General features: G+C 70.7%; 44 protein-coding genes and 1 pseudogene. 28 read left to right on the forward strand and 17 right to left on the reverse strand.

Translation table 11 applies throughout. The features are described from left to right. Positions 1-40 precede the first annotated feature (40 nt). Entirely contained in the window at positions 41-3,895 is a 3,855-nt protein-coding gene (locus ABD747_RS10620; protein ID WP_344804209.1) for a DNA-directed RNA polymerase subunit beta', read from the forward strand. Positions 3,896-4,128: 233 nt separating this feature from the next. Here the strand turns inward: ABD747_RS10620 and ABD747_RS10625 are convergent, their stop codons facing one another. Then, positions 4,129-5,253: a serine hydrolase domain-containing protein gene (locus ABD747_RS10625; protein ID WP_344804211.1), complete on the reverse strand. Its 1,125-nt coding sequence runs from the start codon at positions 5,251-5,253 to the stop codon at positions 4,129-4,131. A 343-nt stretch (positions 5,254-5,596) separates the two neighbouring features. On the opposite strand from ABD747_RS10625, the gene ABD747_RS10630 reads away from it, so the two are divergent. Further along, entirely contained in the window at positions 5,597-6,040 is a 444-nt protein-coding gene (locus ABD747_RS10630; RefSeq protein WP_344804213.1) for a DUF1579 domain-containing protein, read from the forward strand. 358 nt (positions 6,041-6,398) lie between these two features. Here the strand turns inward: ABD747_RS10630 and ABD747_RS10635 are convergent, their stop codons facing one another. Beyond that, positions 6,399-6,683 carry a GlsB/YeaQ/YmgE family stress response membrane protein gene (locus tag ABD747_RS10635; protein ID WP_344804214.1) on the reverse strand — a complete coding sequence of 95 codons (285 nt, stop codon included), beginning with the start codon at positions 6,681-6,683 and terminating at the stop codon, positions 6,399-6,401. A gap of 248 nt (positions 6,684-6,931) precedes the next feature. On the opposite strand from ABD747_RS10635, the gene ABD747_RS10640 reads away from it, so the two are divergent. From ABD747_RS10640 to ABD747_RS10665, 6 genes are all read left to right on the forward strand, one after another. Then, entirely contained in the window at positions 6,932-7,327 is a 396-nt protein-coding gene (locus ABD747_RS10640; protein WP_344804216.1) for a TOBE domain-containing protein, read from the forward strand. Beyond that, on the forward strand, positions 7,324-8,148 hold the full coding sequence (gene modA, locus ABD747_RS10645; RefSeq protein ID WP_344804217.1) for a molybdate ABC transporter substrate-binding protein: 825 nt from the start codon (positions 7,324-7,326) through the stop codon (positions 8,146-8,148). Before ABD747_RS10640 ends, modA begins: the two co-directional genes overlap by 4 nt. A 61-nt stretch (positions 8,149-8,209) precedes the next feature. Beyond that, positions 8,210-8,935, forward strand: a complete 726-nt coding sequence (locus ABD747_RS10650) for an ABC transporter permease (RefSeq protein WP_344804219.1) — start codon at positions 8,210-8,212, stop codon at positions 8,933-8,935. Next, positions 8,932-10,011: a sulfate/molybdate ABC transporter ATP-binding protein gene (locus ABD747_RS10655; RefSeq protein WP_344804221.1), complete on the forward strand. Its 1,080-nt coding sequence runs from the start codon at positions 8,932-8,934 to the stop codon at positions 10,009-10,011. Before ABD747_RS10650 ends, ABD747_RS10655 begins: the two co-directional genes overlap by 4 nt. Positions 10,012-10,060: 49 nt before the next feature. Then, positions 10,061-12,001 carry a DUF5107 domain-containing protein gene (locus ABD747_RS10660; RefSeq protein WP_344804223.1) on the forward strand — a complete coding sequence of 647 codons (1,941 nt, stop codon included), beginning with the start codon at positions 10,061-10,063 and terminating at the stop codon, positions 11,999-12,001. A gap of 9 nt (positions 12,002-12,010) precedes the next feature. Continuing rightward, a complete protein-coding gene (locus tag ABD747_RS10665) occupies positions 12,011-12,679 on the forward strand; it encodes an MOSC domain-containing protein (RefSeq protein ID WP_344804225.1) in 669 nt (222 codons plus the stop codon). A 68-nt stretch (positions 12,680-12,747) separates the two neighbouring features. On the opposite strand, the gene ABD747_RS10670 is transcribed toward ABD747_RS10665, so the two are convergent. Then, complete coding sequence (locus ABD747_RS10670) at positions 12,748-13,464, reverse strand: hypothetical protein (protein WP_344804227.1); 717 nt, start codon at positions 13,462-13,464, stop codon at positions 12,748-12,750. 149 nt (positions 13,465-13,613) lie between these two features. On the opposite strand from ABD747_RS10670, the gene ABD747_RS10675 reads away from it, so the two are divergent. From ABD747_RS10675 to ABD747_RS26700, 6 genes and pseudogenes are all read left to right on the forward strand, one after another. Continuing rightward, on the forward strand, positions 13,614-14,474 hold the full coding sequence (locus ABD747_RS10675) for an aldo/keto reductase (RefSeq protein WP_344804229.1): 861 nt from the start codon (positions 13,614-13,616) through the stop codon (positions 14,472-14,474). Between the two features lie 583 nt (positions 14,475-15,057). Further along, positions 15,058-15,429 carry a 30S ribosomal protein S12 gene (gene rpsL / locus ABD747_RS10680; protein WP_344804231.1) on the forward strand — a complete coding sequence of 124 codons (372 nt, stop codon included), beginning with the start codon at positions 15,058-15,060 and terminating at the stop codon, positions 15,427-15,429. Next, positions 15,429-15,899: a 30S ribosomal protein S7 gene (rpsG, locus tag ABD747_RS10685; RefSeq protein ID WP_344804233.1), complete on the forward strand. Its 471-nt coding sequence runs from the start codon at positions 15,429-15,431 to the stop codon at positions 15,897-15,899. The genes rpsL and rpsG overlap by 1 nt, the downstream gene beginning before the upstream one ends. 38 nt (positions 15,900-15,937) lie before the next feature. Next, entirely contained in the window at positions 15,938-18,037 is a 2,100-nt protein-coding gene (gene fusA / locus ABD747_RS10690; protein WP_344804235.1) for an elongation factor G, read from the forward strand. A gap of 147 nt (positions 18,038-18,184) precedes the next feature. Continuing rightward, complete coding sequence (tuf, locus tag ABD747_RS10695; protein WP_344804237.1) at positions 18,185-19,378, forward strand: elongation factor Tu; 1,194 nt, start codon at positions 18,185-18,187, stop codon at positions 19,376-19,378. Positions 19,379-20,329: 951 nt separating this feature from the next. After that, a pseudogene (locus ABD747_RS26700) lies at positions 20,330-20,437 on the forward strand (type IV toxin-antitoxin system AbiEi family antitoxin domain-containing protein); the annotation flags it as partial. Between the two features lie 957 nt (positions 20,438-21,394). On the opposite strand, the gene treY reads toward ABD747_RS26700, so the two are convergent. The 4 genes from treY to ABD747_RS10715 are packed head-to-tail and all read right to left on the reverse strand — an operon-like array spanning position 21,395 to position 27,052. After that, the gene (gene treY, locus ABD747_RS10700) at positions 21,395-23,671 is read right to left on the reverse strand and encodes a malto-oligosyltrehalose synthase (RefSeq protein WP_344804239.1); all 2,277 of its coding nucleotides are present in this window, start codon (positions 23,669-23,671) and stop codon (positions 21,395-21,397) included. Positions 23,672-23,725: 54 nt separating this feature from the next. Next, positions 23,726-25,108, reverse strand: a complete 1,383-nt coding sequence (locus tag ABD747_RS10705; RefSeq protein WP_344804241.1) for a gamma-glutamyltransferase — start codon at positions 25,106-25,108, stop codon at positions 23,726-23,728. Positions 25,109-25,161: 53 nt separating this feature from the next. Further along, positions 25,162-25,836 carry a response regulator transcription factor gene (locus ABD747_RS10710; protein WP_344804243.1) on the reverse strand — a complete coding sequence of 225 codons (675 nt, stop codon included), beginning with the start codon at positions 25,834-25,836 and terminating at the stop codon, positions 25,162-25,164. Continuing rightward, positions 25,826-27,052 carry a sensor histidine kinase gene (locus ABD747_RS10715; RefSeq protein ID WP_344804245.1) on the reverse strand — a complete coding sequence of 409 codons (1,227 nt, stop codon included), beginning with the start codon at positions 27,050-27,052 and terminating at the stop codon, positions 25,826-25,828. The genes ABD747_RS10710 and ABD747_RS10715 overlap by 11 nt, the downstream gene beginning before the upstream one ends. Positions 27,053-27,247: 195 nt before the next feature. On the opposite strand from ABD747_RS10715, the gene ABD747_RS10720 reads away from it, so the two are divergent. The 9 genes from ABD747_RS10720 to ABD747_RS10760 all read left to right on the forward strand — a co-directional run bounded on the left by ABD747_RS10720 (position 27,248) and on the right by ABD747_RS10760 (position 35,063). Further along, positions 27,248-27,898 (forward strand): TMEM175 family protein, encoded by a 651-nt coding sequence (locus tag ABD747_RS10720; protein ID WP_344804247.1) that lies wholly within the window; start codon positions 27,248-27,250, stop codon positions 27,896-27,898. Further along, positions 27,895-28,746: a CPBP family intramembrane glutamic endopeptidase gene (locus ABD747_RS10725; RefSeq protein WP_344804249.1), complete on the forward strand. Its 852-nt coding sequence runs from the start codon at positions 27,895-27,897 to the stop codon at positions 28,744-28,746. The genes ABD747_RS10720 and ABD747_RS10725 overlap by 4 nt, the downstream gene beginning before the upstream one ends. Before the next feature lie 45 nt (positions 28,747-28,791). Continuing rightward, positions 28,792-29,925, forward strand: coding sequence for an ABC transporter ATP-binding protein (locus ABD747_RS10730; RefSeq protein ID WP_344804250.1), 1,134 nt, complete (start codon positions 28,792-28,794; stop codon positions 29,923-29,925). Further along, positions 29,922-30,737 carry an ABC transporter permease gene (locus tag ABD747_RS10735; RefSeq protein ID WP_344804251.1) on the forward strand — a complete coding sequence of 272 codons (816 nt, stop codon included), beginning with the start codon at positions 29,922-29,924 and terminating at the stop codon, positions 30,735-30,737. Before ABD747_RS10730 ends, ABD747_RS10735 begins: the two co-directional genes overlap by 4 nt. Positions 30,738-30,758: 21 nt before the next feature. Next, complete coding sequence (locus ABD747_RS10740) at positions 30,759-31,967, forward strand: sensor histidine kinase (RefSeq protein WP_344804254.1); 1,209 nt, start codon at positions 30,759-30,761, stop codon at positions 31,965-31,967. Continuing rightward, a complete protein-coding gene (locus ABD747_RS10745; protein ID WP_344804256.1) occupies positions 31,964-32,605 on the forward strand; it encodes a response regulator transcription factor in 642 nt (213 codons plus the stop codon). The genes ABD747_RS10740 and ABD747_RS10745 overlap by 4 nt, the downstream gene beginning before the upstream one ends. A gap of 35 nt (positions 32,606-32,640) precedes the next feature. Further along, on the forward strand, positions 32,641-33,399 hold the full coding sequence (locus ABD747_RS10750; protein ID WP_344804258.1) for a CDP-alcohol phosphatidyltransferase family protein: 759 nt from the start codon (positions 32,641-32,643) through the stop codon (positions 33,397-33,399). A 36-nt stretch (positions 33,400-33,435) separates the two neighbouring features. Beyond that, on the forward strand, positions 33,436-34,590 hold the full coding sequence (locus tag ABD747_RS10755) for a GTP-binding protein (protein ID WP_344804260.1): 1,155 nt from the start codon (positions 33,436-33,438) through the stop codon (positions 34,588-34,590). A 299-nt stretch (positions 34,591-34,889) separates the two neighbouring features. Next, entirely contained in the window at positions 34,890-35,063 is a 174-nt protein-coding gene (locus ABD747_RS10760; protein WP_344804262.1) for a hypothetical protein, read from the forward strand. A gap of 116 nt (positions 35,064-35,179) precedes the next feature. Here the strand turns inward: ABD747_RS10760 and ABD747_RS10765 are convergent, their stop codons facing one another. Further along, positions 35,180-37,648 carry a GH32 C-terminal domain-containing protein gene (locus ABD747_RS10765; protein WP_344804264.1) on the reverse strand — a complete coding sequence of 823 codons (2,469 nt, stop codon included), beginning with the start codon at positions 37,646-37,648 and terminating at the stop codon, positions 35,180-35,182. Positions 37,649-37,834: 186 nt separating this feature from the next. Here ABD747_RS10765 and ABD747_RS10770 point away from each other — a divergent pair, with 186 nt between their 5' ends. Then, a complete protein-coding gene (locus ABD747_RS10770; protein WP_344804266.1) occupies positions 37,835-38,818 on the forward strand; it encodes a LacI family DNA-binding transcriptional regulator in 984 nt (327 codons plus the stop codon). A gap of 19 nt (positions 38,819-38,837) precedes the next feature. Here the strand turns inward: ABD747_RS10770 and ABD747_RS10775 are convergent, their stop codons facing one another. Genes ABD747_RS10775 through ABD747_RS10785 form a run of 3 tightly spaced genes read right to left on the reverse strand, consistent with a single transcriptional unit; the run spans position 38,838 to position 40,547 of the window. Beyond that, entirely contained in the window at positions 38,838-39,275 is a 438-nt protein-coding gene (locus tag ABD747_RS10775) for a TIGR03668 family PPOX class F420-dependent oxidoreductase (RefSeq protein ID WP_344804268.1), read from the reverse strand. Between the two features lie 41 nt (positions 39,276-39,316). Next, positions 39,317-39,658: a hypothetical protein gene (locus tag ABD747_RS10780; RefSeq protein ID WP_344804270.1), complete on the reverse strand. Its 342-nt coding sequence runs from the start codon at positions 39,656-39,658 to the stop codon at positions 39,317-39,319. 52 nt (positions 39,659-39,710) lie between these two features. Further along, complete coding sequence (locus ABD747_RS10785; RefSeq protein ID WP_344804272.1) at positions 39,711-40,547, reverse strand: serine/threonine protein kinase; 837 nt, start codon at positions 40,545-40,547, stop codon at positions 39,711-39,713. Positions 40,548-40,702: 155 nt separating this feature from the next. Here ABD747_RS10785 and ABD747_RS10790 point away from each other — a divergent pair, with 155 nt between their 5' ends. Beyond that, the gene (locus ABD747_RS10790) at positions 40,703-41,632 is read left to right on the forward strand and encodes a S1C family serine protease (RefSeq protein WP_344804274.1); all 930 of its coding nucleotides are present in this window, start codon (positions 40,703-40,705) and stop codon (positions 41,630-41,632) included. 15 nt (positions 41,633-41,647) lie between these two features. Here ABD747_RS10790 and ABD747_RS10795 read toward each other — a convergent pair whose 3' ends face one another. Both ABD747_RS10795 and ABD747_RS10800 read right to left on the reverse strand, forming a co-directional pair. Beyond that, on the reverse strand, positions 41,648-42,781 hold the full coding sequence (locus tag ABD747_RS10795) for a serine hydrolase domain-containing protein (protein WP_344804276.1): 1,134 nt from the start codon (positions 42,779-42,781) through the stop codon (positions 41,648-41,650). 81 nt (positions 42,782-42,862) lie between these two features. After that, entirely contained in the window at positions 42,863-43,360 is a 498-nt protein-coding gene (locus tag ABD747_RS10800) for a metallophosphoesterase family protein (protein WP_344804278.1), read from the reverse strand. Between the two features lie 122 nt (positions 43,361-43,482). On the opposite strand from ABD747_RS10800, the gene ABD747_RS10805 reads away from it, so the two are divergent. From ABD747_RS10805 to ABD747_RS10815, 3 genes are all read left to right on the forward strand, one after another. After that, positions 43,483-44,085, forward strand: coding sequence for a GNAT family N-acetyltransferase (locus tag ABD747_RS10805; protein ID WP_344804280.1), 603 nt, complete (start codon positions 43,483-43,485; stop codon positions 44,083-44,085). A gap of 4 nt (positions 44,086-44,089) precedes the next feature. Beyond that, positions 44,090-44,914 (forward strand): LLM class flavin-dependent oxidoreductase, encoded by an 825-nt coding sequence (locus ABD747_RS10810; protein WP_344804282.1) that lies wholly within the window; start codon positions 44,090-44,092, stop codon positions 44,912-44,914. 153 nt (positions 44,915-45,067) lie between these two features. Next, positions 45,068-47,683, forward strand: a complete 2,616-nt coding sequence (locus ABD747_RS10815; protein WP_344804284.1) for a glucosidase family protein — start codon at positions 45,068-45,070, stop codon at positions 47,681-47,683. 249 nt (positions 47,684-47,932) lie between these two features. On the opposite strand, the gene ABD747_RS10820 is transcribed toward ABD747_RS10815, so the two are convergent. The 4 genes from ABD747_RS10820 to ABD747_RS10835 all read right to left on the reverse strand — a co-directional run. After that, positions 47,933-48,283 (reverse strand): YciI family protein, encoded by a 351-nt coding sequence (locus ABD747_RS10820; RefSeq protein WP_344804286.1) that lies wholly within the window; start codon positions 48,281-48,283, stop codon positions 47,933-47,935. After that, positions 48,283-48,720 carry an SRPBCC family protein gene (locus tag ABD747_RS10825; RefSeq protein ID WP_344804288.1) on the reverse strand — a complete coding sequence of 146 codons (438 nt, stop codon included), beginning with the start codon at positions 48,718-48,720 and terminating at the stop codon, positions 48,283-48,285. The genes ABD747_RS10820 and ABD747_RS10825 overlap by 1 nt, the downstream gene beginning before the upstream one ends. A 67-nt stretch (positions 48,721-48,787) precedes the next feature. Next, positions 48,788-49,114, reverse strand: coding sequence for an ArsR/SmtB family transcription factor (locus tag ABD747_RS10830; protein WP_344804290.1), 327 nt, complete (start codon positions 49,112-49,114; stop codon positions 48,788-48,790). A 53-nt stretch (positions 49,115-49,167) separates the two neighbouring features. Then, the coding region (locus tag ABD747_RS10835) for a peptide MFS transporter (protein ID WP_344804292.1) at positions 49,168-50,426 on the reverse strand (1,259 nt) is incomplete at its 5' end.

Here is a 50,426-nt window from a genome sequence, read left to right on the forward strand (position 1 = left end):
AAGCAGAGTTAACGAGCCACTAAAGAGAAGAGACAAACAAGTGCTCGACGTGAACTTCTTCGACCAGATCCGGATCGGCCTGGCCACCGCGGACGAGATCCGGCAGTGGTCGCACGGAGAGGTGAAGAAGCCCGAGACGATCAACTACCGCACGCTCAAGCCGGAGCGCGACGGTCTGTTCTGCGAGAAGATCTTCGGTCCCACCCGGGACTGGGAGTGCTACTGCGGCAAGTACAAGCGCGTCCGATTCAAGGGCATCATCTGCGAGCGGTGTGGCGTCGAGGTCACCCGCTCCAAGGTGCGGCGGGAGCGGATGGGCCACATCGAGCTGGCCTCCCCGGTCACCCACATCTGGTACTTCAAGGGTGTTCCGAGCCGGCTGGGCTACCTGCTGGACATCGCGCCGAAGGACCTGGAGAAGGTCATCTACTTCGCCGCGTACATGATCACCTCGGTCGACGACGAGGCGCGGCACCGCGACCTGTCCTCGCTGGAGGGCAAGATCGACGTCGAGCGCAAGCAGCTCGAGGGCCGCCGGGACTCCGACATCGAGACCCGGATGAAGAAGCTCGAGGACGACCTCGCCCAGCTCGAGGAGGAGGGCGCCAAGGCGGACGTCAAGCGCAAGGTGCGGGAGAGCGCCGAGCGCGAGGTCAAGCAGCTCCGCGACCGGGCGCAGCGCGACCTGGACCGGCTCGACGCCGTCTGGAACCGCTTCAAGTCCCTCAAGGTGCAAGACCTCGAGGGCGACGAGGTGCTCTACCGGGAGATGAAGAACCGGTTCGGCAAGTACTTCGCCGGCTCGATGGGCGCGGACGCGATCCAGAAGCGGCTGGAGACCTTCGACCTGGAGGCCGAGGCCACCTCGCTGAAGGAGACCATCCAGACCGGCAAGGGCCAGCGCAAGACCCGCGCCCTGAAGCGGCTCAAGGTCGTCTCGGCATTCCTGTCCACCAAGAACAGCCCGACCGGCATGGTGCTGGACTGCGTCCCGGTGATACCGCCGGACCTGCGCCCGATGGTGCAGCTGGACGGTGGCCGGTTCGCGACCAGCGACCTGAACGACCTCTACCGCCGGGTGATCAATCGGAACAACCGCCTGAAGCGGCTGCTCGACCTCGGTGCGCCGGAGATCATCGTCAACAACGAGAAGCGGATGCTGCAGGAGGCCGTCGACTCGCTGTTCGACAACGGCCGCCGCGGCCGTCCGGTCACCGGTCCGGGCAACCGGCCGCTGAAGTCGATCTCGGACATGCTGAAGGGCAAGCAGGGCCGGTTCCGCCAGAACCTGCTGGGCAAGCGTGTCGACTACTCCGGCCGTTCGGTCATCGTGGTCGGCCCGCAGCTGAAGCTGCACCAGTGCGGCCTGCCCAAGGCGATGGCGCTGGAGCTGTTCAAGCCGTTCGTGATGAAGCGGCTGGACGACCTCAACCACGCGCAGAACATCAAGTCCGCCAAGCGGATGGTCGAGCGCCAGCGCCCGGTCGTCTGGGACGTGCTGGAAGAGGTCATCGCCGAGCACCCGGTGCTGTTGAACCGGGCGCCGACGCTGCACCGGCTGGGCATCCAGGCGTTCGAGCCGCAGCTGATCGAGGGCAAGGCCATCCAGATCCACCCGCTGGTCTGTACGGCCTTCAACGCCGACTTCGACGGCGACCAGATGGCGGTGCACCTGCCGCTGTCCGCCGAGGCACAGGCCGAGGCCCGGATCCTGATGCTGTCGACGAACAACATCCTCAAGCCGGCCGACGGCCGGCCGGTGACCATGCCCACCCAGGACATGATCATCGGGATGTACTACCTGACCATGCAGCGCGACGGCGCGGCCGGTGAGGGACGTGCGTTCGGGTCGGTGGCGGAGGCCCTGATGGCCTTCGACCGCGGCGAGCTGAGCCCGCAGGCCAAGATCCGGCTGCGGCTGCGCGACATCGTGCCGCCGGCCGGCTTCGAGCTGGGCGCCAACGGCAGCATCCTGCTGGAGACGACGCTGGGTCGCGCCCTGTTCAACGAGGCGCTGCCGGCCGACTACGCGTACGCCGACTACGAGGTGGGCAAGAAGCAGCTGGGTCAGATCGTCAACGACCTGGCCGAGCGCTACCCCAAGGTCGACGTCGCGCACTGCCTCGACCAGCTGAAGGATCTCGGTTTCCACTGGGCCACCCGGTCCGGCGTCACCGTGTCCATCGGCGACGTCGAGACCCCGGCCGACAAGCCGCAGATCCTCGCCAGCTACGAGGAGCGGGCCAGCAAGATCGACAAGCAGTACGACCGCGGCCTGATCACCGAGGACGAGCGGCGGCAGGAACTGATCGAGATCTGGACCGACGCGACGTCGCGGCTCGGGACGGCGATGGAGCAGAACTTCTCCAAGACCAACCCGATCTACATGATGGTCCACTCCGGTGCCCGCGGGAACATGGTGCAGATGCGCCAGATCGCCGCCATGCGTGGCCTGGTGGTGAACCCGAAGGGCGAGATCATCGCGCGGCCGATCAAGTCGAACTTCCGCGAGGGTCTGTCGGTGCTGGAGTACTTCATCTCCACCCACGGTGGGCGGAAGGGCCAGGCCGACACGGCGCTGCGGACGGCGGACTCGGGCTACCTGACCCGGCGTCTGGTCGACGTCAGCCAGGACGTGATCATCCGCGAGGAGGACTGTGGCACCGAGCGCGGTCTGAACAAGGTGATCGCGTCCGACGTGAACGGCACCCTGGTCATCGACGAGCACGTGGAGACCGCGGTCTACGCCCGGACGCTGGCGACCGACGTGGTCGGCGCGGACGGCGAGGTGCTGCTGCCGGCCGGGGTCGATCTCGGCGACGTCAACATCCGGCTGCTGATCAACAACGGGATCACCGGCGTCAAGGTGCGCAGCGTGCTCACCTGTGAGGCGACCTCGGGCACCTGCGCGATGTGCTACGGCCGGTCGCTGGCGACCGGCAAGCTCGTCGACGTCGGTGAGGCCGTCGGTATCGTCGCGGCGCAGTCGATCGGCGAGCCCGGCACCCAGCTGACGATGCGGACCTTCCACACCGGTGGTGTGGCCGGTGACGACATCACCCAGGGTCTGCCGCGTGTGGTCGAGCTGTTCGAGGCGCGCCAGCCCAAGGGCAAGGCGCCGATCGTGGAGGCCACCGGCCGGGTCGAGATCGAGGACTCCGACCGGAGCAAGAAGGTCACGGTCATCCCCGACGACGGCTCCGAGCCGATCGAGCTCACCGTCAGCCGCCGCGCGCGGCTGCTGGTGGAGGACGGCGACCGGGTCGACGTCGGCCAGCAGATCACGGCGGGCACGCCGGATCCGCAGGACGTGCTCCGGGTGCTCGGCGTGCGCAAGGTGCAGGAGCACCTGGTGGACGAGGTGCAGTCGGTGTACCGGACACAGGGCGCCCCGATCCACGACAAGCACATCGAGATCATCATCCGGCAGATGCTGCGCCGGGTGACGGTGATCGAGTCGGGCGACTCCGACCTGCTCGCCGGCGATCTGGTGGACCGGCTCTCCTACGAGGCGGCGAACCGCAGGGTCGTCTCCGAGGGCGGCACCCCCGCCTCGGGTCGTCCGGTGCTGATGGGGATCACCAAGGCGTCGCTGGCCACCGAGTCGTGGCTGTCCGCGGCGTCGTTCCAGGAAACCACCAAGGTGCTCACCGACGCGGCCATCCACGGCAAGTCCGACAGCCTCGTCGGGCTGAAGGAGAACGTGATCCTCGGCAAGCTGATCCCGGCCGGCACCGGCCTGGAGCGGTACCGCAACGTGCGGGTCGAGCCGACCGCGGAGGCGAAGGCGCAGGCGTACACGATGGTCGGCTACGACCCGTTCGACTACGACTTCGGGTCGGGGTCGGGCGCGGCCGTGCCGCTGGAGGAGTTCGACCTGGGCGACTACCGCTGATCGCGGCCGCTCGCTGAGCTCAACCGGACGGGCCTCCCACTCGCGAGAGTGGGGGGCCCGTTCGCTTTGCCCCGTTCCATGCCGTCCTACGTGCTCGAACACGTGGCCCGGTCCGACCGAGACGTCGGGACCCCCTGGTTTCATCCCTCCAGTGCTGCGACGAGGGGCGAATGCGGGCCCCAACCAGGCACTGGAGGGACAAAATCAGGGACTCCGCCCGTCCCCGCGTCCGCTCAGCGCAGGGCGAAGAGGATCTTGTCGTTGATGATCGGTTCGATGGCCCCGTCGCTCATCGGGGTGTCGGTGGCGGTGAGGCAGAGCGTGACGATCACGGCCCGGCGGTCCGGGACGACGACGATGCGCTGACCTCGGGCCCCGCGCGCGGCGAACAGCGGCAGGCCCCACTGCGTGTCCCGCCACCAGAACATCCCGTAGTACGAGGCGACTGGGCTCGGAGCCGTCGCCTGTTGCACCCACCCCTCGGGCAGTACGCGCTTGCCGTGCCACATCCCGTCGTCGAGGTAGAGCCGGCCCAGCTTGACCATGTCCTCCGCGGTGAGCCGGATCCCGAAGCCGCCCAGATGAAGGTCGCGGAGACGCATCCAGGCGAAGCCCGCCCGGTCGAACTCGGAGTTCTTGGTCATCGGGAGGTCCTCGTAGGCCGGCCGAGTCGAGATCCCCAGCGGGTCGAACAGCCTTTCCCGGGCATAGTCCAGGACGGTCTGATTCCTTGTGGCGGGATGGTGCCGCAGCGAGCTGAGCAACACCGCGGCTGCCAGATGGGCACTGACGTCGGAGTAACGGAACTCGGTGCCCGCGGTGGTGTCCTGGCCCATCGAGACGGCCCAGCCGACGAGATCGAGCTTGCCGGCAAGGATGCTCTGCTCGTCGTCATCGGAGGGATAGGGCGCGAAGCCGGCGCTCATCGTCAGCAGTTGGCGCAGGGTGACCTTCGCGACCTCGGGCTCCATCTGGTCGCGGTGCTCCGGCAGCAGGTCGGCCAGCGGAGCGTCCAGGCTCGGGATCAGGCCGTCGGCCACCGCGATCCCGATCAGGGTGGACACGACGCTCTTGGTCGCCGAGAAGATGTGTTCGTGATCGGTCGCGGTGAAGCCGTGGCGGTAGTGCGCGATCTTGGTCTGGCCGTCGACCACGACCAGCACTGCGCGTACGTTGTCCAGCTCGGCCGAGCCGGACCTGATCGCCGACTCGATGGACTCCTCCACGTGGGCGTAGTCGACGTCGGGCGCCGCCGGCGCGGGCGATGTACTCGGGAGCGGTGCCGGCGGGGCGCAGCCGGCGATGCCCGCGAGGGTGCAGATCAGGGCCGCGACAACGAGTCGGATCTGCGCGCGCATGGCGAACCTTCGAAGCCCAGGCGATCCGGAGCCGGCGTGCAGGCGAGGGTGGGAGACACAGCGTGCGGCCGGCCCTGGGGAAGACGGCGTGCTCAGCGAAGACATGGACCCGAGCTCCGATGGCGCCATCGCACCCGTCCTGACGGTCGTTCCCTGGCTCCCCGGGGATCTGTCTGCACCCGGGCTCAGACATCCCCTGGTTCTTCCGTAGTCCGAACGATCACCGCTGTCAAGGATGCGAAGCCGGGCTATCGTCTCGGCACTGATTGACGAATGAATCAGTTCGCCCGGCAATGCTGTGCAAGACCTCCCGCCGACGGCGGCCTCACCTTAGGCTGAGCGCGTGCTGATCACGGAGCTGATGGCCCCGTTGCTCGGGGACTGGCAAGGCACCGAGCAGCAGGCGGCGTCGCCGTGGGCGCTCGCGTCCGGGGCCCGCGCCGCGCTCCGGTTCAAGCACGAGGCGGGCGGCTCGGTGGTCGTCCAGGACTACCGGCAGGTCCGCGACGACGCCATGGAGTTCTACGGGCACGGCGTCTTCCTCGCCCAGGGCGAGGAGGTCTGGTGGTGGTTCTTCGACTCCTACGGCGAACCGCCGGTGCCGGCGGTGGGCGGGTGGGTCGACGGCGAACTGGCGCTGGTGAAGACCACGGTCCGCGGCACGGCGGTGCACCGATTTCGGCCGACCTGGGACCGGCTGGACTACCGGATCACGCTCGGTGCCCCCGATCAGGGTGAGGTGGCGCCGTTCCTCGCGGGGACGTACAGCCGGGTCAGTGGTCACTGATCCCGTTGACAGATGACGCGATCGGCTGACCGGCGCCGGCCCGGCGTTGCCGCCCGCCCGGCGCGACGCCGGTCCTCCAGATCCGTGACGGCGGCGGCGTCGCCGCGGTAGCCGCCGTGCGCCCGGTGCCTCGACGACATTGCTCCGACCTCGCAGCGATCCAGTCGTCCCGATCCAGTCGTCCCTATCGATCGTGCCAATCCGATCGTGCTGATCGATAGCTGCTGGGCATGGCCGCGACCGCCGTCGGAGCAGACGAAGCGATCGTCGTCGGGCGCCGCGGACACGAGCCGGCTAGCGGCGCGTGGCCGAGGCGCCGGCGCCGGCGCCGGCGCCGGCGCCCGACGGTGTCACCCGATCAGACGGCGGCGGTGCCGCCCCGCCGCCGCTGGACCGCGATCCAGATCAGCAGCACGATGATCGCGCCGATGATGGATCCGATGATGCCGGCCGGCTGCAGGAAGCCGCCGCTGCGATCCGCACCGAACAACAGGTAGCCGAGGAAACCCCCGACGAACGAGCCGATGATGCCGAGGACGATCGTCATCACGATCGACATGTCCTGTTTGCCGGGGACGACCAGGCGCGCGACGGCACCGGCGATGAGTCCGATCACGATGATGCTGATGATGAGTCCGAGCATTTTCACTGCCTTTCTCGTGGGTGCGGCGGCTGCCGCTGTGCACGTGCTTCCACAGAACCAGCCCATGGGGGTGATGTGGTACACCCCCAAGGGTGATTCGGTGGTCCTCGTATCCCTGTCGGGGCGCACGCAGTCGCGACGACGGCATCGTCGTCGACCGGCTCATGCCCAATCGATGCTCGGCCAAACGTCAGCGCCGAATCCCCAGTAGGGCTTTCCGCACGCGCGGAACGCACTAGGCTCACCTCATGCCGCAGTATCGGATTTCTCAGGCGGCCGCGCTGCTCGGCGTCTCGGACGACACGGTCCGCCGCTGGATCGACTCCGGCCGGCTCGTAGCCCAGGCCGACGCCGGCCCGGCCACCGTGGACGGGGCCGAGCTGGCCGCTCTGGCCCAGCAGATCGCGATCGCTCCCGAGCTGGGCCGGCCGGTCGCCGAGAGCGCGCGCAACCGTTTCACCGGGTTGGTGACCGGCGTCAAGAAGGACACCGTGATGGCCCAGGTAGACCTGCAGTGCGGCCCGTTCCGGGTCGTGTCCTTGATGTCGTCCGAGGCGGCCGACGAGCTCGGACTGGAGCCGGGCGTGCTCGCGGTCGCCTCGGTCAAGTCCACCCACGTGGTGGTGGAGGTGCCCACCACATGACCGGCTTCTTCCGTCCGTCGTCCCGTCCCGCGCGTGCCCTCGCGGCGGCGGCCTGCCTGCTCGGCCTCGCGGGCCTGGCCGGTTGCGGCGGCAGTCAGCCGTCCGGCTCGAGCTCGCCGACGGCGGCGACGTCGAGTGCCGGGCTGTCCGGCGACGCGACCGTGTTCGCCGCCGCGTCGCTGACCGGGACGTTCACCGAGCTGGGCAAGGAGTTCGAGGCGGCCTACCCGGGCACGAAGGTGACGTTCAACTTCGGTTCCAGTGCGACGCTGGCCACCCAGATCAACCAGGGCGCGCCGGCCGGGGTGTTCGCCGCAGCCAGCGACGCCACTATGAAGACCGTGACCGACGCCGGCAACAACGCGGGTGAGCCGGTCAGTTTCGCGACGAACACGCTCGAGATCGCTGTGCCGAAAGGAAACCCCGGCCACATCACCGGGCTGAAGGACTTCGCCGACGAGAGCAAGACGATCGCGCTCTGTGCCCAGCAGGTGCCATGCGGGGCCGCTGCCACCAAGGTGTTTGCGCTGGCCGGCATCACGCCCAAGCCGGATACCCTCGAGTCCGACGTCAAGGCGACCCTGCAGAAGGTCCAGCTCGGCGAGGTGGACGCCGCCCTGGTCTACAAGACCGACGTGATCGCCGCCGGTGACCAGGTCGAGGGGATCGAGTTCCCGGAAGCGGCGAAGGTGGTCAACAACTATCCGATCACGACCCTGAAGGCCGCGACATCGCCCGAGGTCGCGCAGGCGTTCGTGGACTACGTCGTCTCGCCGCAGGGCGAGCAGGTGCTCGGCAAGGCGGGATTTGGCCAGCCGTAGTCCGGCGGACGCCCGCGTCCCGTGGCTGCTGGCGGTTCCGGCGGCCCTTGCACTCGGATTCTTGGTCCTTCCCCTGCTCGGGTTGCTGATCCGCGCACCGTGGGCCGACGCCTGGCAGGTGATCACCAGCGAGGGAGCGCTGCAGGCACTCCGGCTCTCGCTGATCACAGCAACCGCGGCGACCGGCCTCGCCATCGTCCTCGGCGTGCCGCTGGCCTGGCTGATTGCGCGACCTGGGCTGCGCGCGGCCGGCGTGCTGCGGGCCCTGGTCACCGTCCCACTCGTGCTGCCGCCGGTGGTCGGTGGGGTCGCGCTGCTGATGATGTTCGGCCGGACCGGGATCCTCGGCCGGCCGCTGTACGAGCTGACCGGCTTCTCCTTGCCGTTCACCCCGTACGCCGTCGTGCTGGCCCAGACGTTCGTCGCGCTGCCGTTCCTGGTGCTCTCCGTCGAGGGCGCGCTGCGGGCCGCGGACCGCCGCTTCGAGGAGGCCGCGGCGACCCTCGGCGCCCGGCCGATGACCGTGTTCCGGCGGGTCACCCTGCCGCTGGTCTGGCCGGGGCTGGCCGCCGGTGCCGTGCTCGCCTGGGCCCGCGCGCTGGGCGAGTTCGGCGCGACCATCACCTTCGCCGGCAGCTTTCCCGGGACCACCCGGACGATGCCGCTGGAGGTCTACCTCGCCCTGGAAAACGACCTCGGCGCGGCGCTGCTGCTGTCGGTGCTGCTGCTGGTGGTCTCGATCGCGGTGCTCGCCGCGCTGCGCGAGCGCTGGGTGAACCGGTGGTGACGGGGACGCCGGCCGCCGGCCTGGAGTCCCGGCTCGGGGTGGCCCGCGGCGCGTTCCGGCTCGAGCTCGCGCTGGATGTGGCGCCGGGGGAGGTCGTCGCCCTCCTCGGCCCCAACGGCTCCGGCAAGACCACCGCGCTGCGCACCCTGGCCGGCCTGATCGCGCTGGACAGCGGCCGGATCGAGCTGGCCGGTCGTGTGCTGGCCGATGCCGACAGCGCCACCCACCGGCCGCCGTACGAACGCCGGATCGGGGTGGTCTTCCAGGACTATCTGCTCTTCCCCCATCTGACCGTGCTCGACAATGTCGCGTTCGGGCCGCGCAGCCAACAGGTTCCGCGGGCGGCCGCACGGAAGCTCGCCCACGCCCAGCTCTCCCATCTCGGCATCCCGGAGCTGGCCGGCGCCCGCCCGGTCAGCCTGTCCGGCGGGCAGGCCCAGCGGGTCGCGCTGGCCCGCGCACTCGCGGTCCAGCCCGACCTGCTGGTGCTCGACGAACCGCTGGCGGCCTTGGACGCGCGGACCCGGCTGCACGTGCGCGGCGAGCTGCGCCGGCAGCTGGCCGAGTTCGCCGGGGCGACCGTGGTGGTGACCCACGACCCGGTGGACGCGATCGTGCTGGCCGACCGGCTGGTCGTGATCGAGGACGGCCGGCTGGTGCAAACCGGCGAGCCGGCCGAGGTCACCCGCCGGCCGCGAACCGACTACGTGGCCCGGCTGGTCGGCCTCAACCTGGCCGGCGGACGTGCGCGGGGGCACGAGGTCCGGCTCGACGGCGGTGGCGTGATCATGGCCCGAGACGCGCTGGACGGCGGCTGTCTGGTGGCCTTCCGGCCGGCGGCGGTGTCGCTGTTCCTGGCCCGGCCGACCGGCAGCCCACGGAACATATGGATGGGCACGGTCGGTGGGCTGGAGCCGCACGGCGACGGTGTCCGGGTCGAGGTCACCGGCGTATGGGGCGACGGATCGCTCGTCGCCGAGATCACCCAGGCCGCGCTGGCGGAGCTCGGGCTTCGGGTCGGCGGCGAAGTGTGGGCGAGCGTCAAGGCCTCCGAGGTGGACGTCTACCCGTCGTAGTCGGCCGAGCTGAAGCCGCCGGTTAGGTGGGCTCGGCTACGGTCGCGCCGTGTCGCGAACCATGATCGAGTCGACCACGTTGCGCCTGCCGTCGGCCGAGCTCGGTGCCGAGTCGCCGCTGCCGAGCTTCGGCGGTCTGCAGCGGCTCCCGGATCCGTCCGGGTCGCCCGGTCTGCCGCCGGCGATGCGGGAGCGGATCGCGTACGGCCGGCTGGCGAACCCGCTGCCGTACGCCGTCCAGAACGGCTACGGCCGCGACCTCCGGCCGCGGCAGGTGCCGGCGATCCGGCTAGCGAACGACCATCTCGACGCGTACGTCCTGCCCGAACTCGGCGGCCGGATCTGGTCGCTGCGCGACCGGCGCAGCGGGCGGGAACTGGTGTTCGCCAACGAACGGCTGCAGTACGCGAACTTCGCGCTCACCGACGCGTGGTGCGCCGGCGGGATCGAGTGGAACCTCGGCTCCACCGGCCACGCCACCACCACGTCGCGACCGGTCTTCGCGGCCCGGGTCGAGACCGCGCGCGGTCCGTCGCTCCGGCTCTGGGAGTGGGAGCGGACCCGGGACCTGGTGTTCTCGGTGGACCTGATGCCGGCCGGCGACGTACCCGTTCTGGTGGCGCACGTCCGGGTCCGCAATCCTGACCCGGAGCCGAAGCCGTTGTACTGGTGGACCAACATCGCGGTTCCCGAGACCGACGGCGTCCGGGTGCTGGCACCGGCCGATCGGGCCTGGCGGACGGCGAACGACGGCTCGCTGGACTCGGTGCCCGTGCCGCACCCGGACACGCCGGCGGTGGACGCCAGCTATCCGCGGACCGCGCCCGCGGCGGCGGACTACTTCTTCCAGATCTCGGAGGGGCACGGGCGCTGGGTCGCTGCGATCGAGGAGGACGGACGGGGGGTGGCGCAGACCGCCACGGCCGCGATGGCCGGCCGGAAGTTCTTCCTGTGGGGCGCCGGTGCCGGCGGCGAGCGCTGGCAGGAATGGTTGAGCGGGCCGCACCGCCGCTACCTGGAGATCCAGGCCGGGCTGGCCACTACCCAGCTGGAGCACCTGGCGCTGGGCCCCGACGAGGAGCTCAGCTGGGCGGAGGCGTACGTCCCGCTCGAGCTCGATCCGGCCCGCGCTCACGGCGGCTGGGTGGACGCGCTCGACGAGGTGGACGGCCGGCTGGCGGACGTCCTGCCGGCCGGACGACTGGACGAGGAGCACCAGTGGTGGCGGGCCGAGGTCGCCGACCGAGCGCCCGCCGAGCAGCTCGCGGCCGGGTCCGGTGCCGGGCTGGCCGAGCTGACCGTTCGGGGGATCGATCCGCGCACGCTGCCGGGAACGCCGTTCGACCGCCCGCGCCGCGACGGGTCGCGGTTCCTGGTCGAGCTCGCGCGGGGCGCCACGGTCGACCAGGACGCGGCCGGCGCCGAGCTGCTGATCCCGCCCGTCTCCGCCCGTTGGCGACCCGTGTTCGACCGAGTCGCGGACGGCTGGTGGGGGAGCCTGATGCGGGCCGTCCGCGCACACGCGGCGGGCGACCTGGCCGCGGCCGAGCGGTGCTATCGCGACTCGCACGTCTTCCGGCCGTCCGCGTGGGCGGCCCGCGGGCTGGCGCTGCTGTCGGCGGCGAACGGCGACGCCGGCGGGGCGATCGCGCGCTATCGGGAGTCGGTCGGGCTCGCGCCGGAGTGCCTGCCGCTGCTGGTGGAGGCCACCGAGCACTGCCTCGCGGCCGGGCAGGCCGGTCGGGCGCTGGCTCTGGTCGAGGCCGCGCCGGAGGCGGTCGCCGGTCACGGCCGGGTCCGCCTGCTGCGCTGCCGGGCACTGCTCGGCTGTGGTCGGACAGAGGAGGCTCGAGCGATCCTCGGCGACGGCATCGAGGTGCCCGATCTGCGCGAGGGCGAGACGCTGGAGGCGGTGTGGCGCGCGGCGTTCGGCGACGCCCCGCTGGATCCCCGCTACGACTTCCGGATGGGTCCGAGCGTTCCCGCGTAGCCTTCTCGGGTGGCAGTGATCGACTCGGTCAACATCGGCGGCCGGCAGCCGAACCCGTACAAGAAGCGCGTGGACACCGGCATCGGGAAGGTGCCCGTCGGCGGCGCGGTCCAGGTCCGGGCGCCCGGGCCGAAGACGACCGGCTTCGGTAGCGGGCTGATCGGCGATTACATCGGCGACGGCAAGCACCACGGCGGCGACGACCAGGCGGTGTACGCCTTCCAGCGCGAGGACCTCGACGTCTGGGCGGACCGGTTGCAGCGCGAGGTCCCCAACGGCTACTTCGGCGAGAACCTGACCACCCGCGGGCTTGAGGTGAACGAGGCCCGGGTGGGGGAGCGGTGGCGGGTCGGGCCGGACGTGGTGCTCCAGGTGACCATGCCGCGGATTCCGTGTGCCACGTTCCGCGGCTGGGTCGGAGAGCCGGGTTGGGCCAAGTGGTTCACCCAGGCGGGACGCCCCGGGGCGTACCTGAGGGTGATCGAGGCGGGCGAGGTGCGGGCCGGCGACCCGGTCGAGGTGATCCACCGGCCGGACCACGACGTGACCGTCTCGCTTGTGTTCCGGGCCACCACCATCGAGCGCGACCTGCTTCCGCTGCTGCTCGCGGCGGGCGACGACCTCGATCCCGGCATCCGCGACGACGCGATCGCGGGCCGCCTGGTGGAGCTGGACTAGGCCGCGATCGGAGGCGCTCCGACCTCGGTCACCTCGGTCACCCCGATCACCACCCGGTCGCACGGTCCTCAGCCGGCTCGGATCAGCTCGATCACGGACCAGACCAGGAGGCCGAGCCCGACGACCGCAACGGCCACGGCGATCGGGCGGCGCAGGTCGCGGTGCTCGAGCCACGTCACCAGCCGCGACACTCGGTGCGCGAAGGCGGGAATGCGGGTGATGGCGATGCCCAGCACGACGTACGGCGCGGCCAGGCCGATCAGGAACACGAGGTAGCCGATCGGCCACAGTGCGGGTGCGGTGGTGCCGATCGTGCGGACCACCAGATACATGGTGGCCGGGCCGCTGGTGCTCACCAGGCTGTTCACCAGCACGACGGCGAAGAGCACCTGGAGCCGGTCCAGGTGCGCTGACGCCCGCTTCTTCCGCCGCGGCCGGGCGGCGCGCACCCACTCCACCGTGCCGGCCACGATCAGCGCGGCGCCGACCGCTGCATCGAGCCAGCGCTGGGAGATGATCGTGACGACGTCGCCGGTCCACAGCGCGTGCAGGGTGTTCGGGCTGATCAACACGAACAGGGTCGCGAGCAGGGTCGAGGCGACGGCGGCGGCGCCGGCGATCACCAGCACGCGCCGCCGGGGCCGGTCGGCTCGCTCGACGGCTCCGATCTCGATCCCGAACGAGGTCGGGCTGAACGCCATGAAAAGCCCGAGGCCGAGCAGCAAGGCGGCGACCCGCAACAGGTGGCCGGCGGTGCCGAGCGGGTCGGTCTCGAGGGGCGACATGGTCCGACGACTATCTCAGCCTCCCCGCCGCCGAACTCGGATCCCTCCGGACGATTCGCACCCCGTACAGCGGATCCAAACAGGTCCAAGGGATCCGAGATCCGGTGGCAGGGCGGAATAGCTGCCCGGGCGGCCAGGTTGCCGCAGACATGACTCAGAGCCTCGTTGCACACAGCGGAACCTTCGACATCGCCGGCCTCGGAACCGTCCGGCGGCTCGGCTTCGGCGCGATGCGGATCACCGGGCCGGGCATCTGGGGCTGGCCGGCGGACCGCGACCAGGCGAAGGCGGTGCTCCGCCGGGCGGTGGAACTGGGTGTCGACTTCATCGACACGGCCGACTCGTACGGCCCCGACGTCAGCGAGCTGCTGATCGCCGAGGCGCTCCATCCCTACCCGGAGGGCCTGAAGATCGCCACCAAGGCCGGCTTCACCCGGCAGGGACCCAACCGCTGGATCGCGGTCGGACGGCCGGAGTACCTGCGCCAGCAGGTCGAGCTGAGCCTGCGCAAGCTGCGGGTCGAGCGGCTCGACCTGCTGCAGCTGCACCGGATCGATCCCACCGTGGACGCGGACGCGCAGTTCGGCGAGCTGGCCGACCTGCAGCGTGAGGGCAAGGTCGGCGCGCTCGGCCTGTCGGAGGTCACCGTCGCCGAGATCGAGGCGGCGGCTCGGCACTTCACGGTCGCGACGGTCCAGAACCGGTACAACCTGACCGACCGGCGCTCGGAGGACGTCCTGGAGCACAGCGAGCGGAACGGGATCGGCTTCATTCCGTGGGCGCCCATCTCGGCCGGCGAGCTGGCCGCGCCGGGCGGCCCGGTCGCGCGCGCCGCCGACCGGCTCGGCGCGACCCCGTCCCAGGTCGCGCTGGCCTGGCTGCTGCGCCGCTCGCCGGTGATGCTGCCCATCCCCGGCACCGGATCCGTCGCACACCTCGAGGAGAACCTCGCGGCGGCCGCGTTGGAACTGGACGACGCGACGTACGCGGAGATCGACGCCGCGGCCTGACCGCCAGCCGTGCGGCGGGGCCCGTTCCGCTTCACACCTCTCGCTGCCGCTCCACACCTCTCGCTGCCGCTCCACACCTCTCGCTGCCGCTCCACACCTCGGGTGCGCGGTGTGAAGCGGGAGCCGGGGGTGTGAAGCGGGAGCTGGCGGTGTGAGGCGGCGACCGGCGTGAAGCGGGAGCCGGGGGTGTACGCCGGCCGGGGAGTGTGAAGCGGCTGCGCGCAGTGCCGGCCGCCGGCAAGCGGGACGGGGTGCAGCCGGACGACCGGCGTACGATCGGAGCGAAGCCGCCCCGATGGATCGAGCGTTCAGCCTGGTCAGCGCCCGATTCGGGGCATGCCGGCCGGCCCGCGGCGGGCCCGCGCACAACGCGCTTTGACCGGGCTTTGCGGAGCGGATAATCTAGATCCTTGTGTTCGGGCTTGCCCGACTCCTTGTGCGTGCCTCCGACTAGGTGCCAGCCCGGGTGACTCGGGCCAGTCCTCCTGTGCGGCTCGCGCTCGCACGGTGATCCTCCGCCTGGGGCCTCCAGTCGGCGGAACACGCCACCACACGATTGTCACGAAGGAAAGAGAACAACGCGGTGCCCACAATTCAGCAGTTGGTCCGAAAGGGCCGCGCGGACAAGGTGAGCAAGACCAAGACGCCTGCGCTCAAGGACTCCCCGCAGCGTCGTGGAGTCTGCACGCGGGTCTACACGACCACGCCCAAGAAGCCGAACTCCGCCCTGCGCAAGGTGGCACGCGTCCGCCTCTCGTCCTCCGTCGAGGTCACCGCGTACATCCCCGGCGTCGGCCACAACCTGCAGGAGCACTCGATGGTGCTCGTCCGCGGCGGTCGCGTGAAGGACCTGCCCGGTGTCCGTTACAAGATCATCCGCGGAACGCTCGACACCCAGGGTGTGAAGAACCGCAAGCAGGCGCGCTCCAAGTACGGCGCGAAGAAGGAGAAGTAATGCCGCGCAAGGGACCGGCGCCGAAGCGCCCGGTGATGGTCGACCCGGTGTACGGGTCGCCGGTGGTCAGCCAACTCGTCAGCAAGATCCTGCTGGACGGGAAGAAAACGGTCGCCCAGCACATTGTGTATACGGCGCTGGAGGGCACCCGGACCAAGACCGGCGTTGACCCCGTCCAGACCCTGAAGCGCGCGCTCGACAACGTCAAGCCGTCGCTGGAAGTGAAGAGCCGCCGCGTCGGTGGTGCGACCTACCAGGTCCCGGTCGAGGTGAAGCCGCCGCGGGCGAACACGCTGGCGCTGCGCTGGCTCGTCCACTTCGCCCGCGCTCGCCGCGAGAAGACGATGGCCGAGCGGCTGATGAACGAGATCCTCGATGCGTCGAACGGTCTGGGTGCCGCTGTGAAGCGTCGCGAGGACACCCACAAGATGGCTGAGGCCAACAAGGCCTTCGCCCACTACCGCTGGTGACGTCACCCGTCATCGCACGAGAGGTTTGAGGCCGCCAGATGGCTGTCGACATCATCACCGACCTGTCCAAGGTCCGCAATATCGGGATCATGGCCCACATCGACGCGGGCAAGACCACGACGACCGAGCGCATCCTCTTCTACACCGGTATCAACTACAAGATCGGTGAGGTCCACGAGGGCGCGGCCACCATGGACTGGATGGAGCAGGAGCAGGAGCGGGGGATCACCATCACCTCCGCGGCTACGACCTGCCACTGGAAGAACCACCAGATCAACATCATCGACACCCCGGGTCACGTCGACTTCACCGTCGAGGTGGAGCGTTCGCTCCGCGTCCTCGACGGCGCCGTTGCCGTCTTCGACGGTGTCGCGGGCGTCGAGCCGCAGTCCCAGACGGTGTGGCGCCAGGCCGATCGCTACAAGGTCCCGCGGATCTGCTTCGTCAACAAGCTGGACCGGACCGGTGCGAGCTTCGACTTCTGCGTCGGCACCATCCGCAGCCGGCTGAACGCGGTCGCCGCGGTCGTCCAGCTGCCGATCGGCGCCGAGGGTGACTTCATCGGCGTCGTCGACCTGATCCGGATGCGCGCGCTGACCTGGCGCGGCGAGACCACGATCGGTGAGGACTACACGGTCGAGGAGATCCCGGCCGACATGGTCGACGCCGCTCGGACCGCGCACCATGCGCTGATCGAGCAGGTCGCCGATTTCGACGAGGAGCTGATGGAGACCTACCTCCTCGATGAGGAGTCGGTCGACGCGACCATGCTCGAGCGGGCCGTCCGGGCCGGTGTGCTGCAGTCGAAGATCACCGCCGTGCTGTGCGGCAGCGCGTTCAAGAACAAGGGCGTGCAGCCGCTGCTCGACGCCGTGATCGCCTACCTGCCGTCTCCGCTGGACGTGCCGGCCATCAACGGCTTCAAGCCGGGCGACGAGTCGGTCGTGATCGAGCGGCACCCGTCCGACAGCGACCCGTTCTCGGCGCTGGCGTTCAAGATCGCCGCCGACCCGCACCTGGGCCGGCTGACCTACATCCGGCTCTACTCGGGCAAGCTCGAGGCGGGCTCGACCGTGCTCAACTCGACCAAGACTCGGCGCGAGCGGATCGGCAAGATCTACCAGATGCACGCCAACAAGCGGCAGGAGATCTCCTCGGTCGGCGCCGGTCAGATCGTGGCCGTGATGGGTCTGAAGGACACCACCACCGGCGAGACGCTGTCCGACATGTCGCAGCCGGTGCAGCTGGAGTCGATGGACTTCCCGGCGCCGGTGATCGAGCAGGCCATCGAGCCGAAGACGAAGTCCGACCAGGAGAAGCTCTCCATGGCCATCCAGCGGCTGGCCGAGGAGGACCCGACCTTCCGGGTGCACACCGACGAGGAGACCGGGCAGACCATCATCGCCGGCATGGGCGAGCTGCACCTGGAGGTGCTGATCGACCGGATGAAGCGCGAGTTCCGGGTCGAGGCCAACATCGGCAAGCCGCAGGTGGCCTACCGCGAGACGTTGCGTCGCCCGGTGGAGAAGGTGGAATACACCCACAAGAAGCAGTCGGGTGGTTCGGGTCAGTACGGCCGGGTCATCATCAGCCTGGAGCCGCTGGAGCCGGGCTCGGGCTACGAGTTCGTCAACGCCGTCACCGGTGGCCGGATCCCGAAGGAATACATCCCGGCCGTCGACGAGGGCATCCAGGACGCCATGCAGTTCGGTGTGCTGGCCGGATACCCGGTCGAGGACATCAAGGTGACCCTGACCGACGGCGCCTACCACGACGTGGACTCCTCCGAGCTCGCGTTCAAGATCGCCGGTTCGATGGTCTTCAAGGAGGCCGCCCGCCGCGCCGACCCGGCTCTGCTGGAGCCGGTGATGGCAGTCGAGGTGACCACCCCGGAGGACTATCTGGGCACCGTGATCGGTGACCTGAACGCCCGCCGCGGCCAGGTCCAGGCGATGAACGACCTGCACGGCAACAAGGTGATCGAGGCCCTGGTGCCGCTGTCGGAGATGTTCGGCTACGTCGGCGACCTGCGGTCGAAGACCTCCGGCCAGGCGTCGTACTCGATGGAGTTCCACTCCTACGCCGAGACGCCGAAGAACGTCAGCGACGAGATCATCCAGAAGGCCCGGGGCGAGTAGCCCCGGGTCCCACCCGGCCGGGGACCAGATCCGGGCCCCATCCGGATTGACGGACGTACAGGCGTCCGTAAACTGTCTCCCGACCAAAACCGAATCACCAAGAAGCAACGCCCCGCGATCGCGTGGCAACCATCAGAAGGAGCCTCAGTGGCCAAGGCCAAGTTCGAGCGGACCAAGCCGCACGTCAACATCGGCACCATCGGGCACATCGACCACGGCAAGACCACGTTGACCGCGGCGATCACCAAGGTGCTGCACGACAAGTACCCGACGCTGAACGCCGTCTCCGCGTTCGACCAGATCGACAAGGCGCCCGAAGAGCGTCAGCGCGGCATCACCATCTCGATCGCGCACGTCGAGTACCAGACCGAGAATCGGCACTACGCCCACGTCGACTGCCCGGGCCACGCCGACTACATCAAGAACATGATCACCGGCGCGGCCCAGATGGACGGCGCGATCCTCGTGGTCGCCGCCACCGACGGCCCGATGCCGCAGACCAAGGAGCACGTGCTGCTGGCCCGTCAGGTCGGCGTGCCCTCGATCGTGGTCGCTCTGAACAAGTGCGACATGGTCGACGACGAGGAGATCCTGGAGCTGGTCGAGCTCGAGGTCCGCGAGCTGCTGAGCGAGTACGAGTTCGACGGCGACGAGACCCCGGTCGTCCGGGTCGCTGCCTTCCCGGCGCTGAACGGCGACGAGAAGTGGGGCGAGTCGATCCTCGAGCTGATGAGCGCGGTCGACGACTTCATCCCGCAGCCGGTCCGCGAGATCGACAAGCCGTTCCTGATGCCGGTCGAGGACGTCTTCACGATCACCGGTCGTGGCACCGTCATCACCGGCCGGATCGAGCGTGGTGTGGTCAAGGTCAACGAGACCGTCGACATCATCGGCATCCGTCCGACCAAGCAGACCACCACCGTCACCGGTGTGGAGATGTTCCGCAAGCTGCTCGACGAGGGCCAGGCGGGCGAGAACGTCGGTCTGCTGCTCCGCGGCACCAAGCGCGAGGACGTCGAGCGCGGCATGGTCGTCATCAAGCCGGGTACCACCACCCCGCACACCGACTTCCAGGCTCGCGTCTACATCCTGAGCAAGGAGGAGGGCGGCCGTCACACGCCGTTCTTCAACAACTACCGGCCGCAGTTCTACTTCCGCACCACCGACGTGACCGGTGTGGTGAACCTGCCGGAGGGCACCGACATGGTGATGCCCGGTGACAACACCGACATGACCGTGCAGCTCATCCAGCCGATCGCCATGGAGGAGGAGCTGAAGTTCGCCATCCGCGAGGGTGGCCGGACCGTCGGCGCCGGCCGGGTCACGAAGATCATCAAGTGACCCCAGCCGCTTCGTAGGCATCCCAAGGGCCCCGGACTCACCCCGAGTCCGGGGCCCTTCTGCGTCCCCTCGCGCCTTCCGCTCGCCCGGGCCCTGCGCCCTGCGCCCGCATCTCGAGGGCTCCCGCGCCCGCCACGTCCTTCCTCCGCTCGTCGTGTGGCCGCCCGAGTCGTTCTTCGCTCGCTTTGCCCCCAGTTCGCGCGTGGAGCTTGACGCGCGAAGTGGGTGGAAACCGCGCGAAGACGAGTTGGAGGCTCGAGTCGGACGGCTACAGGGGAGTGGTGATGGGCTTCCGGCGACTCCCGTCTCTCAGGCGACCGATCCAGTCGTCGCGTGCCCGTCTCCACGCACCGCGCCCCCATCCCGGCGCCGCGCCCCCGATCCGGGGCGCCGTGCCACAGTCTCGGCGTGCCGCCTCCTCGATCCGGGGTGTCGTGCCACCGTCTCGGCGTGCCGCCTCCTCGATCCGGGGTGTCGTGCCACCGTCTCGGCGTGCCGCCTCCTCGATCCGGGGTGTCGTGCCACCGTCCCGGCGCCGCCTCGTCGATCCTGGCGCCGCGCCTGATCCCAGCGCTGCGTCCCTGCGCGCGCCCGATCCCGGGCGTCTCGGGCGCCGCGTCCCCGACCCCGGGCGCCGCGTTACCAATCCCGGCGCCCGGCCCCCCATTCCCGCCTTACCCCCGCCGGTCGACCCCGGAGTGCCAGCTTCGCTCGCTTTCCACCCACTTCGCTCGTCGAGCTTCACGCGCGAAGTGGGTCGAAACCGCGCGAAGACGGTGGCTGCGGGAGTCACGGAGGGCGGAGAGGATCGAGGTCGCGCCCGCCTCCTGCGGGCCGTCTCGGGCGTGATCGAGAACGATGGTTGTCCACAGGACCGGGCGGGTTCGAAGCGTCATCCACAGATTCCGCCGCAGGCGGCACGAACCGCCCCGAGGTCCGCAGTGTGCAGGCATGACTGAGTTCCTGCTGACCCGGCAACTCGCCGAACGCGGCCTGTCGACGTACGACCTGGAGCGACTGCTCCGCACGAACCGGCTCGAGCGGGTCCGGCGCGGTGCGTACGCCTTGCCGATGGTCTCCGACGCCGAGTTCGAGACTCGCCACCGTCGTCTCGTGCTCGCGACCGTCCCGCAGCTCGAACCGGGCGCGGTGGTCAGCCACGGATCGGCCGCTGTGCTGCACGGGCTCCCGATCCGGCCGGAGCGGCTTCGTCGGGTACACGTCACCCGGCCGCGATCGGGCGGGGGCCAACGACGAAGCGTCGTGCATGTCCACGTGGCGCCGTTCGCCTCCGTCCAGCTCGCGATCGTCGACGGCGTGCCGGTCACCTCGCTGGCCCGGACGGTTCTCGACCTGGGTCGCTCGCTGCCTATGCACGAAGCGGTGGCGATCGGCGACCACGCGCTCCGGTCCGGGCTCGACCCCGCCGAACTCGCGATCGGGCTGGAGGGGATGAGGTCGTGGCCGGGGGTGCGCGCCGCCCGGCGATCGTGCGACTTCCTCGACCCGCGCAGCGAGAGCCCGGCGGAGTCGACGAGCCGGGTGCGCTTCTTCGAGCAGGGCATTCCGACGCCCGACCTGCAGTACGAGGTGTTCGACGAACGCGGCGCGCTGCTCGCTCGGAGCGACTTCTGCTGGGAAGAACGGCGCACGCTCGGTGAGTTCGACGGCAAGGTGAAGTACGGCCGGCTGCTGCGTCCGGGCCAGTCCAGCGAGGACGTCGTCTTCGCCGAGAAGCTCCGGGAGGACGCACTGCGCGACCGCGGCTGGCAAGTGGTTCGGTGGACCTGGAGCGAACTGGACCACCCCGAGGCGATCTGCGATCGGCTACGTCGGGCGTTCGATCGGTCCGCTCGGCTGGTCGGCGTCGTCGCCCCGATCACTGCGCCCGCCGGCCGGACCCAGCTTCGCGCGCTTTCGACCGAGTTCGCGCGTGAAGCTAGTCGCGCGAAGTGGGTCGAAAGCGAGCGAAGTTGTGGTGGGGGCGGGGGTGGCCGAGCTGGAGTCCGGGCTGGCTCAGCGGGTGAGCAGGGCCACGGGGTACGTCCCGAGCAGGTCGGCGAGCGGGATCGGTCCGGTCCAGCGCCGGCCGGTGAGCCGGTCGGTCCAGTCACCGTCGACGTCCAGCACGGTGCCGGCCCAGCCGCCGGCGGCGGCGAGCCGGACCGGGAGCCGGGTGGCGACGGCGACCAAGTCGCCGCGGTCGTACGCCACCAGGTGGTCGGCCGCCGGACCGGACGCGCTCACCGGGGTGTAGCCGCGGAACAGCTCGGGCTCGTCCCGGCGCAGCCGCAGTACGGTGCTCGTCACCCGCAGCTTCGCTTCGCCGACCGCGTCCAGCGCCAGGTCCGGTCCCTTGCCCCCCTCACCCGGAACGCCACCCAGCACGCCGGCCAGCAGCTCGGCCCGAGCGGCGTAGTCGACCGGCCGCCGGTTGTCCGGGTCGACCAGCGAGTCCTCCCACAGCTCGGTGCCCTGATAGACGTCCGGCACCCCTGGCATGGTCAGCTGGACCAGCTTCTGGCCGAGCGCGTTGGACCGGCCCGGCTGCTCGAGCTGTGCGTCCAGGGCGGCCCACGCCGCGCTCAGCGCCCGGTTATCGTAGGCCCGGTCGATCGCGGCGTGCACCAGGTCCTCGAAGCCGGCGTTCACCGCCGTCCAGCGCGTCTCCTGCGCCGCCTCCCGCATCGCCTTCTCCGCGTACGCGTGCAGCCGCTCCCGGTCGACCGGCCCCACGCCGGCCAGGGTCTGCGCCAGGAAGTACGCGAACGGCCGGTTCGGGACCTCGCTCGCGGCGAGGAACGCGCTCGCGAAGCCGGCCCACGCCTGCGGCAGCTCGGCCAGCACCGCCAGCCGGGCGCGTACGTCCTCCCCGCGCTTGGTGTCGTGCGTGGACAGCCCGGTCATCGTCTCCGGCCAGTCGGCGGCCCGCGCCTGCTGCAGGGCATGGAACTCCGCCACGCCGACGCCGAACTCGCCCGGGTCGCCGCCGACCTCGTTCAACCCGACGAAGCGGGCGTACCGGTAGAAGGCGGTGTCCTCGACCCCCTTGGCCATCGTCGCGCCGCTGAGCTGCTGCATCCGGCGGGCCAGCTCGTCGGCCGGATCGTGCAACCGAGCCGACAGCGCCTCGAGCGCGGGCCGGACGCCGGGACGCCGCTCGCCGGCCAGCCGGAGAGCCGCGTCCAGCCGATCCGCGCCGCCCGGCAGATAGGACCGGTAGACCGCGAACGCCACCGCCAGCTCCGCGATCGCCGGAGCCGCCTCGGGGACCTCGGGCGCCAGCGCGGCCAGCCGGCGTACCTCGGCCACCAGCAGCCGCTCGACTACCATCCGCTTGCCGATCTCGATGTGCTGGGCGATCGTCAGCGTGTCCGCGGTCAGGCCCTGATACAGGGCGGTGAACTCGGTCTCGGCGGCACCGTCGACGAAGAGGCCACACGCCTCGCGCATGGCGTCGTAGCCGGTCGTTCCGCCGACCGGCCAGGCCGGCAGCGCCTCGCCCGGTTCGAGGATCTTCTCGACCGTGATCCAGGCGCCGGGCGCGTCGGCCGCCAACCGGTCCAGGTAGCCGCCCGGGTCGACCAGGCCGTCGGGATGGTCGACCCGCAGCCCGGCGAGCCCGTCACCCGCCCAGCTCAGCGGCAGGGCGTGGGTGGCCGCGTAGACCGAGGGATCCTCGACCCGCACGCCCGCCAGGCTGGTGACCGCGAAGAACCGCCGGTAGTTCAGCTCGCTGTCGCCGCGCGACCAGTGCACCAGCTCGTAGTGCTGGCGGGCATGCACCTGGTCGACCGGATCGCCGGCCGACCAGCTGCCCGGCGCCAGCGGGAACCGGTTGTCGTAGTAGCGGAGCTCACCATCGGTGATCCGCAGTTCGGGATCGTCGCCCAGCACCGGCAGCAGGATCCGCGGGCGGGTCCAGTCGATGTCGAACCAGTGCGCATACCCAGAGTCCTGGCCCAGCCGCAGGACGTCCCACCACGCCGGGTTCTCGTGCGGGATCTCGATCCCGAGATGGTTCGGCACGATGTCGACCACCACGCCCAGCCCGTGCTCCTCGGCCGCCGCGCGGAGCGCCTCGAAGCCGCGCTCGCCGCCCCGCCCGGCGTCGATCCGGGTCACGTCGGTGGTGTCGTAGCCGTGGGTCGAGCCGGTCGTCGCCTGGAGCACGGGGGACAGGTAGACCGCACCGACCCCGAGCCGGGCGAGATAGGGCACGATCGCGGCGGCGTCGGTCAGGGTGAAGTCGTCGGTGATCTGCAACCGGTACGTCGAGGTCGGGACGGGCACGCTGTCGACCGTATCCGAGCCGCAGACGCGGAAACACGGCGGCGCAGCCAACGCCTACACCACGATGACCGTGCCGCCCCGCCGGACGTCCGCCCCGCCACCGAGGGTGCTGATCGCCGAGACACCGCCGAAGTACGGCGCCAGCGTGTCGGCGATCGCCACCTCGTCACCCTGCTGCCGGAGCGCGCCGACAACGGCCTCGGAAAAGCCCGGCTCGAGCCGGACCAGGCCGGGCACCGCATTCAGCCGGGGCGCGTCGATCGCCTGCTGCGGCGGCAGGCCGCCGACCATGCCGAGCAGGCACTGGATCAGCGCGGGCCGGATCCGGCTGCCACCGGCCGCGCCGGCGACGATCACCGGCTCGCCGTCGGCGAACACCAGCAGCGGCGACATCATCGAGCCCATCCGCTGGCCGGGGACGAGCTCGCCGCGGATCAGCTCGCCCTCGCCGAGCATGGAGTTGAGGTGGACGCCGTAGCCCGGCACCCAGACCCCGGATCCCAGGCCGAGCGTGGTGGTGATCGCGCAGGCGTTGCCGTCGGCATCGACCGCAACGCAGTTCGTCGTCTCGGCCCGGCGGTCCGGGGCGCGCAGGGCGGTGACCAGCGAGCGGGCGAGGTCGGGATCGGAGCGGACGTCGGTGCCCCCGGACCGGACCTCAGCGAGCGTGCCCAGCAGGTCGTCCAGATCGTCGCCGCGGGCCGCCACCTGAGTGCCGCGCCAGGAAACCACCCGGGGCTCGGACTCGACCACCTCGTAGGTCTCCAAGTCGGCCAGGTCCAGGGCGCCGCCGTCGGCCACCGCCTCGACCATCGCGTGGGCGAACGCGCCGTGGTAGAAGGCGTCCGGGTCTTGGGCCAGCAGCCGGTAGGCCAGGTGCTGGTCCTCGTGCACGAGTACGTCCCCGGCCTGCAGGAACGCGCCGTCGGGGCGGCGATAGACCCAGTCCCCGTCGCCGACGTGCATCGCCTGGGAGACCAGCGGCAGCAGGTCGGCATGAGCCTGGGAGAACGGCGTGCCGTACGACGCCGCCAGGCCCGGCGCGACCACGTCCGCCCAGGCCAGCCGTCCCCAGCGTTCCCAGATGCGCTTGGCCCCGGCCGGGACGCCCGGGACCGCGACCGTCGACGGGCCGATGTCGTACGGCACCTGCTGGCCGACGAAGATCACCTCGATCGGCACCCCGTCGCCGCGCGCCCGGCCGGTCGTACCGGGGATCTGGACGAAGAAGTTCAGGCAGGTTGCCTGCCGGCTGGCGGCGTCGTAGTAGATCGCGAAACCGCCGCCGCTCAGGCCGGTGAAGATCGTCTCCGCCGCGCAGCTGACCAGCATCATGGCGACCGCCGCGTCGGCGGCGGACCCGCCCGCGTGCAGGATCTCCGCACCCGCTCGGGCGGTCGTCGGGTGACCGGCGGCCACGCCGGGAAGCATGCTCATCAGGCCCTACCCTATGGCGCGGCGGGCCCGTCCTCGACCGCCGCCACGCTCGCTCAGCTCACCACGCCGTGCCGGAAGGCGTACACCACGAGCTGGGCGCGATCGCGCGCGCCGGTCTTCGCCAGCAGATGACCGACGTGGGTCTTCACCGTGGCATCGCCGACGAACAGCTCGGCCGCGATCTCGGCGTTGGAGCGACCCTCGGCGACGAGGCGGAGGACGTCGCTCTCGCGGGCGGTCAGCGCGATCGGCGCCGCGCCTGGCGGGCCGGCGAGCGGCTCCGGCGTCGCCACGAATCGTTCCAGCAGCCGTCGTTGCACGCTCGGATCGAGGTGGGCGTCGCCGGCCACCACGGATCTGATCGCGCTCTCGATCTCCTCGGCCGATGCGTCCTTGGTCAGATAGCCGCGGGCACCCGCGCGGAGCGCGTCGTGCACCCAGCGATCGTCGTCGTAGGTGGTGAGCGCGACCACCCGCACCCCGGCGACGGTGGCGGTGATCTCTCCCGTCGCGACCACGCCGTCGGTGTTGGGCATGTTGAGGTCCATCAGCACCACGGACGGACGGAGCGTCGCCGCTTGCCGAACCGCATCCGCGCCGTCCAGCGCGGTGCCGACCACGCGCAGACCCGGCATCAGCCCGACGAGCACGGCGAGGCCGTCGCGGACGATCTTCTGGTCGTCCGCGATCAGCACGGTGATCTCGCTCGGGGCGGCGTCAGTGGTCATCGTCGTGCACCGGATCCGATCTGGACGCCATCCTCGCCGACACGGAGAACCCGTCGGCGACGGGACCGGCCTCGAAGGTGCCACCGAGCGCGGTGACGCGTTCGCCGAGCCCGGTGAGGCCGTACGATCCGGCGCCGGACCCTCGGCGAGCCTCCGAAGCACCGGACGGGTCGTGATTGACGACCTCCACCCGGATCCCGTCCGCGTCCCAGCTCAGGGTGACCTGGACCGACGAGCTGCGCGGGGCGTGCTTGCGGACGTTGCTGAGCGACTCCTGCACGATGCGATACACCGCCAGCGATGCGTGCACGTCGAGCGTGCCGGCCGGGCCCACCTGCTCCAGCGCGGCCGGGATCCCCGCGTCCTGCCGGAACTGGGCAACGAGACCGGGTACGTCGTCGATGCCCGCCGTCGGTTCGCCGCGGAGCGCGGCGATCGCCCGCTTGCCCTCCGCCACGCCGTTGCGCGCGTAGCGGCTGGCCACGTCGATCTGCTCTCGCACGCGCGTGTCGGTGTCGGTTCGCTCGGCCAGCAACCGGGCCGCCTCCAGGTGCAGGGACAGCCCGGACAACGTGTGAGCGAGCACGTCGTGCAGCTCACGGGCCAACCGGGTCCGCTCGGTGAGCACCGCCTCGCGTTCGAGCGCCGCGGCGATCGAGCGCTGTTGCTCGAGAAGGAGCTGGGCTCGTTCGCGCGCACCCCGGTTGGCGGACGCGAATGCCGCCGCGGCCGCCATGAACGCCAGCCCCAGCCCGATGTTCAGCACCGCCGTCCAGGGCGTCTCGCTGGCGCGTGCCTCGGCGTAGGCGAGAGCGAGGAAAACGGCAACGGCGGCCAGCGCTGCCGATCTGATCGGGAGCAGCAGGCTCAGGCCGGCGACGGCCATGAATCCGGCGACGAAACCCGGACCACGTGGCTGGAGCAGGTCCAGGACCGCACCGAGCACCCCGAACATGATCAGGGCGGTGGTCCGCAGAGCCCGGCGCGACTCGGACAGGAAGAGGGCGCCGCACCAGAGCGCCGTCGCGGCGGCGAGCAGCGCGACCAGCAGCGGCGTGACGCCGGCCGGCGAGGTCGAGCCGATCAGCAGGCAGGCCACCGACAGGCCCGCCCAGACGAGCAGCGCGGCCCGACGGATGATCACTCGCGACCGGTCGTCGCGTGGCCATGGCTCGGCCAGCTCGGCCGGCTCGGCCTCGGTTCCGGGCAGGCTCATGGCCCAACCCTAGGCATGTCCTTCCTGCCCAGGCATCCTCCTTGCTGCGGATCGAGGGGGCGAGCCTCCACCCGTGGGTGGAGGCCGCCCGGCGGCTCGCCCCGACTCCGGGCGGATGCCGCCCCGCCGCCGACGCGCCAGGCTCGTGTCGCAGGTTCCTCGATCACCCCCGCATCTCCAGAAAGGCTCCGGCCCATGACCGGCACTCGATCCCGCTTCTTGACGCTGATCGCCAGCGGTTCGTCGACCGAGCGGATAGCGTTCTTCAGCGACGCGGTCTTCGCCATCGCGATGACCCTGCTCGTGCTCGAGCTGCACGTGCCGGAGGTCGAGGGCGACGGGCTGGGCACGGCGCTGATCGCGTTGGTCCCCAGCTACCTGGCGTTCTTGCTCAGCTTCGCGGTACTCGGCACCGCGTGGCTGGCACACCACCGCAAGCTCGCGGTGATCGAGCGATTCGACCCGATGCTGCCGAGGCTGAACCTGCTCGTCTTGCTGATGGTGGCGTCGCTGCCGCTCCCGACGGCGCTGATCGCTCGGTCCGGCGACGACCCGCTCGCCGTTTCGGTGTACGCCGCCGCGATCGCGGCGCTCGGTGGATCCCTGGTGCTGCTGTGGTGCTGGGCCTGGAGCCGGGGTCTGACCTCACCGGCGGTCTCGAGAGAGCTTTTCCGCTATGTGCTCGTGCAGTCCACGGTGGTGCCGGTGGTGTTCGCGGTCTCGATCCCTATCGCCGTGCTCGGCAGCAGCCTGGCCGCGGAGCTGTTCTGGCTGGTCGCGCTGCCGGCGACGGTGCTGGTCAGCCGGGTGTCGACCGCCCCGCACGCCACGGAGCAGCCGGCATGAGGCACCTGGTCGTGATCGCCCGGGTGGTCGGGGTGGAGATCGTCTTCGTGCTCGGGGTCGGACTCGTCTTCGGCGCGTTCTGGCTGGCCGGTCTGGCCGGCGGCCTGTACGACGACTACCTGGTCCGAGCCGCCGGTGATCTCGCGGTGGCGGCCGTCGTATCGGCACTGGTGCTGATCTACGCCGATCGGATCGGTGGCGTGGCCATCGACGAGTTCCGCTTCGGGTTCTGCCGTCGTGACGCCGCGTTCAGTGCCGGCATGGTCGTGCTGATCCTCGCGGCCGGCGCGGGGTACGTCGCCGCTCTCTCCGCGGCCGGAATCCGCTCCGTCACCGTCACCGCTCCGGCGCTCCCGGTGCTGCTGGTCGGGATCGTCGGCGCGCTCGGCGTGATCCACGAGGAGATCACCAGTCGCGGCTACGTGCTCAGGCTGCTGCTGGACCGGTACGGCGTCGGATTCGCGCTGATCGGCTCGTCGGTGCTGTTCAGCCTCAGCCACGTCGTCTTCAAGGGTGTCGACTTCATGCTGGTCGGGCATGTCTTCGCGGGGCTCGTGCTCGGCTGCGCCTACCTGGCCTCGCGCACCCTGCTGGTGCCGATCGTGCTGCACGCCGCCCACAACCTGATGGCCGACCTGTTCTTGCAGGGCAACGACTCGGGTGTCTCGCTCGACATCGCCGTCTATCACTTCGCGCCGTCGTGGGGGTGGAACTGGCGCCTGCCGTTCGACCTGGCGCTCAGCCTGGTCCAGCTCGTCGCGATCTGGGCCTGGTACCGCGCCCGCACCCCGGCGTCGACGCCGGACGAGATCGCCGCACCCCTGACATCTGTCACCCCGCATCCGTGACCGCGGGCCGAGCGAGTGACCGGGCCCAGCACCCACACTCGACGTATGACCGCCTTCGACCTCGTGCCGCCCCGGGCCGCCCGCGCCTCCGACCGCGCTCCCGCCGGCGTCCGCGGTGCCACCGCCGCGGCCCCCGTTCGGCCGGCCGTGCGGCTGCGCGGCCTGACCAAGACGTACGGCCGGGTCCGGGCCGTGCGCGGCGTCGACCTGAGCATCGGCAGCGGCGAGATCGTGGCCGTCCTCGGGCCGAACGGCGCCGGCAAGTCCACGGTCAACGAGATGATCCTCGGCCTGGTGTCGCCGGACGCGGGCTCGGCCGAGGTGTTCGGTCTGGCGCCGCAGGCGGCGGTCCGCGCCGGCCGGGTCGGCGCCATGCTCCAGGCGGGTGCGCTGCTGTCGGACGCCCGGGTGATCGACGTGATCCGGCTGATGCGCGGCCTGCACGCGCACCCGCTGCCCGTCGACGACGTGATCGCGCGGGCCGATCTCGGGGACTTCCTGAAGACCAAGACCGACAAGCTGTCCGGCGGCCAGGCGCAGCGGCTGCGGTATGCGCTCGCCCTGCTGCCGGATCCGGAGCTGCTGATCCTGGACGAGCCGACCGTCGGCATGGACGTTGAGGTACGGCGTGCGTTCTGGCGGTCGATGCGCGACTTCACCGCGGCCGGCCGGACCGTGCTGTTCGCCACCCACTATCTCGAGGAGGCCGATCAGGTCGCCGAGCGGATCGTGGTGCTGGCGCAGGGCCGGATCGTCGCCGACGGCACCGGTGCCGAGATCCGGTCCCGGGTCGCCGGTCGGACGATCAGCCTGGCCGAGGACTCGATTGGTGGGGGAGGACCGAACCCGACGGAGCTGGCCGGGTTGCCCGGAGTCGCCGGGGTGGAACGGATCGGCGCCAGGCTCCAGCTGCACAGCACCGACTCCGACCACACCCTGCGGGCGCTGCTGGCCGCCTTCCCCGCGGCGCGGGACATCGAGGTCGCCTCGGCCAAGCTCGAAGACGCCTTCCTCTCCCTCACCTCGGCCCAGAACATCGATCACCACAACGATGATCACCACAACGATGATCACCACAACGATGATCACCACAACGATGATCACCACAACGATGATCACCACAACGTCGATCACGAGAGCGATGATCACGACGCAGCTGATCGCGAGGAGTACCGATGACCACCGCTACCGTGCCCAGCACCTCCTCGACCGCGGCCCCGGCCGCGCGGCGCCGCGGCGTCGCCGCGTCCGCGGTGCACTACGCGAGCCACACCGCGCTGCTGACGATCAAGAACTTCAGCTTCGTGATCTTCACCGTGATCATGCCGGTGTCGCTGTATCTGGTCTTCTCCTCGCTCTACGGCAACCAGCCCGACGACCCGACCGGGATCGCGAGCAAGATGATCATGGTGTCGATGGCGGCCTACGGCAGTCTCGGCGCGGCGATGAGCGGCGGCGCGCAGCTGGCGGTCGAGCGCCGCTCCGGCTGGTTCCGGCAGCTGATGATCACCACGCTGCCCGGCCGGGTGTTCCTGTGGTCCCGGGCGGCGGTGATCATGATGCTGGTGCTGCCAGCGCTGGCTCTGGTCTTCGCCGCCGGGGCCCTGCTCGGCGGGGTGCAGGCGAGCGCCGGCCAGTGGCTCGGCTCGCTCGGCCTGCTTTGGCTCGGGCTGATCCCGATGACCGCGCTGGGCATCGTGATCGGGTTGTGGGTCAAGACCGAGGCGGTCCAGGGTGTGAACACCCTGCTGCTGCTCGGGCTGTCCCTGCTCGGCGGGCTGTGGTTCCCGGCCGAGCTGATGCCGAGCGGGATGCAGGTGGTCGCGCACGCGCTGCCGACGTACTGGCTGGCCGAGCTGGGCCGCTATCCGTTCCTGCCGGGCGAGACCTTCCCCTGGGCCGGGGTCGGGGTGCTGCTCGCCTGGTCGGTCGGGCTGACGGTGCTGGGTGCGCTGGGCTATCGTCGAGCTGCGGCCACCAGCAAGCGCTGAGCCGGCCGCAGGACACCGATCATGCCGCGCAGACCCTTCCTCAACGGACTGTTCCGCCCGGCGCCGTTCGAGGAGTGCGACGACCCGCACGCGGCGCCGAGCGCCTATCGCGGACCCGCGGCCGCCCCACCGTGGACCTGGCGCCGGGCGAAGCAGAACCTGGTCTGGGTCTATTTCTTCGGTCTGATCTTCCTCGCCCTGAGCCTGCCGGGCATCGCCGACGGGGTGTCTGCCGCGACCGTGGTCGGCCGGGTCGTCTTCCTCGCCCTGATCTTCGTCTGCTACCCGCTGACCACCCTGATGGCCGACACCTCGCTGTTCACCAGGTGGTCCTACGTGGTCGGCTTCGCCGCGCTGACCGTGGTCAGTGCGGTCGCCTGGGGCTGGCAGTTCGTGAACTGGGGGGTGTACGTCGCCATCGTCATCGCGGCCCTCGTCCCCTGGCGCCAGTCGCGGTTCGCGATCGTCGCCTGGGGCGCGCTGATGGTGGCCACCTGGCTGGTCAGCCGCGACGTCGGCGCGCTGTTCATCGCCGTGCTGTCGATGGGCATCGGGCTGGCGATGGGAGGCGGGATCGAGGGCGGCCGGATCACCTACCAGCTCGAACGCAGCCGGCAACGCGTCTCCACCCTGTCGGTTGCCGCCGAGCGGGAGCGGATCGGACGCGATCTGCACGACATCCTCGGCCACTCGCTGACCGCGATCTCGATCAAGTCCGGGCTGGCCGCGCGACTGGTCGACGCCGACCCCGCGGCCGCCCGGGTCCAGATCGCGGAGGTCGAGACGATCGCCCGGCAGGCCCTGGCCGACGTCCGCGCCACGGCGTCGGGGCTGACCGAGGTCCGGCTGGCCACCGAACTGGCCAGCGCCCGCTCGGTGCTGCTCGCAGCCGGCGTCGAGGCGCAGGTGCCGACCGCCGTGCCGCCGCTGTCGGACGAGGTGAGCGAGCTGTTCGGCTATGTCGTGCGGGAGGCGGTCACCAACGTGGTCCGGCACGCCGAGGCCGGCCTGTGCACCATCTCGGTGGGCCCGACCGAGGTCCGGATCGCCGACGACGGCACCGGCCGGGCCGGCTCCCGGGGGAGCCGTGGCAACGGGCTGCGAGGGCTGTCCGAACGCGTCACTGCCGCCGGCGGGCTGCTCGAGGTCGACTCCCGGCCGGGCGCCGGCACCGTCATCGTCGCGCGGCTGTCGAGCGCCGGCAGGCCCGCCGCGGAGCCCGTCCGGTGAACCCGGCGGAGGACGTACCGATCCGGGTGATCATCGCCGACGACCAGGCCATCATCCGGGAGGCGCTGGCCGCGCTGATCCGGCTGGAGCCCGACATCGACGTGGTGGCACTCGCCGGTGGCTCCGGCGATGCGGTCGCGCTGGCCGCGGAGCACGAGCCGGACGTGATCTTGATGGACGTGCAGATGCCCGGCGACGGGATGGTCAAGGACGGGATCGAGGCGACCGCCCGGATCGTAGCGGCGCGGCCGGCGATCCGGGTCATCATCCTCACCACGTTCGGTCGTCCGGGCTACCTGCGCCGGGCGATGGAGGCCGGCGCGGTCGGTTTCATGGTCAAGGACTCGCCGGCCGATCGGCTGGTCGACGGGATCCGCCGGGTGCACGCCGGGCTCCGGGTGGTCGACCCGACGCTGGCCGCCGACAGCCTGAGCATCGGGGCGTCGCCGCTGACCGATCGCGAGACCGAGGTGCTGGCGGCGGCCGCGCGCGGCGGCTCGACGGCCGCGATCGCCGCCGCTGTCTTTCTCTCCGAGGGGACCGGGCGCAATCATCTCTCCGCCGCGATGGGCAAGCTCGGCGCAGGCTCGCGGGCCGAGGCCGTCCGGATCGCCACGGACAACGGCTGGCTCGGCTGATCGTCGCCGGTCCGGCGATCTGATATGACGCTTCGGTGACCAGGACGCGCGATCCCGGACCCAGCCGGCACGACGTGCCGTGGGCCCCCCTCGCGATGGCCCTCGGTGTCATGCTGATCGGCGTGGGCGCGCTGGTCATGTCCGGGCTCGCCACGATCGGCGCGCTGGCGCCGGCGCTGGCGGTCGGCGGGTTCGGTCTGATCATGGTCGCCGTCCGGCGCCGGTCGGCCCGGCTGGGCTGGGCGAACGGAGTCACCCTGGCCCGGCTGGTGGGGACGTCGTGGATCGCCGCGCTGACCTGCACCTGGCTCGTCGTCGGCGTCGACGGCGCCGGGGTCGTCGCGCTGGTCGCGATCGCGGCCTGCTGCCTGGCCCTGGACGGGGTGGACGGGAAGGTGGCCAGGGCCAGGGGAGAGGCGAGCGCGTTCGGCGCGCGGTTCGACCTGGAGACCGATGCCGCGATGATCATGATCCTCTGCGTCGCCGTGGTCGCCCAGGGCAGCGTCGGCTGGTGGGTGCTCGCGATCGGGCTGGCCCGGTACGGCTACTGGCTGTGCTCGCTGCGGATCGCTGCACTGAACCTGCCGGTCGCGCCGAGCCTGCTGCGCAAGGTGGTCGCGGTGAGCCAGAGCGTCGCGCTGCTGCTCTGCCTGGCTCTGGGCGCCTCCGGGATCGGTCCGAGTTGGCTGCCGTCGCTGCTCGCCGCGCTCGCCCTGGCCGGTCTGGCGTGGTCGTTCGTCAGCGTCACCGTGTTCCAGCTGCGCGCGAGCGGTCGGGGCTCGGTCTACCCCTAATGAAAATGATTGTCACTATCGGCTAGTGTGCGCGTCGTGAATCGAGAGAACCGCGACGACCCGGCCACCGTGCCGGTCCTGATCGTGACCGCCTGCGACCACATCTCCCGCGAGACCGCGACGGCGGGCCTGGCCGTGGACCTGCCGCACGCGGTCTGGGTCGACTATGCGCCGTCGGGCGACGGGTGCGTCCGCCGCCGGGTCGGGGGTTGGCGGGAGTCGGCGTACGACGCGGTCTACGACGACCTGATCGCGCTGGACCACGACTGCGTGAGCTGCACGGTGCGCGAAGACCTGGTGGCCACGGTCGATCAGCTGAGTCGTGCGGGACGGTGGACCGGCGTCATCGTGCTGCCGCCGGTCGCCGCCGCCGCGGCACCGCTGGCCCATCAGCTGCATCACGGCCTGCGCGACGGGCGGTTGACGGGCGTGCGGATCGCCGGCGTGATCGGCGTGGTCGACCGCGGCCGGGTGGCGGAGGACCTGCTCGGCGACGACCTGCTGGCCGAGCGCGGCCTGGCTCTGGGTCGGCTCGACCGCCGAGCGGTCGGCGAGGCGCTGTCGGCACAGCTGGAGTTCGCCGACGTCGTGGTCGGCATCGGCGACCCGGACCCGATCGGGGAGTCGCTGCTGCGCCGGGTGCTGCCGCCGTCGACCGATCTGTGGCTGGGCTGGGCCGAGCGGGCCGGCGCTCGGCTGATCGCTCGGCGTCACGATCACGACCTGGCCTGCGACCGGATCGACCCGCTGCGGCTCTGGCCCGTTCACGTCGACCGGCCAGGGGAGGCCGGGCCAGCTGCGGACGGGCCGGGCGAGGACCGGCCAGCGCGGCGACCCGACGTCTGGACGATCGAGCTGAGCAGCAGCCGGCCGCTGCATCCCGGACGGTTGCGGGACCGGATCGATGCCCTGGGCAGCGGCCGGATCCGGGCCCGGGGGCATTTCTGGCTGGCTTCGCGGCCGGACGTGGCGTGCGCCTGGGACGCGTCCGGCGGGCAGCTCAGCATCGGCACCATCGGCGGCTGGGCCGGAGAGCAGCCCGGGACGCGGCTGGTGATCACCGGGATCGATCCGGCGGACCGCCGCCGGATCGTGGCGGCCTTCGAGGGCGTACCGATCACCCGGGCGGAGGAGATCGACGTGCTCGGCTGGACCGGCGGAACGGACGGGTTCGAGCCCTGGCTGGGGTGAGCACCGGCCAGGGCCGCGGACCGGAACAAATCCGTTGCGCCGCCTCAGCGCAGTTCCCTACCGTGGAGAGGCGACCACGGAGGTCGTGACGGACCCGGGACCACGAGAGGAGGCTCCGATGTCACGCATCGTTACGGCGGTCGGGACCGCCCTCGCCCGATTCGATTCGGTACCCGCCGTCCGGCTCATCGGCTGAGCCGGCGCGCCCTGCACCCGCGCGGCCACTGCCGCGCGCGATGGGTGGCCGATGGCCGTCCATCCCGTCACGATTCATCCGCCTTTGTCCAGAGGAAACCATCATGTACGTCGACTTCGCCGTCTACGGCGCCTTTCGCGGCGCCGAGCAGGAGGCCGTCGAGGAGCGTGCCGAGCAGACTGCCCGGATGTTCCAGGCCTTCCGCCAGTGGGGCCGGCGGTTCCGGGCCCGCCGTCGCCGCTACCGCCGCCGCGACGCCTACACCACCGCCGCCTGATCCGCACGGGAACGGACGCCGCCACCCGATCCGACCACGCTCGCCGGACCCTCGCCGGGTCGCGACGAGCAGGTCGGTGGGGGTGGCGGCGTCCGTTCCCGACGAAGCTCCGAGCGTCAGCCGGTGATCGATCCGCCGAGCGTACGCACGGTGAGGCCGTCCAGTCGCGCGGTGCCACCGTCGGCGAACAGCGCCACGCCCGTGCTGGTCGGATCCGGATAGACCAGGTCGGAGATGCTGACCGTGCCGTCGGCGCTGAACACCTCCACCGAGGAGGAGTCGACGGCGATCGTCAGTCCCAGCTCACCGCGGTGGAGCGGCAGCTCGGCCCGGTGCACGGCGGGAAACAGCGGGCTGAAGTCCGAGCGGCCGGCCTGGGTGCGATCGACGTACAACTCCTCGGTGGTCGTGTCGTAGCCGATCCGGACCCGCTGGCCGCCGCCGACCCGTACGTCCAGACCGAAGTCGGTGGCCGTTCCCTTGTGCAGCGTGGTTTCGATCAGTAGTGACCGGCCCGAGACGGGCATCCGGTGCGTACCCGCGGTGATCGTGGTCGCCCGGACTCGGGTGGTCGCCTTCACCAGGGACGAGAGCGACACGGGCGTGGAGATCAGGGTCGGCCGGCCGTCGACGGTGCGCAGGCTGAGTCGACGGGGGATGGACTGCTGCCCGCGCCAGGTGCCGGTCGGGGTGGAGTTGGCGTAGTCCCAGTTGCCCATCCAACCGATCATCGTGCGCTGGTCCTGCGGCAGGTCGTTGAAGGTGACCGCGGCGTAGAAGTCGTTGCCGTGGTCGATCCAGCGGACCCGCTGGGCCGAGCTCAGCGCCGGCTGATCGGCGGCCACGAAGTAGTCCGCGATCAGGTGTCCCCAGTCGGCGAGCGCCGTGTCGACCAGCTGGATCCGCGCCTGCTTGCCCTGGAGATCGGTGAGATTCCAGGACGCCCAGTCGAGCCCGGGCCCGTTGTTCCCGGTGCTGGAACGAACCACCTTGCCGTCCACGATCAGGTTCGCCGTCGTCTCCAGGCTCCAGGGCGCGGCCGCGACGTCGGCGAAGACGATGTTGTCGACCATCAGATGACCCCAGTCGGCGGTGCGCTGGTCGACGACCTCGATATGCGCCGTCCGGCCCTTCAGCGCGCTGGTGTCCCAGGCGACCCAGTCGAGGCTGCCGGAGTTCTTGCCCGTCGCGGTGGCCACGACCTCACCGTCGACGACCAGGTTGACCGCGGTCGGGTCGGTACCCGACATCGGGTGGTTGCCGCCGCCGACGAGCAGGTCGATGTAGTTCGTGTCGATGGTGAAGTCTGGGGAGCTGATCGTGCCGACCGCGGGATCGCAGGTCTTCACGCAGGTGTCCAGCACCTTGCTGCCGAGCTGACCCGGCAGCGTGGAACTGGCCGGACCTTCGCCGACGAAATCACCCGTCGCCGTCCAGCCGTCGCCGTACGTCGAGCCCTCGAAGTCGGCGAAGGTCGTGCCGGGCGGGGGCCCGTCCGAACCGCCGTCGACGTGGGGGTGGTTGCCGCCGCCGATCAGGAAGTTCAGGTACGGCTTGGACACGGTGAACGTCGGCGAGGTCAGCGTGCCGGTTGCGGAGTCGCTGCCGCCGAAGCTGTCGACCACCTTCTCGCCGTGCCGGCCGGTGACGTCCGGACCGTCGGCCACCGGGCCGGAGCCGAACGCGGTGCCGGTGGTCGTCCAGTCGCCGTAGTCGGCGCCCTCGAAGTCGTTCAGGACGGTCCCGGCGGGCGCGGCGTAGTCGGCGTCGGGGGAGGAGAAGGTCGTGCCGTCGAACGTCCCGACGAAGTACTGGGTCTTGCCGGACACGCTCACCGAGAGCACCCAGCGCTGCTGCGTGGACCTGCCGTCGAGGGCGAGCGGGAACAGGTCGGGACACTCCCAGACCGCGCTGGCCGCACCGGCGGGTCCGAAGTCGCTCTCGTGCTTCCAGGTCTTCAGGTCGGCCGACGAGTAGATCGAGACCTTCTTCTCCGCGGCCAGGGCCACCACCATCCGCCAGCCGCCGTGTGCGGTGTCCCAGAACACCTTGGGATCGCGGAAGTCGTGCGAGCCGATGTCGATCACCGGATTGCCCGCGTACTTGGTCCAGGTGAAGCCGTCGTCGCGGCTGTAGGCGAGGGACTGGCGCTGGATGCCGGTGGCCTTGTCGTAGCTGGTGTAGATCGCCACCATGGCCGGCTTGCGCTTGGTCCCGAACCCGCTGCTGTTGGTCTTGTCGTAGACGACGCTGCCCGACCACACGTCCTCGTTCGCGTCGGTCGAGATCGCCAGCGGCTGGCGCTTCCAGTGCACCAGGTCGGTCGAGGTGGCGTGCCCCCACGAGCCGTTCCCGGCGGTCGTTCCGGACGGGTTGTACTGGTAGTACAGGTGATAGACCCCGTCGCGATAGATCAGCCCGTTCGGGTCGTTCATGAAGTTCTTCGCGGCGGTGTAGTGGTACGCGGGCCGGTACGGATCGCCGGCCGCTGCGGCCGTGCGCTGGCCAACGGGCAGCAGGATCAGCGACAGCAGGGCAACGGCGACCGCAAGCGATCGCGCTCGGAACAGACTTCTTCTCACCATGGGTTGGGACCTCCTCGTCCTCGGGCGCGCCGGGAGCTGGCAACGTTGTCGGGGCCGCACCGAGCGGAGCTCGCGACGGCTGCGGGATGCCCCTCAAGATAACGCGCGTAATCAGCATGTGGCAAGCTGTCTTGTGTGAAAGATTCGGATACCTCCGGGAGTCGCCGGACCGACCAGGGCGTGCGGATGGCGGACATCGCTCGCCGTGTGGGGGTGTCGCGTGCGGCCGTGTCGTTCGTGCTCAACGACCGACCGGACGCCCGGATCTCCGACGAGACCCGGGAGCGGATCCTGCAGGCCGCGAGCGAGCTGGGCTACCGGCCGAATGCCGGCGCGCGCGCACTGGCGGCGCGCCGCTCCGGGCTGCTCGGCATGGTCACCGAGATCGTCACCAGCTCGTTCGGCCCGGGCGCCGTCCGCGGTGCGCAAGACCGGGCCTGGGGTGCCGGGATGTTCTTGATGATCGCGGCCAGCGAGGGCCGTCAGGAGCTGGAGGTGGCCGCCGTCGAGCGGCTGCTGGAGCAGCGGGTGGAAGGTCTGATCTTCGCGTCCGGGCCACACGAGGCAGTCACCGTGCCGCCGGCCGCCGCCGAGGTGCCGACGGTGCTGCTGCACTGCTTCGATCCCGACGGGGCGCTGCCGGCGGTGATCCCGGACGAGCAGGGGGGCGGCTACGCGGCCACCCGCCGGCTGCTGTCCGCCGGGCACCGGCGCATCGGTCTGGTGAATGTCGAGGCCCACTCGGTGGCGGCACGAGGTCGGCTGGCCGGCTACACCCGCGCGCTGGCGGAGCAAGGGATCGCGCCGGATCCCGAGCTGATCACCCACTCGCCGGCGGACTCGATCGGCGGCTGGTCCGCGGCGGTACGGCTGCTCGACCTGCCGCGGCCGCCGACGGCGCTGTTCTGCTGCACCGACCGGATGGCGATGGGCGCGTACGACGCGATCAAGGAACGAGGCCTGCGGATTCCCGACGACGTGGCGGTCGTCGGCTTCGACGACCAGGTGATCATCTCGGCCTATCTGCGCCCGCCGCTGACCACGGTTGCGCTGCCGTTCGAGGAGATGGGTGCGCGTGCGGTGGAGGTGTTGCTGGCGCGGCTCGCCGGGCAGGACGTACCCGATGTGACCGTGGTCGACTGCCCGCTGGTCGAGCGGGCCTCCGTCTGAGGAGTACGCGTCCGCGCCGTCAGCTCGACGGCGGATTATCGGTGCCGGGATCGGCGGCCCAACCGGTCCAGCGGATCACCCGGACGGCGATCAGAGGTCCGATCGGTTCGGCCAGCTCCGCGTACTGCGGATATCGACCGGTGAGCGCCGCCAGCGCGTCCGGCGCCGTCGGCGCCTCTTCGATCGTGGCGACGCCGTCGGCGCGTACCCACCACAGCGTCGACCAGTCGGCGGCGTAGTGGTCGACGAGCAGCGCGCACCGCGGATCTCGTCGGAGATTGGCCAGCCGCTGCAGCCGGCGGGTGCGCTTCGGCTTGCCGTCGACCGCCGTATAGACGACGTCGCCGACCAGCGCGAACACCACCGGGACGAGGTGCGGGCGCCCATCGGCACCGACCGTGGCCAGCCGGGCCACCGGCCGGGCGGCGAATCGCCGCCTGCACTCTGCCGGTTCCATCTCGACGAGTGTGTCAGGACCCGCGCCCGTGGTCGACCCGGTCAGTGCCCCGATCGCCGCAGCGCCCAGACGAGTGCCGCACTGCCCCCACCGATGAACAGGCACAGCCACAGTGCGGGGCGCCGGCGACCCGCCGCCAGCGCGGCGCCGGTCGACGCGTGGGACAGCGCGGAGCCGGCGGACTGGTTGCTCAAGACCGCACCGGCGCTCAGCGACGAACCGATCGAGCCGATCGACGCGAACGAACCGATGCTCGCGACCGAGCCGACCGAGCCGAGACTGAACGCGGAGAGGACGGAGTCGGTCGATCCGATGGACAGGATCGATCCCCGTGACCACAGCGACCAGCGGCTGCCGTCGCGTTGGTGCCCATGCCGGCTCATTCCGGCAGCCTAGACGTCAGCTCCGCCGGCGCAGTCTCCGGCCCGGATCCGGCTACGGGCCGTGTTTCAGGGCTCGTGCCATCTCGTCGGCGTCTTGAAAGCGCTCCTTGCGGTTCGAGCTGATGGCGGTCTTGATGACGTCACGCAGCACGAGGTCGGTCGGCGTCAGACCATTCACCGCTGGCTTCTTCACACCCGCGACCACCTCGACCCCGGCGAGCAGGGTCATGGCCAGGAGCCCGATCTGATACAGATCATCGGCAGGTGTCCAGAAGGCGGTGACGTTCGGCGGCTTGAACGCCGCGTTGTACGCATTCGCGCGCACTCCCCGATGCAGCCGGGCCATCGCGGCAATTCCGAAGTCGCCGAGCTTCAGTGTTGATCTCGGCCCGAGAAAGACATTCCCGGGCGTGATGTCGCGATGGCTTACTCCGTTGACATGCAACTGGTCGACGGTGGCCAGCAGGAGTCTGATCTCCCGCCGTACGCGTGCTTCCGGCCAGGCCGGCTCGTCCGGCCTTGCGCACCAGTCAGCAACGGTGCCCTTCGTCATCAGTTCTGAGGCAAGAGCGAACAGAATCGTCCGACGCTTTCGTTGCCGCCCCGACTCCCAGATGAAGGGGAAGGCATCGTGGACCCGAACGGCTCGCGGGGAGTTGTGCAGGAACTCACCGAGGAAAGCCTCGCCGTGCCAGCCGCCGGAATCGCGGGTGACTTTCAGGCAGACGACCTCCGTCGGTTCCCCGTCCACCAGCCGCGATGCCTTGAAGGCGGTCCCGAATCCACCCTTCCCGAGCCGGTCTCCGAGCAGATAGACGTCCTTCGACAGCGGGTTGCGGATCGTGGCGCCTGTGTCCAGACCTGCGGGAAGGTTCGTGGGGGCAACCATGGACCAAGAATTTACGCGGACGTGAGCGATCCCTGGCCGGCCGTCGGGAAACGCCGCGTGGGAGCCGATCGGCCGCCCGCAGGCAGCGAGGACCCGACCCGTCCGCCCAGAGCGGAACGGGGAAGCGCGCTGCGATCGCCCGCCGTTCGGCTGGCATGGACACCGAGCAGGAAGCGCTGGACGCGTACTCGCGGGTCGTCACCGGCGTCGCCGAACAGGTGCTGCCGAGCGTGGCGAGTCTGCGGGTGCGGACCCGGCGCGGCGAGGGCGCCGGCAGCGCGAGCGTGCTGACCGAGGACGGCTACCTGCTGACCAGCGCGCACGTGGTGGAGGGCGCCGGCCAGGCCGAGGCGGCGTTCGTCGACGGGACCGAGGAGGACGTGGACGTGGTCGGCCGCGACCAGCTGTCCGACCTGGCGGTGCTCCGTGCCCGCGGGCCGGTTCCGCCGCCGGTCCGGCTGGGTGACGCGAGCCGGCTGCGGATCGGTCAGCTAGTGGTGGCGCTCGGCAATCCACTGGGCCTCGCCGGCAGCGTCACGGCGGGCATCGTGTCCGGGTTGGGCCGGTCGCTGCCGACACGTCGCGGGCGGGTGGTGGACGAGGTGATCCAGACCGACGCCGCGCTCAATCCCGGCAACAGTGGCGGCGCGCTCGCCGACAGCCACGGTCGGGTGGTCGGGGTGAACACCGCCGTCGCCGGGGTCGGCGTCGGGCTGGCGGTGCCGATCAACTCCACCACGAACCAGATCATCGCCGCGCTGATGGCGGGCGGCCGGGTGCGTCGGGCCTGGCTGGGCATCGCCGGTGCACCGGCCCCGTTGCCGCCGGCGGTTCGGGCCAAGCTGGGCCGGCGCAGTGGCGTTCGTGTTGCTCAGGTGGTCTCCGGCAGCCCGGCCGAGGTCGCCGGCCTGCGATCGGGCGACATCCTGGTCGCGGTGGGCGGCCAGCCGGTCGTCTCCACCACGACCGTGCAGCAGCGGATGGTGGCCGACGCGATCGGCCGCCGGGTCGAGATCACCGTCTGGCGAAACGGCGCCCTGGTCGACGTGATCGCCGTGCCGCGGGAGCTGACCGAGGACCCCTGACCGGGCCCGGTCGGGTCAGAACGCCGCCCGCGCGGGATAGAGGGCCTGGAACGCATCGAACAGCTGTCCCAGGTCGTCGTCGATCTCGACCTGGGTGAGCAAGATCCCGACCGTGCCGTCGGGATCGACCCAGAAGTTGGTGCCCTGCCCGCCGGACCAGCCCCACCGACCCCGTCGCGCGCCCGAGGTGGAGACCCCGACGCCGAATCCCCAACCCATCTCGTCCCAGAAGCCCGGGAAGAAGCTGTCCGGCTGCTTGGCGGCGGCCGGAACCTGATCGCTGGTCAGCAGCCGGACGTGGTCGGGGGCGAGCAGCTGGATCCCGTTCCAGCTGCCACCCTGCTGGATCAGCCGGATCACCCGGCGGTAGTCGCCGAGGGTGGAGACCAGCTCGCCGTGACTGACGTCGAACGGCGGGCCGGCGTAATAGCTGCCACCGGCCGGCTCGGTCTCGACCAGTCCGTGCTCACCGTGCCGGTAGGCCGCCGCGAGCCGGTCGAGCTTGTCCGGCGGCGCCCAGAAGCCGGTGTCGCTCATCCCGAGTGGCCCGAACAGATCGTCGAGCAGATGATCGGCCAGCGGACGACCGGCCACGCGGGAGAGCAGGATCCCGAGCACCGCGAACGAGTGGTGATAGCGCCAGCCCTCGCCGGGCTGGAACGCCAGCGGCAGCTCGGCCAGCAGGGCCAGCCACTCGTCGGCGCCCGGCGACACCGGTTCCGGGCCGGCCTCCGTTCCGTTCGCCGCCATCGCCGCCTGGAGCGGCGACGGGCTCAGGATCATGCCCCAGCCCGCGGTGTTGGTGAGCAGGTGACGCAGCGTGATCTCGCGCTGCGCCGGAACGGTGTCGTCCAGCTCGGCCGCCGGCGTTCTCAGCACTCGGCGATCGGCCAGCTCGGGCAGCCACTCGACGACGCTGCGATCCAGCTCGAGCCGGCCGGCCTCGACCAGCCGGAGCGCCGCGATCGCGGTGATCAGCTTGGTCATCGACTGGATCCGGACGATCGAGTCCTCCCGCAGGGGTCTCCCGTCCGGGGCCGCGACACCCAGACACACGATCTCGGGCTCGTCGGCTCCCAGCAGGGCGACCGCGCCGGGAATGGTGCCCTGCTCGACATGGCGCCGCAGCAGCTCGGTGAGCGGGGTCATCCTCCGACTGTTTCACATCGCCCAGCTGCACATCGCCCAGCTGCACATCACCCAGCTGCACATCGCCCAGCTGCACGTCCCTCAGCGCAGCTCGACGATCTCGGCGGACACCAGCCGGCCGTCGTCGATGATCAGCTCGCCGAAGGTGCCGTACGGCTGGCGGCGCTTGTCCGTCGGCGATCCGGGGTTGAAGATCCGCAGCCGGTGGTCGTCGGCAACGTCCAGCGGGATGTGGGAGTGGCCGAAGACCACCAGCGCCGCGCCGGGGAAGCGACGGTGCAGCCGGAGGAGCCGCCCGTCCTTGGGTCCCGAGTCGTGGATCATCGCGACCGGGAGCCCCGCTGGCTCCAGCTGCAGCGTCTCCGGCGCACCCCAGGCGGCCACGTCCGGGCCGTCGTTGTTTCCTAGCACGGCCCGCACGGGCGCGTACGCCGACAGCTCGGTCAGCACGTCGGCGGTGCACACGTCGCCGGCGTGCAGGATCAGATCCGCACCGTCGAGCCGCTTCGCGAGCCCCGCCGGGCAGCGCTTCCAGAATCGCGGGGCATGGGTATCGGAGAGCACGACGACGCGCATCATCCGAGGATGTCAGACGTGCGCGATGTCGCCGATCGACCGCGCCCTCGCTCGATCGGCGATCTGCCACGTGCGAGGAGAGCACGCGAGGTCGATCGGCGACACGGGTGGTGGAGGATCGTCGCGTGGATCTGCCGTTTCGCCTGACCGAGCCGGTGCGCACCGAGCGCCTGCTGTTGCGCCGATTCGCGGCCACCGACGTCGACGAGCTGCTGCCGATCCACGCGGATCCGGACGCGGTGCGCTACGTGCCGTATCCACCGCGCGACCGGCAGGCCGTCGAGGACGTGCTGCTGCGCAAGGTCGCCAGCACGAGGCTGGGCCAGGACGGTGACCTGCTGGAGCTGGCCGCGACCCGTGCCGACACCGGTGCGCTGATCGGCGATCTGCTGCTGGCGCTGCGCTCGGTCGAGCACCAGACGCTGGAGGTGGGCTACATCTTCGCGGCCGCGCAGACCGGGCAGGGCTTCGCGACCGAGGCGGTCCGGGCCCTGCTGCAGCTGGCGTTCGGTCCGATCGGGGCGAGGCGGGTGATCGCCCGGGTCGACACCCGGAACGAGCCGTCGCGGGCGCTGCTGAGGCGGATCGGGTTCCGTCAGGAGGCGGAGCTGATCGAGAACGAGTGGTTCAAGGGCGAGCTGACCAGCGAGGCGGACTACGCGTTCCTGGCCCGCGAGTGGCCGCCCGCACACCGGCCGACGACGCCGCCCGATCGGCTGGCAAGGTGAGCGGATGAGATTCGGACTGGACATCGCGCAGCAGCGGATCAGCTTCGAGGAGGTCGTCCGGCGGGCCCGGGTCGCCGAGTCGCTGGGCTTCGACGGCGCCTGGGGGTTCGACCATTTCCAGCCGATGTACGGCGAGGGTCCCGGTGAGTGCTTCGAGGGCATGACCACGCTCGCCGCGCTGGCCGGGATGACGTCGACGATCCGTCTGGGGCTGCTGGTGACCGGCGTCACCTACCGGCACCCGTCGGTGTTCGCCGCCGAGGCGGTCACGGTCGACCACGCCAGCAACGGGCGGCTCGAGCTGGCGCTCGGCGCTGCCTGGGCGCAGGACGAGCACGACCGGTTCGGGATCCCGTTCCCAGGAACGGGTGAGCGGTTCGACCTGCTGGAGGACGCGCTCGAGATCCTCACCAGGCTGTTCACCGGCGACGTGGTGTCCTACGACGGCAGGCGGGTCTCGCTGCACGACGCCCGGCTGCGTCCGCTGCCGGTGCAGCGCCCGCACCCACCGCTGTGGATCGGCGGCTCCGGCCCGAAACGTACGCTGCCGCTGGCCGCGCGCTTTGCCGACGTCTGGCACGCCGGCGGCCCCGAGTACGCCGAGCGGTCGCGGCGGCTCGACCGGCTGGCCGAGGAGGCCGGTCGCGATCCGCGCAGCATCAAGCGGGCCGGATCGCTCTCGCTGTCCCAGCCGATGCCCGCGATCCGGCGGGAGATCGAGCAGCGGATGGCCGGCGGTGTGGACCACTACCTGGTCTGCGGCTGGCCGGGGGAGGGTGTGGACCAGGTGCAGGAGTTCGCCGAGACAGTGCTGCCGGACTACGCCTGACGGTCTTCGGTGGTGTGACGGTGTTCGGTGGCGCCGACGGCGTTTGAGCGGCATCACGGCGGGATAAGCACGGCTGGGTTGTCTTGTCGGGGATGGTAGGGGAGGCCCGCCGAGGCGGCACCGATCGCGTTCACCGCCGAGCCGGGAGGGCCCATGAACCGACGTCTTGCCGTCGCCGCCACCGTCACCGGATTCCTGGCCCTCGCGGTCAGTCCGGCCTGGGCAGAGCCGGCCGCGCCACCAGGCGCGACACCGGCCAAGGACGCCTCGGCCCGCAGCGCCGAGTTGTCGGTGACGAACCGGCTCGCCGACCGTCGTGAGGTCGCCGCCGGCACCCGGGCGTACTCCCTCGGGTTCGAGGACGGTCGCTTCTACGCCAACGGCTGGCACATCACCGGCGAGATGGGCGGGATCTGGACGCCGCCGGTCAAGCTCCTCGACGGGGTCTGGTTCGGCCTGGACGGGCAGTGGATCGGGCCGGCGACGAAGTTCACCAGCGGCTGGGGCTACACCAGCTACGACCTGCCGACCACCGCCGGGCTGGCGGTCAGCCGGACCGACGTCGCGCCCGACGGCCGGCGCGGGGTGCTGTTCGGGCTGACCATCCGCAACCCCGGCAAGGCGCGCACCACAACGCTGGCCGTCGACGCACACTCCGAGCTGATGGGTCAATATCCATGGGGGTTCGACGGGATCACCCCCAACGCCAGTGACAACCTGCCGGACAAGGGCAGCTTCGACGGTCAGCGGCTGGTCTTCACCGACGACGGCGCGCTGCCCGGTGCTCCGACCCACCACTACGCGGCGGCGGTCGGCACCGCGCTCCGCCCGACCAACGGCGTGGTCGGCGACGGCCACTGGGGCCCGCAGCCCGGTCATCGCTGCACCGGCACCGAGACCGGCGCACCGAGCGATCCCAAGCCGTCGGCCTGCGACGACGGCCCGTTCGGCAAGGGCACCGGCGGCCGGCTGACGTACGACGTCTCGCTGCCCGCGCACGGCTCGCGGACCGTCTGGCTCGGCGTGGCCGGCTCCGATCAGGGCAGCGGGCAGGCGCGCTCGGAGCTGGCCAAGCTGCTGCAGAATCCGGCGAAAGACCTGCGGGTCAAGATGAACAGCAGGCAGGCGCTGGCGGATCGCACCCAGCTCCAGCTGCCCGATGACCCGGCGATCGCGCGGGCCGTGGACTGGGGCAAGCAGAATCTCGCTGATCTGACCCTGCAGGCCCGCGACCTGCAGATCCGCTGGACCAACCAGGGCAAGCAGTTCCCGGCCTCGCTGGGCACCGTCGACAAGGCGACCTGGATCGGCGCCGGCTATCCCGACTATCCGTGGATCTTCGGCACCGATGCCGAGTACACCTCGTTCGCCGCCGTCACGGTCGGCCAGTTCGACGCGATCAAGGGGCACCTGAACGCGCTCCGAACGATCTCCGACCTGCTGAACGACCGTTCGGGGGTGGTCACTCACGAGGTGGTCGCGGACGGCTCGGTCTACTTCGGTCACGACTCGCGGACGACTAACGCTGACGGCACGACGAGCTATGACTTCAACACCGACGAGACGGTCAAGTTCCCCAGTGCGGTCGCGCTGGTCTGGCGCTGGACCGGCGACCGGGCCTTCCTGAACGCGAACTACGACTTCACCAAGCGCAACCTGCACTACGTGGTGAACAAGCTGGACGCCGACGGGGACGGCTGGCCGGAGGGTCTCGGCAACGTCGAGCGGACCGGGATGGGCCCGGAGAAGCTGGACAACACCGTCTACTTCATCCGCGGCCTGTACGACCTCGCCGACATGGCGCAAGCCAAGGGCGACCGGGCGACGTACCGGTGGGCGACCGGGCTCGCCACCGACCTGCGGAACCGCTTCGACAAGACCTGGTGGTACGCCGCCGCAGCCCAGTACGCCGACTCCCTCAGTGACGACAACACGCAGTCGTTCCAGAAGCACTGGATCGGGCAGACGCCGATGGACGCCGAGCTCGTCGTCGACGGCCAGACGGTGCCCGGCCTGGCCCCGCGAGGTCATGGGACCACGGCCCTCGCCGGTCGCCAGAACGACTGCTTCAGCGGTTCGCGGCCGCTCAACCGCGGGCTGTTCCACACCGGCTGTGGCGGCGGTGCGAACGGGCAGGGCGAGAAGGTGATCTTCGGGCTGACCACGTCGATCCAGTCGGTCGGCGAGGGGAACTACGGCCGGCTCGACCGAGATCAACAGGGCCGCTACACCCACGCGCTGGCCGAGACGATGTTCGGTGAGCCGGCGACCGGCGGCACCCCGGACGAGCAGCCGGGCGCCATGCCGGAGATCTTCCCGTCGCCGGACCAGGGCGCCAACATCGACCGCTGCTGGACCTGCCGCTCGATGTTCATGCAGGCCTGGGGCAACTACGGCACGGCCTGGCCGGTCGTCCACCAGTGGCTCGGCGTACGGCCGGATCTCGGTCGGGGCCGGTTGAGCGTGGTGCCGCAGGTGCCCGACGACCAGAACCGGGTCGCGGGCCGCAACATCCTGCTCGGCAAGGGATCGGTCGACGTCGCGGCGTCGCGAGCCGGGACGGTGTACCGGACCGAGATCACCACCCGCCGGCTCGGCGGCGACACGATCTCGATCGGCCACACGCTGCCCCGGAACGCCCGGATCGCCTCGGTCCGGCTGGACGGCCACGCCGCATCGTCCTACCAGGTCCGGACCACCAACCGCGGCCTGGAGCTCACCGCGCGGGCCGGCGCCGGACACCACACCCTGGTGATCACGACCCGCTGACCCGACCCTGGCCGGCCCGCCCCGGGGCGACCCGCGCCCGGCGGGCTCGCCCGGGCCAGCTGACCGAGCCCGGCGGGCTCGCCCCGCCGACACCGCACGGCCGGCCCCCGGGCGCCCGCGCCGCAACTTCGCGCGCTTTCGACCCTGTTCGCTCGTGAAGCGGGTCGAGCGAAGTGGGTGGAACTCGCGCGAAGTTGTTCTGGGAGACGGGCCCGGGGCGAAGCGGGTCGGCGGGCGCCGGGGAGCGGGTCAGCCGAGCACGTCGGCGACCGAGCGCGGCAGCGTGCCGGGACCGGCGACGAGCACCCCGGCCGGCACGCTCCAGCCCACGCAGTCGGCGACGAAACGGCCGGCCAGGACCGCCGGATCCTCGGCCATCAGAGCCTCGGCCTCGGCCGCCGCGCAGTTCAGGACGGCGAAGCCGCGGACGTGACCGGCCGGGTCGCCGGCCGGACCGGCCGCCAGCAGGATCCCCCGGTCGTGCAGCTCGGCCAGGTGCGCGAGGTGGGCGTCCTGGGTCGCGGCCTCCTGCTCCGGCGCCATCGGCGCCCAGTTCGGCGGCCGGACCAGCCGGACGACGACGTACTCGTCGAAGGTCATCACTCGAGCGGCTCCCCGGTCTCCAGCAGGGTCTTGAGCCCGCTCACGATGAAGCTCCAGCCGCGTACGCTCTCGGCCGTTCTCGGCGAGCCGGCCAGCTGGTCGTGGACGACCGTCAGCTTGGTGACCTCCGGATGGGCTGCGTCGACCTCGACGGTCCAGGTCACCCGGCTGGACGGCTCGGCGGCGAGCTCGGGGTCGTACAGGCTGCGCCAGGTGTGGGCCAGCAGTCGCGGCGGGTCGTACGCCAGGATCTCGTTGTCGCCCCAGAGCTGGCCGGCGGGACCGAACGAGCGGTACTGGGAGCCGACGTCCCAGCTGGTCTCCACGACGCTGCCGTGGAAGTAGTGCCGGCGGAACTCGTTGCTGGTGATGGCGTCCCAGACCTGCTCGGGGGTCGCCTTGATGTAGGTGACGAAGACCAGCGCGTCGGTCATCGGCAGGGCCTCTCGGGAGTGAGGTGGGATTTGGGGCGACAGTGCGGAGCGCGACGATCGACCACCGTCATGGGGACTCCAGCCGGTGCTTCAGCTCGCTGAGCGCCGCAACCGGGGCCTCGGTATAGCGCGAGATCCAGCGGTCGTGGATCAGCCGGATCGGGACCGGGTTCAGCTGGTGCAACGTGTTCCGGCCGCTCTTGCGGGTGGTCACCAGACCCGCCTCCACCAGGACCTTCACGTGCTTCATCACCCCGAACCTGGTCATCTCGCTCTGGCCGGCGACCACCTCCTCGAGCTCGCGCAGGGTGCGCCCGTCCCGTTCGTGCAGCGCGTCGAGGAGTCGTCGGCGGGTGCCGTCGGCCAACGCCTTGAACACGAGGTCGTCGTCCATCACCGACGACAATAGGTGACCAAAAGGTCACATGTCAATGGCTGGCTCGGGCCTCAGCGGACGCCCTCCATCAGCCGCTCGATCGGCCGCTTCAGCACGAACAGCGCCACGCCGATGACGATCGCCACCCCGCCGAGCAGGCTGAAGTACGTCACCTGGTCCTGGTCGGTGTAGTAGCCGGCCAGCACACCGGCCATCGCCGTGCCTAGCGCGACGGACAGGAAGAACAAGGCGACCATCTGGGTATGGAAGACCTTCGGCGCCAGCTTCGTCGACGCGGACAGGCCGACCGGTGAGAGCAACAGCTCGGCGACGGTGAAGACGAACAAGACGCCGATCAGCCCGAGCAGCGGGGCGCTGTTCGGCTCGGTGCTCGCCATCGGCAGGAACAGCAGGAACGCGACGCCCATGATCACCGTGCCCAGGGCGAACTTCACCGGCGTCGAGGGCTGCCGGTCGCCGAGCTTGGTCCAGATCGCCGCGAACACCCCGGACAAGATGATGATGAAGATCGGGTTGATCGACTGCACCCAGGAAACCGGCATCTCCCAGCCGAACAGGTTCCGGTCCAGCTGCTTGTCGGAATAGATGGTGATCACGGTGAACTGCTGCTGATACAGCGCCCAGAACGTCGAGCTGGCGATGAACAGCGGGATGAAGGCGATCACCCGGTGCCGTTCCTGGCCGGTGATGTGGTGGCTGCGCAGGATGATCACGAAGTACGCGATCGCTGCGACGACGGTGACGCCGACGACGATGTTGGCCAGCCGGTCGGCCTGCAGCACGCCGGTCAGTGCCAAAATCGCGATCACTGCCACGACGGCGACACCGACGATGATCGCGATCTTGCGCTGATCACGCGGCAACGGGTTCGCCACCGCCCGGGCCTCGTCGGTGAACCGCTTGCGGCCGATCGAGTACTGGATCAGCCCGATCGCCATCCCGACCGCGGCCAGGCCGAATCCCCAGTGGAAACCAAGGGTCGACTGCAGCAGGCCGGTCAGCAGCGGTCCCAGCAGGGCACCGAGGTTGATGCCGAGGTAGAAGATCGAGAAACCGGCGTCGCGGCGCGGATCCTCGGGCGTGTACAACGTGCCGACCAGCGAGGTGGCGTTCGCCTTCACCCCGCCACTGCCGACCGCGATGCAGACCAGGCCCACACCGACGCCGGTCAGTCCCGGCAGCAGCGCGAGGGAGAGGTGCCCGAGCATCACCAGGCAGGCTGCGTAGAACAGCATCCGCTCCGGACCGAGCAGCCGGTCCGCCAGCCAGGCACCGAGGATGGTGGACAGATAGACCAGGCCGCCGTACG

Source organism: Microlunatus ginsengisoli, from assembly GCF_039537205.1.
Taxonomy (GTDB): domain Bacteria; phylum Actinomycetota; class Actinomycetes; order Propionibacteriales; family Propionibacteriaceae; genus Microlunatus; species Microlunatus ginsengisoli.

Coding starts and splice junctions, on each gene's coding strand:
- modA (WP_344804217.1), top strand. CDS start 7,324: ATGACCGGCTTCTTCCGTCCGTCGTCCCGTCCCGCGCGTGCCCTCGCG.
- ABD747_RS10815 (WP_344804284.1), top strand. CDS start 45,068: ATGAACCGACGTCTTGCCGTCGCCGCCACCGTCACCGGATTCCTGGCC.
- ABD747_RS10710 (WP_344804243.1), bottom strand. CDS start 25,836: ATGACCACTGACGCCGCCCCGAGCGAGATCACCGTGCTGATCGCGGAC.
- fusA (WP_344804235.1), top strand. CDS start 15,938: ATGGCTGTCGACATCATCACCGACCTGTCCAAGGTCCGCAATATCGGG.
- ABD747_RS10770 (WP_344804266.1), top strand. CDS start 37,835: ATGGCGGACATCGCTCGCCGTGTGGGGGTGTCGCGTGCGGCCGTGTCG.
- ABD747_RS10725 (WP_344804249.1), top strand. CDS start 27,895: ATGAGGCACCTGGTCGTGATCGCCCGGGTGGTCGGGGTGGAGATCGTC.
- ABD747_RS10705 (WP_344804241.1), bottom strand. CDS start 25,108: ATGAGCATGCTTCCCGGCGTGGCCGCCGGTCACCCGACGACCGCCCGA.
- ABD747_RS10765 (WP_344804264.1), bottom strand. CDS start 37,648: ATGGTGAGAAGAAGTCTGTTCCGAGCGCGATCGCTTGCGGTCGCCGTT.
- ABD747_RS10795 (WP_344804276.1), bottom strand. CDS start 42,781: ATGACCCCGCTCACCGAGCTGCTGCGGCGCCATGTCGAGCAGGGCACC.
- ABD747_RS10675 (WP_344804229.1), top strand. CDS start 13,614: ATGACTCAGAGCCTCGTTGCACACAGCGGAACCTTCGACATCGCCGGC.
- ABD747_RS10730 (WP_344804250.1), top strand. CDS start 28,792: ATGACCGCCTTCGACCTCGTGCCGCCCCGGGCCGCCCGCGCCTCCGAC.
- ABD747_RS10800 (WP_344804278.1), bottom strand. CDS start 43,360: ATGATGCGCGTCGTCGTGCTCTCCGATACCCATGCCCCGCGATTCTGG.
- ABD747_RS10760 (WP_344804262.1), top strand. CDS start 34,890: ATGTACGTCGACTTCGCCGTCTACGGCGCCTTTCGCGGCGCCGAGCAG.
- ABD747_RS10735 (WP_344804251.1), top strand. CDS start 29,922: ATGACCACCGCTACCGTGCCCAGCACCTCCTCGACCGCGGCCCCGGCC.
- rpsG (WP_344804233.1), top strand. CDS start 15,429: ATGCCGCGCAAGGGACCGGCGCCGAAGCGCCCGGTGATGGTCGACCCG.
- ABD747_RS10775 (WP_344804268.1), bottom strand. CDS start 39,275: ATGGAACCGGCAGAGTGCAGGCGGCGATTCGCCGCCCGGCCGGTGGCC.
- ABD747_RS10830 (WP_344804290.1), bottom strand. CDS start 49,114: ATGGACGACGACCTCGTGTTCAAGGCGTTGGCCGACGGCACCCGCCGA.
- ABD747_RS10820 (WP_344804286.1), bottom strand. CDS start 48,283: ATGACCTTCGACGAGTACGTCGTCGTCCGGCTGGTCCGGCCGCCGAAC.
- ABD747_RS10635 (WP_344804214.1), bottom strand. CDS start 6,683: ATGCTCGGACTCATCATCAGCATCATCGTGATCGGACTCATCGCCGGT.
- ABD747_RS10625 (WP_344804211.1), bottom strand. CDS start 5,253: ATGCGCGCGCAGATCCGACTCGTTGTCGCGGCCCTGATCTGCACCCTC.
- ABD747_RS10715 (WP_344804245.1), bottom strand. CDS start 27,052: ATGAGCCTGCCCGGAACCGAGGCCGAGCCGGCCGAGCTGGCCGAGCCA.
- ABD747_RS10785 (WP_344804272.1), bottom strand. CDS start 40,547: ATGGTTGCCCCCACGAACCTTCCCGCAGGTCTGGACACAGGCGCCACG.
- ABD747_RS10825 (WP_344804288.1), bottom strand. CDS start 48,720: ATGACCGACGCGCTGGTCTTCGTCACCTACATCAAGGCGACCCCCGAG.
- ABD747_RS10780 (WP_344804270.1), bottom strand. CDS start 39,658: ATGAGCCGGCATGGGCACCAACGCGACGGCAGCCGCTGGTCGCTGTGG.
- ABD747_RS10790 (WP_344804274.1), top strand. CDS start 40,703: ATGGACACCGAGCAGGAAGCGCTGGACGCGTACTCGCGGGTCGTCACC.
- ABD747_RS10740 (WP_344804254.1), top strand. CDS start 30,759: ATGCCGCGCAGACCCTTCCTCAACGGACTGTTCCGCCCGGCGCCGTTC.
- ABD747_RS10640 (WP_344804216.1), top strand. CDS start 6,932: ATGCCGCAGTATCGGATTTCTCAGGCGGCCGCGCTGCTCGGCGTCTCG.
- ABD747_RS10670 (WP_344804227.1), bottom strand. CDS start 13,464: ATGTCGCCCCTCGAGACCGACCCGCTCGGCACCGCCGGCCACCTGTTG.
- ABD747_RS10810 (WP_344804282.1), top strand. CDS start 44,090: ATGAGATTCGGACTGGACATCGCGCAGCAGCGGATCAGCTTCGAGGAG.
- ABD747_RS10720 (WP_344804247.1), top strand. CDS start 27,248: ATGACCGGCACTCGATCCCGCTTCTTGACGCTGATCGCCAGCGGTTCG.